This is a genomic window from Pseudomonas sp. 910_23 (assembly GCF_052850795.1).
Genome location: NZ_VXCZ01000009.1, coordinates 114,296 through 170,047, shown reverse-complemented (window position 1 = coordinate 170,047; position 55,752 = coordinate 114,296). Strand labels below are relative to the sequence as shown.

General features: G+C 61.2%; 57 protein-coding genes (2 of these 57 only partly in view). 23 read left to right on the top strand and 34 right to left on the bottom strand.

The window, feature by feature from the left end:
- Positions 1-360, bottom strand: partial view of an ATP-dependent helicase HrpB gene (hrpB, locus tag FW800_RS13585; protein ID WP_446437797.1) — the 5' portion only. 2,151 nt of this gene lie to the left of the window's left edge; 360 of the gene's 2,511 nt are visible here — the first part of the coding sequence; it begins with the start codon at positions 358-360; its stop codon lies beyond the left edge, outside the window.
- A gap of 543 nt (positions 361-903) precedes the next feature.
- On the opposite strand from hrpB, the gene FW800_RS13580 reads away from it, so the two are divergent.
- Positions 904-1,323: a hypothetical protein gene (locus tag FW800_RS13580; protein WP_005791686.1), complete on the top strand. Its 420-nt coding sequence runs from the start codon at positions 904-906 to the stop codon at positions 1,321-1,323.
- 9 nt (positions 1,324-1,332) lie between these two features.
- Entirely contained in the window at positions 1,333-2,226 is an 894-nt protein-coding gene (locus FW800_RS13575; RefSeq protein WP_032879326.1) for a cation diffusion facilitator family transporter, read from the top strand.
- Here FW800_RS13575 and FW800_RS13570 read toward each other — a convergent pair.
- Complete coding sequence (locus FW800_RS13570; protein WP_032879324.1) at positions 2,223-3,179, bottom strand: DUF6515 family protein; 957 nt, start codon at positions 3,177-3,179, stop codon at positions 2,223-2,225. The two genes, FW800_RS13575 and FW800_RS13570, sit on opposite strands and share 4 nt — an antisense overlap.
- Before the next feature lie 416 nt (positions 3,180-3,595).
- On the opposite strand from FW800_RS13570, the gene FW800_RS13565 reads away from it, so the two are divergent.
- A complete protein-coding gene (locus FW800_RS13565) occupies positions 3,596-4,075 on the top strand; it encodes an Lrp/AsnC family transcriptional regulator (protein WP_003194418.1) in 480 nt (159 codons plus the stop codon).
- 197 nt (positions 4,076-4,272) lie between these two features.
- Positions 4,273-4,482 (top strand): DUF2788 domain-containing protein, encoded by a 210-nt coding sequence (locus FW800_RS13560; RefSeq protein WP_025999909.1) that lies wholly within the window; start codon positions 4,273-4,275, stop codon positions 4,480-4,482.
- Here FW800_RS13560 and FW800_RS13555 read toward each other — a convergent pair.
- From FW800_RS13555 to FW800_RS13540, 4 genes are all read right to left on the bottom strand, one after another.
- Positions 4,477-5,109 (bottom strand): pseudouridine synthase, encoded by a 633-nt coding sequence (locus FW800_RS13555; protein ID WP_248129878.1) that lies wholly within the window; start codon positions 5,107-5,109, stop codon positions 4,477-4,479. The two genes, FW800_RS13560 and FW800_RS13555, sit on opposite strands and share 6 nt — an antisense overlap.
- A 71-nt stretch (positions 5,110-5,180) precedes the next feature.
- On the bottom strand, positions 5,181-6,653 hold the full coding sequence (gene amn / locus FW800_RS13550; protein ID WP_164699529.1) for an AMP nucleosidase: 1,473 nt from the start codon (positions 6,651-6,653) through the stop codon (positions 5,181-5,183).
- Between the two features lie 75 nt (positions 6,654-6,728).
- The gene (locus FW800_RS13545; protein ID WP_446437796.1) at positions 6,729-8,387 is read right to left on the bottom strand and encodes an acyl-CoA dehydrogenase family protein; all 1,659 of its coding nucleotides are present in this window, start codon (positions 8,385-8,387) and stop codon (positions 6,729-6,731) included.
- A gap of 68 nt (positions 8,388-8,455) precedes the next feature.
- Complete coding sequence (locus tag FW800_RS13540) at positions 8,456-10,855, bottom strand: hybrid sensor histidine kinase/response regulator (RefSeq protein ID WP_248089294.1); 2,400 nt, start codon at positions 10,853-10,855, stop codon at positions 8,456-8,458.
- 275 nt (positions 10,856-11,130) lie between these two features.
- Between FW800_RS13540 and FW800_RS13535 the strand changes: the two genes are divergently transcribed.
- From FW800_RS13535 to FW800_RS13520, 4 genes are all read left to right on the top strand, one after another.
- Positions 11,131-11,928: a hydroxymethylpyrimidine/phosphomethylpyrimidine kinase gene (locus tag FW800_RS13535; protein ID WP_446437795.1), complete on the top strand. Its 798-nt coding sequence runs from the start codon at positions 11,131-11,133 to the stop codon at positions 11,926-11,928.
- A 32-nt stretch (positions 11,929-11,960) separates the two neighbouring features.
- The gene (gene thiE, locus FW800_RS13530) at positions 11,961-12,584 is read left to right on the top strand and encodes a thiamine phosphate synthase (protein WP_032879317.1); all 624 of its coding nucleotides are present in this window, start codon (positions 11,961-11,963) and stop codon (positions 12,582-12,584) included.
- A 19-nt stretch (positions 12,585-12,603) separates the two neighbouring features.
- Positions 12,604-13,887: a glutamate-1-semialdehyde 2,1-aminomutase gene (gene hemL / locus FW800_RS13525; protein WP_005791703.1), complete on the top strand. Its 1,284-nt coding sequence runs from the start codon at positions 12,604-12,606 to the stop codon at positions 13,885-13,887.
- A 226-nt stretch (positions 13,888-14,113) separates the two neighbouring features.
- On the top strand, positions 14,114-14,668 hold the full coding sequence (locus tag FW800_RS13520) for a tetratricopeptide repeat protein (protein WP_005791705.1): 555 nt from the start codon (positions 14,114-14,116) through the stop codon (positions 14,666-14,668).
- Here the strand turns inward: FW800_RS13520 and FW800_RS13515 are convergent, their stop codons facing one another.
- The 6 genes from FW800_RS13515 to FW800_RS13490 all read right to left on the bottom strand — a co-directional run bounded on the left by FW800_RS13515 (position 14,669) and on the right by FW800_RS13490 (position 20,646).
- The gene (locus tag FW800_RS13515) at positions 14,669-15,781 is read right to left on the bottom strand and encodes a succinylglutamate desuccinylase/aspartoacylase family protein (RefSeq protein ID WP_032879315.1); all 1,113 of its coding nucleotides are present in this window, start codon (positions 15,779-15,781) and stop codon (positions 14,669-14,671) included.
- Between the two features lie 9 nt (positions 15,782-15,790).
- Positions 15,791-16,501, bottom strand: a complete 711-nt coding sequence (locus FW800_RS13510) for an ABC transporter permease (RefSeq protein WP_032879313.1) — start codon at positions 16,499-16,501, stop codon at positions 15,791-15,793.
- The gene (locus tag FW800_RS13505) at positions 16,498-17,214 is read right to left on the bottom strand and encodes an ABC transporter permease (protein ID WP_005791712.1); all 717 of its coding nucleotides are present in this window, start codon (positions 17,212-17,214) and stop codon (positions 16,498-16,500) included. The genes FW800_RS13510 and FW800_RS13505 overlap by 4 nt, the downstream gene beginning before the upstream one ends.
- 30 nt (positions 17,215-17,244) lie before the next feature.
- Positions 17,245-18,003, bottom strand: a complete 759-nt coding sequence (locus FW800_RS13500; RefSeq protein WP_446437794.1) for a transporter substrate-binding domain-containing protein — start codon at positions 18,001-18,003, stop codon at positions 17,245-17,247.
- Between the two features lie 38 nt (positions 18,004-18,041).
- Positions 18,042-20,096: an oxidoreductase gene (locus FW800_RS13495; RefSeq protein ID WP_446437793.1), complete on the bottom strand. Its 2,055-nt coding sequence runs from the start codon at positions 20,094-20,096 to the stop codon at positions 18,042-18,044.
- Between the two features lie 223 nt (positions 20,097-20,319).
- The gene (locus FW800_RS13490; protein WP_003194436.1) at positions 20,320-20,646 is read right to left on the bottom strand and encodes a DUF1820 family protein; all 327 of its coding nucleotides are present in this window, start codon (positions 20,644-20,646) and stop codon (positions 20,320-20,322) included.
- Between the two features lie 130 nt (positions 20,647-20,776).
- On the opposite strand from FW800_RS13490, the gene miaB reads away from it, so the two are divergent.
- The 5 genes from miaB (at position 20,777) to lnt (ending at position 26,470) form a co-directional block, all read left to right on the top strand.
- Entirely contained in the window at positions 20,777-22,105 is a 1,329-nt protein-coding gene (gene miaB, locus FW800_RS13485) for a tRNA (N6-isopentenyl adenosine(37)-C2)-methylthiotransferase MiaB (RefSeq protein ID WP_005791718.1), read from the top strand.
- Positions 22,106-22,335: 230 nt separating this feature from the next.
- Positions 22,336-23,340: a PhoH family protein gene (locus tag FW800_RS13480; protein ID WP_103734854.1), complete on the top strand. Its 1,005-nt coding sequence runs from the start codon at positions 22,336-22,338 to the stop codon at positions 23,338-23,340.
- A complete protein-coding gene (gene ybeY, locus FW800_RS13475) occupies positions 23,333-23,791 on the top strand; it encodes an rRNA maturation RNase YbeY (protein ID WP_005791722.1) in 459 nt (152 codons plus the stop codon). Before FW800_RS13480 ends, ybeY begins: the two co-directional genes overlap by 8 nt.
- Positions 23,792-23,833: 42 nt before the next feature.
- Positions 23,834-24,673 (top strand): HlyC/CorC family transporter, encoded by an 840-nt coding sequence (locus FW800_RS13470; RefSeq protein ID WP_005791724.1) that lies wholly within the window; start codon positions 23,834-23,836, stop codon positions 24,671-24,673.
- Positions 24,674-24,946: 273 nt separating this feature from the next.
- Entirely contained in the window at positions 24,947-26,470 is a 1,524-nt protein-coding gene (lnt, locus tag FW800_RS13465) for an apolipoprotein N-acyltransferase (RefSeq protein ID WP_446437819.1), read from the top strand.
- 111 nt (positions 26,471-26,581) lie between these two features.
- Here lnt and FW800_RS13460 read toward each other — a convergent pair whose 3' ends face one another.
- Together FW800_RS13460 and FW800_RS13455 are read right to left on the bottom strand one after the other, a co-directional pair.
- The gene (locus FW800_RS13460; RefSeq protein WP_005791728.1) at positions 26,582-27,343 is read right to left on the bottom strand and encodes a YdcF family protein; all 762 of its coding nucleotides are present in this window, start codon (positions 27,341-27,343) and stop codon (positions 26,582-26,584) included.
- Between the two features lie 97 nt (positions 27,344-27,440).
- Entirely contained in the window at positions 27,441-27,758 is a 318-nt protein-coding gene (locus FW800_RS13455; protein ID WP_005791730.1) for a hypothetical protein, read from the bottom strand.
- A gap of 261 nt (positions 27,759-28,019) precedes the next feature.
- Here FW800_RS13455 and leuS point away from each other — a divergent pair, with 261 nt between their 5' ends.
- The 5 genes from leuS (at position 28,020) to FW800_RS13430 (ending at position 34,165) form a co-directional block, all read left to right on the top strand.
- Positions 28,020-30,626: a leucine--tRNA ligase gene (gene leuS / locus FW800_RS13450; protein ID WP_005791732.1), complete on the top strand. Its 2,607-nt coding sequence runs from the start codon at positions 28,020-28,022 to the stop codon at positions 30,624-30,626.
- An 89-nt stretch (positions 30,627-30,715) separates the two neighbouring features.
- Complete coding sequence (locus FW800_RS13445) at positions 30,716-31,321, top strand: LPS-assembly lipoprotein LptE (RefSeq protein WP_446437792.1); 606 nt, start codon at positions 30,716-30,718, stop codon at positions 31,319-31,321.
- A 39-nt stretch (positions 31,322-31,360) separates the two neighbouring features.
- A complete protein-coding gene (gene holA, locus FW800_RS13440; RefSeq protein ID WP_005791737.1) occupies positions 31,361-32,398 on the top strand; it encodes a DNA polymerase III subunit delta in 1,038 nt (345 codons plus the stop codon).
- Positions 32,399-32,612: 214 nt separating this feature from the next.
- Positions 32,613-32,777: an alternative ribosome rescue factor ArfA gene (arfA, locus tag FW800_RS13435; RefSeq protein ID WP_003176285.1), complete on the top strand. Its 165-nt coding sequence runs from the start codon at positions 32,613-32,615 to the stop codon at positions 32,775-32,777.
- Between the two features lie 62 nt (positions 32,778-32,839).
- On the top strand, positions 32,840-34,165 hold the full coding sequence (locus FW800_RS13430) for a lytic murein transglycosylase (protein ID WP_446437791.1): 1,326 nt from the start codon (positions 32,840-32,842) through the stop codon (positions 34,163-34,165).
- 115 nt (positions 34,166-34,280) lie between these two features.
- Here FW800_RS13430 and FW800_RS13425 read toward each other — a convergent pair whose 3' ends face one another.
- From FW800_RS13425 to FW800_RS13365, 13 genes are all read right to left on the bottom strand, one after another.
- Positions 34,281-35,201 (bottom strand): S66 peptidase family protein, encoded by a 921-nt coding sequence (locus tag FW800_RS13425; RefSeq protein ID WP_446437790.1) that lies wholly within the window; start codon positions 35,199-35,201, stop codon positions 34,281-34,283.
- 150 nt (positions 35,202-35,351) lie between these two features.
- A complete protein-coding gene (lipA, locus tag FW800_RS13420; RefSeq protein ID WP_164699560.1) occupies positions 35,352-36,353 on the bottom strand; it encodes a lipoyl synthase in 1,002 nt (333 codons plus the stop codon).
- Positions 36,354-36,378: 25 nt separating this feature from the next.
- Entirely contained in the window at positions 36,379-37,026 is a 648-nt protein-coding gene (gene lipB, locus FW800_RS13415; protein ID WP_446437789.1) for a lipoyl(octanoyl) transferase LipB, read from the bottom strand.
- Complete coding sequence (locus tag FW800_RS13410) at positions 37,026-37,307, bottom strand: DUF493 domain-containing protein (RefSeq protein ID WP_005791752.1); 282 nt, start codon at positions 37,305-37,307, stop codon at positions 37,026-37,028. Before FW800_RS13410 ends, lipB begins: the two co-directional genes overlap by 1 nt.
- A gap of 85 nt (positions 37,308-37,392) precedes the next feature.
- A complete protein-coding gene (locus FW800_RS13405) occupies positions 37,393-38,550 on the bottom strand; it encodes a D-alanyl-D-alanine carboxypeptidase family protein (protein WP_005791754.1) in 1,158 nt (385 codons plus the stop codon).
- 180 nt (positions 38,551-38,730) lie between these two features.
- Positions 38,731-39,735, bottom strand: a complete 1,005-nt coding sequence (locus tag FW800_RS13400) for a septal ring lytic transglycosylase RlpA family protein (RefSeq protein WP_014720084.1) — start codon at positions 39,733-39,735, stop codon at positions 38,731-38,733.
- Positions 39,735-40,745 (bottom strand): lytic murein transglycosylase B, encoded by a 1,011-nt coding sequence (gene mltB / locus FW800_RS13395; RefSeq protein WP_005791758.1) that lies wholly within the window; start codon positions 40,743-40,745, stop codon positions 39,735-39,737. The genes FW800_RS13400 and mltB overlap by 1 nt, the downstream gene beginning before the upstream one ends.
- Before the next feature lie 17 nt (positions 40,746-40,762).
- Positions 40,763-41,866, bottom strand: a complete 1,104-nt coding sequence (rodA, locus tag FW800_RS13390; protein ID WP_050549432.1) for a rod shape-determining protein RodA — start codon at positions 41,864-41,866, stop codon at positions 40,763-40,765.
- A gap of 31 nt (positions 41,867-41,897) precedes the next feature.
- Complete coding sequence (mrdA, locus tag FW800_RS13385) at positions 41,898-43,796, bottom strand: penicillin-binding protein 2 (protein WP_446437788.1); 1,899 nt, start codon at positions 43,794-43,796, stop codon at positions 41,898-41,900.
- A 15-nt stretch (positions 43,797-43,811) separates the two neighbouring features.
- Positions 43,812-44,279, bottom strand: a complete 468-nt coding sequence (gene rlmH / locus FW800_RS13380; RefSeq protein WP_003176297.1) for a 23S rRNA (pseudouridine(1915)-N(3))-methyltransferase RlmH — start codon at positions 44,277-44,279, stop codon at positions 43,812-43,814.
- Between the two features lie 9 nt (positions 44,280-44,288).
- Entirely contained in the window at positions 44,289-44,783 is a 495-nt protein-coding gene (gene rsfS, locus FW800_RS13375; protein WP_003176298.1) for a ribosome silencing factor, read from the bottom strand.
- 66 nt (positions 44,784-44,849) lie between these two features.
- Positions 44,850-45,494: a nicotinate-nucleotide adenylyltransferase gene (gene nadD, locus FW800_RS13370; RefSeq protein ID WP_446437787.1), complete on the bottom strand. Its 645-nt coding sequence runs from the start codon at positions 45,492-45,494 to the stop codon at positions 44,850-44,852.
- Complete coding sequence (locus FW800_RS13365) at positions 45,494-46,759, bottom strand: glutamate-5-semialdehyde dehydrogenase (protein WP_005791769.1); 1,266 nt, start codon at positions 46,757-46,759, stop codon at positions 45,494-45,496. The genes nadD and FW800_RS13365 overlap by 1 nt, the downstream gene beginning before the upstream one ends.
- A gap of 174 nt (positions 46,760-46,933) precedes the next feature.
- On the opposite strand from FW800_RS13365, the gene FW800_RS13360 reads away from it, so the two are divergent.
- Both FW800_RS13360 and FW800_RS13355 read left to right on the top strand, forming a co-directional pair.
- On the top strand, positions 46,934-47,617 hold the full coding sequence (locus FW800_RS13360) for a DNA-3-methyladenine glycosylase (RefSeq protein WP_446437786.1): 684 nt from the start codon (positions 46,934-46,936) through the stop codon (positions 47,615-47,617).
- A 141-nt stretch (positions 47,618-47,758) separates the two neighbouring features.
- A complete protein-coding gene (locus tag FW800_RS13355) occupies positions 47,759-49,075 on the top strand; it encodes a bifunctional DedA family/phosphatase PAP2 family protein (protein WP_032879286.1) in 1,317 nt (438 codons plus the stop codon).
- On the opposite strand, the gene FW800_RS13350 is transcribed toward FW800_RS13355, so the two are convergent.
- From FW800_RS13350 to FW800_RS13335, 4 genes are all read right to left on the bottom strand, one after another.
- Positions 49,069-49,284 carry a hypothetical protein gene (locus tag FW800_RS13350; protein WP_446437818.1) on the bottom strand — a complete coding sequence of 72 codons (216 nt, stop codon included), beginning with the start codon at positions 49,282-49,284 and terminating at the stop codon, positions 49,069-49,071. The two genes, FW800_RS13355 and FW800_RS13350, sit on opposite strands and share 7 nt — an antisense overlap.
- Before the next feature lie 100 nt (positions 49,285-49,384).
- Entirely contained in the window at positions 49,385-49,975 is a 591-nt protein-coding gene (locus tag FW800_RS13345) for an LON peptidase substrate-binding domain-containing protein (protein ID WP_446437785.1), read from the bottom strand.
- Between the two features lie 22 nt (positions 49,976-49,997).
- Positions 49,998-50,714, bottom strand: a complete 717-nt coding sequence (locus tag FW800_RS13340) for an LrgB family protein (RefSeq protein WP_005791780.1) — start codon at positions 50,712-50,714, stop codon at positions 49,998-50,000.
- A complete protein-coding gene (locus FW800_RS13335; RefSeq protein ID WP_005791782.1) occupies positions 50,711-51,064 on the bottom strand; it encodes a CidA/LrgA family protein in 354 nt (117 codons plus the stop codon). Before FW800_RS13335 ends, FW800_RS13340 begins: the two co-directional genes overlap by 4 nt.
- A gap of 185 nt (positions 51,065-51,249) precedes the next feature.
- Here FW800_RS13335 and FW800_RS13330 point away from each other — a divergent pair, with 185 nt between their 5' ends.
- The 3 genes from FW800_RS13330 to FW800_RS13320 all read left to right on the top strand — a co-directional run bounded on the left by FW800_RS13330 (position 51,250) and on the right by FW800_RS13320 (position 54,200).
- Positions 51,250-51,705 carry a MaoC family dehydratase gene (locus tag FW800_RS13330; RefSeq protein ID WP_005791783.1) on the top strand — a complete coding sequence of 152 codons (456 nt, stop codon included), beginning with the start codon at positions 51,250-51,252 and terminating at the stop codon, positions 51,703-51,705.
- 105 nt (positions 51,706-51,810) lie between these two features.
- Positions 51,811-53,529: a C13 family peptidase gene (locus FW800_RS13325; RefSeq protein ID WP_248089306.1), complete on the top strand. Its 1,719-nt coding sequence runs from the start codon at positions 51,811-51,813 to the stop codon at positions 53,527-53,529.
- Between the two features lie 29 nt (positions 53,530-53,558).
- A complete protein-coding gene (locus FW800_RS13320; protein ID WP_032879283.1) occupies positions 53,559-54,200 on the top strand; it encodes an oxidoreductase in 642 nt (213 codons plus the stop codon).
- A gap of 121 nt (positions 54,201-54,321) precedes the next feature.
- Here the strand turns inward: FW800_RS13320 and FW800_RS13315 are convergent, their stop codons facing one another.
- The 3 genes in view from FW800_RS13315 to mpl are tightly spaced (each overlapping or abutting the next) and all read right to left on the bottom strand, a layout consistent with a single transcriptional unit that may run on beyond the window.
- Complete coding sequence (locus FW800_RS13315; RefSeq protein WP_148853997.1) at positions 54,322-54,606, bottom strand: YceK/YidQ family lipoprotein; 285 nt, start codon at positions 54,604-54,606, stop codon at positions 54,322-54,324.
- Positions 54,599-55,228, bottom strand: a complete 630-nt coding sequence (gene ubiX, locus FW800_RS13310; protein WP_005791790.1) for a flavin prenyltransferase UbiX — start codon at positions 55,226-55,228, stop codon at positions 54,599-54,601. The genes FW800_RS13315 and ubiX overlap by 8 nt, the downstream gene beginning before the upstream one ends.
- Positions 55,225-55,752: the 3' portion of a UDP-N-acetylmuramate:L-alanyl-gamma-D-glutamyl-meso-diaminopimelate ligase gene (mpl, locus tag FW800_RS13305; protein WP_446437784.1), read on the bottom strand. Its footprint extends 822 nt past the window's final position; only the last 528 of its 1,350 coding nucleotides appear in the window; its start codon lies off the right edge, out of view; its stop codon occupies positions 55,225-55,227. The genes ubiX and mpl overlap by 4 nt, the downstream gene beginning before the upstream one ends.

The window sequence follows — 55,752 nt, the reverse complement described above, 5'->3', positions numbered from 1 at the left end:
CAGGCCCACGCCATCCAATGCCGGGTCGTCCTGCAGGCGGCGAGTGAGGATGCCTTCGGTCACCACCTCGATACGCGTGTTGGGGCCGACTTTGCTGTCCAGGCGAATGCGGTAGCCCACGGTCTCACCGACCTTTTCGCCCAGTTCGCTGGCCAGTCTTTCGGCGGCGGCCCGGGCGGCCAGGCGCCGGGGTTCGAGCATCAGGATGGTTTGCCCGGCGAGCCACGGCTCATGCAACAAGGCCAACGGCACGCGGGTGGTTTTACCGGCGCCAGGCGGCGCTTCCAGCACGGCTTCATGGCGATGCGCCAAGGCGTCACGCAGGGCGGGTAAAACATCATCGATCGGCAACGAATTCATACTGGCTCCAAAGCAGAGCGGCGAGTATAACGGCGAACTGCCGAGTGCCGATGCGGGTCTTAAATACACCCACTCTTGGGACTGTAATGCAGCGTGGAGCTCAGCCAACAGTAACCACGATGCGAAGCGAGCCGCTTTTGCTCTTGATCTTAGGCGCCCCGTCAAACCACGCTGGCCGGAATTCGACAGGGATTTGGGGGGTAAACCGGCAGGGATGCCGGTTTACCCCCCAAATCCCTGGCGGATTACGGGCACACCGAGCCTGAGCGAGGTGCCGAGTGGTGGGGCAAGAGCGTTTTGCTCTTTTCAAAAGTGAGCCGCTGTAAAAGCGGAACCAATATCAGCCGTTACCGCAGGAATGGATATGTACTCGGTCTGATCCAGCATCCTGGCCGGCCCTGAGGCCGCCATCGGGAGCAAGCCCCCTCCCACAGTTACAGCGCCACACCACAGGAGATGTATTTATGGCTCCCACATTGGATCATCGGCGTTTGGCAGATCTGGCTTATAGTCACCCTTAAATAGTGTTCAGGAGACTTTTTCATGCGTATCGCTTCCCGTGTCATCGGCGGTGTCCTCGCCGTCACCCTGCTGAGCCAACTCACCGCCTGCGGCTCGATTTTCTACCCCGACCGCCGTGGCCAGATCGACGGCAAGATCGACCCGGCCATTGCCGTGCTCGACGCCGTCGGCCTGCTGTTCTACGTGATCCCGGGCCTGATCGCGTTTGGGGTCGACTTCGCCACGGGCGCGATCTACTACGAACCCGGCAAGACCGCCCAGGTCGCGCCCGAGAAATTGCACGAAGCCATCGGCGCCGACGGCAAGGTCGACAATGCCAAGCTGCAAAGCATCATTGAGAAGGAAACCGGCCGCAGCTTGCCGCTGGACGACCCGCGCCTGATCCAGTTCAAGGGCAGTGTGCAACAACTCGCGTCCCTGGGCCTGCAGCCCGCCGCGTAAGGACAGCCCATGACCAGCAGTCCCGAACACGCCAGGCTTCTGCGCCTGGCCACCCGCGCCTCGGTGGGCGTGGCCAGTGTGCTGATTATCACCAAGGCCATCGCCTGGTGGCTCAGCGGCTCGGTGAGTATGCTCGCCGGGCTGACCGACTCGCTGCTCGACGGCGTGACCTCGCTGTTGAATCTGCTGGCCGTGCATTACGCCTTGCGCCCGGCCGATGACGATCACCGTTACGGGCACGGCAAGGCGGAGTCGCTGGCGGGCATGGCGCAAGCCTTGTTTATTGCCGGCAGTGCGGTGCTGATTGCGCTCCAGGCCTTTGAACGGCTCAAGCACCCTGAGCCGGTCGGCGCACCGTGGCTGAGCATTGGCGTGATTATCCTGTCGCTGGCGCTGACCGTGGCCCTGCTGATGCTGCAACACCGCGTGGTGCGCGAGACCGGCTCCAACGCGGTGCGCGCCGACTCGCTGCACTACCGCTCGGACTTGCTGCTCAATGGCAGCATCCTGATTGCGCTGGTGTTGGCCGGTTTTGGCTTTCATCAGGTCGATGCCTGGTTTGGCCTGGGTATCGCCGCCTACATTCTGTGGAGCGCGATCCAGATCGCCCGGGAAAGCTTTGCGGTGTTGATGGACGAAGAGTTACCGCCAGATGTCAGCCAGCACATGCTGGAACTGGCTCGTGGCGTACCCGGCGTGCTGGGTGCCCACGACTTGCGTACGCGGGTTTCCGGCAACCACTGGTTTGTGCAGCTGCACCTGGAGTTGCCGGGGGAATTGACGCTGTCGGTGGCTCACGGCATCAGCGACCAGGCCGCCGACGCCATTCACCGGGAATACCCGAAAGCCGAAGTATTGGTGCACGCCGACCCGCTGGAAGTGGTCACCGGCAACAAAACCTAGTACTGCACCTGATACCCACGACTGCCCAGGCAGTTGCCCTGGGCCTGGCGGTAGGTTTGCACCACCGCCGGGTCCGGGGCGTAGGTGACGGTGCGCGGGTCGAAGCCGCTTTGCTGCACCGCCCAGCGATAACAGTCGTAGCCGTCCTGCTGCACCTGCGCCGGCGATTGGCCGTTGGCAGGGTAGGCCACTACGTCATAGCCGTTGCCTTGCGGCGCCGGCTGGGGTGATGGCACTTGCGCAGGAGGCTGCACCACCACGTATTGCTGGGTGCTTTGCTCATAGGCGTAGTACGCGCCAGCGGCAAGGAACAACAGCGAGCCCCCTACCCATACTTCACGCGCATAGTCCGGCAGGTAATGCACACGGATGCCATAGGGTGGCGTCACCACCACGTAGCGTGGGCCTTGGGGGCGATACCAGTAGCCGCCGGAGAAAAAGTAGTCCTGGCCACGGTAAGGCACGCGGTAATTGCGGTCGGGAAAACGGTCGATGACATAACCAGGGCGATGTTGCGGGCCCGGACCCCAGCCGTTGCCATGCCCGTCGGGGCGGCCTGGCCAGCGGTTATCACCGGGGCGATCGTTACCCGGACGCGAACCGGGGCCGCCAGCCTCCCAATGCCGATTGTCATCGGGGCGCCTGGGGATATCACGGTAATAACCCTGGCGCGGTTCCTGAGTCTGGCGCACCGTATCGGGCCGGCCCTGGATCGGCAGGTTATTGGAAGGTTGCGGCGCAGGTCGCCCTGGCTCATGACCTTGCGGGCGACCTTGCCATTGGCCACCCTCGTGCTGGCCGCCGCGATCATCCTGCGGGTTTTGTGGACGTGGCTGATTGTGCTCAGGCCGTTGACCCGGGCCCGGTGAGTTATCGCGCTCGTCGGCCATTACCTGCGTGCCGACGCTTGCCACCAGCAAACCAACACCTGCCATACGCCAGATGCGCTTCATGCTTTTCCTCACTGCGGATTAGGGCCTACACATGAGACTGGAAAAGCCTCACCCGGTTCTCACGCAGGTTATCAGTCGTGGGCACTATTTTCTCAAGGCAAAAGAAAAGGGGTGACCCGTCGGCCACCCCTTGAGAATTTCGTCCGTGCTCAACGCTTTTGACGTTGGCTCACCTCACGCCGTCTTGTGGACAGTGTGCAGCCTGGAGGCCGGCTCAACCCTGCTGGGGCGGCGGCCGCAGCGGGCCTGATTGGGCGCGCTGCTGTGGACTGTTGTCCAGGCGGTGATTCTGTTGGTAATCATAGGCGTGCCGGGCGGACAGATGATTGCGAAGATTGCGTCAATAAACAGTGCTTGCGCAATTTTTAACCCTTCATGGATAATTCACCGCAATAGTTACGACAAAGGCCAACCCAATGAGCAAGCTTGACCGATACGACCTGAGTATTTTGGCGGAATTGCAGCGCGACGCGAGGATCTCCAACCAGGAGCTGGCCGAACGCATCGGCCTGTCGCCTTCGCCCTGCTCGCGCCGGGTCAAGCAATTGGAAGACGACGGCTATATCGCCCGCCAGGTCGCCCTGCTGGATCGCAAGATGCTCGGCCTTAGCCTTACAGCCTACGTATTGATCGGCATGGACCGGCACACGCCGGAGCGTTTCGAGAATTTTGAAGCCGCCATTCGCACCTTGCCGCAAGTGCTGGAATGCAGTTTGGTGACCGGGATGGATGCGGACTACCAGTTGAAGGTGGTGGTGCCGGATATGGACCATTACCAGAAACTGCTGCTAGGCCATCTGACCCGCATCGAAGGGGTGACCAGCGTGCGTTCCAGCTTTGTGCTCAACCAGGTACTCAACAGCACCGAACTGCCGCTGACCCACCTGCGCACCTGAGAACACAGAGATTCAAATGTGGGAGGGGGCTTGCTCCCGATAGCGGTGGGTCAGTTGATAAATAACTGACTGACACTCAGTCATCGGGAGCAAGCCCCCTCCCACATTTGGATTGTGCTTCGACTCAGGTCAATGTTGCGTCTGTAACGCTGCCGTATACTGCTCGCTTGTCTTGCTGGAAGAGCCCCATGAACAACATCGACCCCGCCCTGTTTGAAGAATGGATGATGACCGGCCTGGTCACTATCCTCATCATTTTCATGGGCTTTATCGTCTGGGACCTGGCGAAGAAATCCAAGGCCGGGCGCTTTGGCTCATTCATTCTGTTTTTCGTGCTGGGCCTGGGCGTGGCCGCGTTCATCATCAAGAGCGTGGTGATCGGCTTGATCGAGTCCGGCGCTTTATAGGCGCGCCGGTACTGCTTTCCATTGGCCTTGATCCAGGCCGTCGATAGACCAGTCACCAATGCGCACGCGCACCAGGCGCAGCGTCGGCAGGCCCACCGCTGCGGTCATGCGCCGTACCTGACGGTTGCGTCCTTCCCGAATCACCAATTCCAGCCAATGGGTGGGCACGCTTTTACGAAAACGTACCGGCGGGTTGCGCGGCCATAATGCCGGCTCCTCCAGTTGCCGGGCCTCGGCAGGCAAGGTCATGCCGTCGTTCAGCTCGACGCCATCGCGCAGACGTTGCAGCTGTTCTTCGGTCGGCTCGCCTTCCACCTGCACCCAGTAGGTTTTCGCCAGCTTGTGCTTGGGGTCGGCGATGCGCGCCTGAAGCTGGCCATCGTTGGTTAACAGCAGCAAGCCTTCGCTGTCACGGTCCAGGCGCCCGGCCGGGTAAATACCGGGAATATCGATGAAGTCCTTGAGGGTCGCGCGACCGCCTTCGTCGCTGAACTGGGTCAACACGTCGAACGGCTTATTGAACAGGATCAGCTTCGGCTCGGCCGGTGGCGCCTTGGCGACACGCCGAACAGGCTGCGAAGGTTTCACGCCTGGGCGGCGCGAATCGGGACGGGTAGGACGGGACATGGCAAAGAAACATCTAACGGTCAGGACCGACAATGCTAGTGGCCTGACCGCCAAATGACCATCCCAACCGCTTAACGGAACGGCGGCTCGTCGAAACTGCGCAGTTTGCGCGAGTGCAACGAGTTGAGTTCGGTGCGCAACAGGTCGACCGCCTCGATGCCGATCTTCAAGTGCTGGCTGACCGCACGCTCGTAGAACGCGTTGGCCGAACCCGGCAGCTTGATCTCGCTGTGCAAGGGTTTGTCGGATACGCATAACAAGGTGCCGTAAGGCACGCGCAAACGGTAACCCTGGGCGGCGATGGTGCCGCTTTCCATGTCCACGGCCACGGCGCGGGACAGGTTGATCAGCGGCCGTTCCTGGGCCCAGCGCAATTCCCAGTTACGGTCGTCATAGGTCAGCACGGTACCGGTGCGCAGGCGTTTTTTCAGCTCTTCGCCTTTTTCGCCAGTGACGTGGGCCGCCGCTTGCTGGAGCGCCAACTGCACCTCGGCCAGGGCCGGGATCGGGATGTTCGGCGGTACCACGCGGTCAAGAATCCCGTCACGGCGCATATAGGCGTGGGCCAGTACGTAGTCGCCGATGGTCTGGGATTGGCGCAGGCCACCGCAGTGGCCGATCATCAGCCAGCAATGCGGGCGCAACACGGCCAGGTGGTCGGTGATGTTCTTGGCGTTGGACGGGCCCACGCCGATGTTCACCAGGGTCACGCCGTGGCCGTCACTGGCTTGCAGGTGATACGCCGGCATCTGGTAGCGATGCCAGACCACGCCGGCGGCAATCGCCGAGGCTTCGCCGTGGTCCATGCTCTTGTCGATGACCACGTTGCCCGGCAGCACCATGCGGATAAAACGCGGGTCGCTGCGCAGTTGTTCCAGGCCGTGCAGGATGAACTGGTCAACGTAGCGGTGGTAGTTGGTCAGCAGGATCCACGGCTGTACATGGCGCCAATCGCTGCCGGTGTAATGCACCAGGCGGCGCAGGGAAAAGTCCACGCGCGCCGCGTCGAACAATGCCAGGGGCAGCGGGTCGGTGTTTTCCCAGTCGTAGAGGCCATCGGCAATGCCGTCGGTGGCGGCGGACAGGTCGGTACTGGGGAATACGCGGGCCAGGGTCGCGGCGGTCACGCCGGAGCCGGCCAGTTCGTCGCCCTGCTCCACCACGTACGGGTACGGAATGTTCTGCTGGCTGACGCCCACTTCCACCGTGACGGTGAAGTCGTGCATCAGCGGCACCAGTTGCTCCAGCAGATACTTACGAAACGCGGCGGGGTGGGTCACGGTGACGCTGTAGGTACCCGGCAGTTGCACCTTGGCATATGCACGGGTGGTCTGTGGGACTTCGCCATGGCAGTGGTAGGTCAGGCGCAGTTCCGGGTAGCGAAACAGTGCACGTTGTGCGGCGTCGGGCTCGACGCGGTCCTTGAGGTATTGCTTGAGGGCTTGATTGAGCGCGCCGGTGGCTTGCTCATGCAGAGCCGCCAGCCGGTCCACGGCTTCTTCGGCGGTTTTAACGACAACAAAAGCTTCGGTCACGGTAAGCATCCTGTGTTCTGGACTTGCAGGCCTTTATCTTGCCTGTATCCCGGCCTCACCGAAACAGCCGGATTGGAATGCACCTTAAAATATGGGAGATGGCGGGGTTGAGCGCGCGACTATGGCTTCTACATCCACCCCACGCGGCAAGGTGCCATATACCCGCCCCGACGATTCGCCCAACCGGCTGGCGATAAACCCGTCGCTGACCGCCGCATTTCCTGCCTCCAGCAATAACTTGGCCTGCAACGCCACGGCAATATCCTCGGTCAACTGCCGCGCACGGTACTGAATGTCCTGGGTGTCCATAAACGCCGACTTCAACTGCTCGATATGCCGCGCCAGTTGCTTGTCACCATGGCCATCTCCCAACTCAACAAACAGCACCTCCAGCACGCCCGGCTCTTTGGACAACGCGCGGAGTACGTCCAGGCATTGCACATTGCCGGAACCTTCCCATGTCGAGTTCACCGGTGCCTCACGGTAAAGACGCGGCAGGATGCTGTCTTCCACATACCCGGCGCCGCCCATGCATTCGGCGGCTTCGTTGATCATCGCGGGCGCTCGCTTGCAGATCCAATACTTGCCCACCGCCGTGACCAGCCGAGCGAACTTGGCTTCCTGTTCATCTTCAAGATGATCCAGGGCGCGCCCCATGCGCAGGCTCAAGGCCAGGGCCGCTTCGCTCTCCAATGCCAGGTCGGCCAGGACATTCTGCATCAGCGGCTGCTGGTTGAGCACGCGGCCACCGACCAGGCGGTGCGCGCAGTGATGACTGGCCTGGGTCAGTGCCTGACGCATCAAGGCGCTGGAGCCGACCATGCAATCGAAGCGGGTCATGGCGACCATTTCGATGATGGTCGGCACACCCCGGCCCTCTTCACCGACCATCCAGGCCAGGGCGCCGCGAAACTCTACTTCGCTGGACGCGTTGGAGCAGTTGCCGAGTTTGTTCTTCAAGCGCTGGATATAGAACTCGTTGCGCGTGTCATCCGGGCGGTGCCGGGGCAGCAGGAAACAGGTCAGGCCCTTGTCGGTCTGGGCCAGGGTCAGGAAGCCGTCGCACATCGGTGCCGAGCAGAACCACTTGTGGCCCACCAGCTCATAGGCCTGGCCGGGCCCACCCGCGCCCACCGGATAAGCGCGTGTGGTGTTGGCCCGCACGTCGGTGCCGCCCTGCTTCTCGGTCATGGCCATGCCGATGGTGGCGCCGGCTTTGTGGGCAATGCCGACGTTGCGTGGGTCATATTGGGTCGAAAGGATTTTCGGCAACCAGCGATCTGCCAGGTCCGGTTGCAGGCGCAAGGCCGGAACGCAGGCGAAGGTCATGGTCAGCGGGCAACCGGTGCCGGCCTCGGCCTGGCTGTGCAGGTAGGTCATTGCCGCACGGGCCACATGGGCGCCGGCCCGCGGGTGAGCCCAGGGCAGCGACGGCAGGCCATGCTCAACGGCAGTGCGCATCAGTTCGTGATAAGCCGGATGAAACTCCACCAGGTCAATGCGATGACCATAACGGTCATGGCTGCTGAACACCGGTTTGTTCTGGTTGGCCAGGAACCCGGCTGCCATCAACGGCCCTCCGGCCAGCGCGCCGTAGGCATCGATACGCGATTCGGCCCAGCCGGCGCCAAAGCGACGCGACCATTGCTGCAGGGGCAAGTCGATGCGATACAGGTTGGTGCCGTCCAGGGACGGTGGCTGATTGGTGACGTCGTGGGTTTCGGCAAACTGATGCAGGTTCATGACGGGCCTCCTGGAAAAAGGCCACGTGAAAGAGGGGCCTTGAATTCAGTTAAGCACCGACCTCACGCTTAAAACAGTGGCATACCCGCCGAATGCCCGGCGCTTTCGCCCTCACCCAAGCGCAACACGCGGCGCTCCAGCACCCCTTGCAGGGCTTCGAACCGCACCGGTTTAGCCAGGCGATCAGTCATGCCGACGCCATGGCAGCGTTCACGCTCTGGTCCATCACTTGAGCTACTCAAGGCGATCACCGGCAACTCACCACAGTCGGGCAGTGCACGAATCTGACAGCACAATGAGAAGCCGCCCTCCGGCACGTCGAGCAGCACCGCATCGAAGCGATTGCCTTGTAATGCCGCGAGTGCCGCCGGGCCGTTATCTACGGTTTTCACCCGGTAGCCGAGTTTGAGCAACATGCCACGCACCGCCAACTGGCCGACGCTGTTGTCGTCCACCAGCAACACGGTGCAATCCTGGGGCGCACGCTGCCTGGGCTGCGCTTGCCCGCTCGGCTTGGGTTGCGCAGGCACCACGCTGACGTCCACCTCCAACTGAAAACGGCTGCCCTTGCGCGGCTCCGAATGATGGGTCAGGCGCCCACCCAACAGCTCGATCAACTGCCGGCAAATCGCCAAACCAATGCCCAGGCCGCCGTATTCGCGAGTCATCGAGCCATCAAGCTGGAAGAAGCGCTGGTACAGCGTGGCCTCATCGAGAAAGGCGAAGCCGATACCGGTGTCGGTGACAATAAAGCTCAGGTGCAATGCACCCTCCCCTTCGGGCACCCCGACCACGCGCAAGCGCACAGCGCCGAGTTGGGTAAATTTGAATGCATTGTCCAGCAGGCAATCCAGGCATTGGAGCAGTTTGTCGGCATCGCCGATCACCCGGTCCGGCAACTCATCGGCAACATCAATGGAAAACGCCAGGCCCTTGCTCTGCGCGCTGGGGGTGAACTGCTGGCGCAAGGTGTCGAGCACACCGCGCAGGCTGAACGCTTGCGGCTGGGCCACCATCCGACCGGCCTGCAACTCGGTCAGGGTGAGGATACCGTTGACCATTCGCATCATGTCCCGCGCCGAGCCCGCGGCGGTTTGCTGGTACTGCGCCAGGTCCTCGCCCAACGGCACGGTCTGCATCAATTCCAGGGAACCAATCACCCCATTCATCGGCGTGCGCAGTTCGTGGGTCAGGGTGGCGAGAAACTCGTCTTTGAGGCGATTACTGCGGGCCAGTTGCTGGTTGAGCGCTTCGAGCTTCTGGCTGGCGTCGAGGAGGATTTGCGCCTGCTGTTCGCGCATACCGTTGATGCGGTCGGCCAGGGCCAGGGACAGCAGTGCCACTTCAATGGCCGAGCCGAGCTGGCTGGCGTACATGGTCAGGAACACGTTGGGCAGGTAGCCCAGCACCATCAGCGTATTGACCACTCCGCCCAGCAGGAACGCCGACCAGGCGATGATGAAGTAGCGCGCCATGCGCTGCCCGCAGTACCAGGCCTTGATCGCGGCGACAAAGATGGTCACGGTGAACACCAGCGCCAGGCCGGTGGCCAGGCGCAGGGCCACAGCGTAGCTGGTCAACAGCGCCAGCGCCATCACCACGCCGCCGCAGGCTGCCAGCGCCAGCAGGATCCGGTCGATCCAGCGGCTGTGCTGCACGGTGTGCAGGAAGCTGCGAGCGAACAGGCTGCCGAACAATGCCGCCGATCCGATCAGGAACGGCACCGCCGCATTCGCCCACCACGGGTTGTTCGGCCAGAAGTACTGCACCGCGACGCCATTGACCGACAGCTGGTACAAGCCGAACGATGCAATATAGAGGATGTAATAGAGGTAGCTGGTGTCGCGCACGCTGAGGTAAATGAACAGGTTGTAGATCAGCATGCCCAGCAGCACACCATAAATAGCCCCGAGTACATACAAGCGCAGCGGTTGTTCTTCCAGATACGCCGTGCCCGCCCACAGGGTCAGCGGCGCCTGGATCGAGCCCTGGCTTTGCAAGCGCAGGTACAGGGTCTGCTGCTGATCGGGCGCAAAGTTGAGCTTGAACAGGTAGTTGCTCTGGCTCACTTCACGGCTGGAAAACGGTAATGCACTGCCGGTGCGGGCGGTCAGGCGGTAGTGACCGGTGCCGTCGCTCTGATACAGGTCCAGGCGATTGAGCGGCGGATAAGCCAACTCCAGAAACCAGGTGCGCGGTGCACGAGGATCTGTTGCGCTGTAATGCAGGTTGACCTTGAGCCAGAACACCGAGCGCGAATAGCCGGCGTTGAGGGTGGCTTTGTCATGGGTCTTGAACTGGGCGGCGTAGGCGGGGGAACTGACATCGGCAATGGTGAGGGCATCGGTTGGATCTTCGAGCACTTGCATGACCTGGCCCAGCGGCAGGCTTCGCGTGTCCTGGTTGAACTCGACGGCGCCGGCGAGCAAGGGTAGCCCGCACAATATAAAGATCAGCAAATAGCGCATAGAGCCCCAGCGTGGCCTGTCCGGTTATGTCAAAAGCCCCCCATCCTTTTGAGAAGACGTACACCGGCGATACAGTAAGTTGTTTGAATGCACTTTAGCATAGCCATTAAAGGCCATTGGACACCATTGAACTATTTTTTTGAAAGGCTCTACATCAAGGCCTTCAGAAGATTTTCATGCTGTTTCACTCGCCAGAAAAGCGCTGCTCCAGCGCTCACACTTCAACCATCGTCAGACGGCCACGCTAAAAGCGTTTGGTGGTAAGCTCGCGCACCATGAATATCTACAGCTCTCGCCCCGTTGTCCTCTGTCTCTCCGGCCACGATCCCAGTGGTGGCGCCGGCTTGCAGGCAGATATCGAAGCCCTGCTCGCCCAGGGCTGCCACGCGGCCCCGGCCGTCACAGCGTTGACCGTGCAGAACACCGTCAATGTCAGCGACTTCCGCGTGCTCGACCGTGAGTGGGTGCTGGCCCAGGCCAATGCCGTGCTCGGCGACTGCGAAGTCGCAGCCGTCAAACTGGGCATGCTCGGTTCCACCGCTATGGTCGATACGGTGGTCGAACTGCTGCAGGCGCACCCGCATCTGCCGGTGGTCTGCGACCCGGTGCTGCGCGCCGGTGGCGGCGGTAGCCTGGGCAAGGACGAAGTCGGCTATGCGATGCGCGAGCGGCTGTTGCCCCTGTCGCTGATCGCCACGCCCAACCTGCCGGAAGCGCGCATCCTGGCCGAACTGCCAGACGGCACTGCCGATGAATGCGCCGAGAAACTGTTGCCGTACATCAAGCACCTGCTGATCACCGGCGGCCATGGCGACGAACACGAAGTGCACAACCGCCTGTACAGCCGCGACGGCACGCGCCATACCTTTACCTGCCAGCGCTTGCCCGGCAGCTATCACGGTTCGGGCTGCACCTTGGCCAGCGCCCTGGCCGGGCGCATCGCCCAGGGCGAAGGTTTGGCCAGCGCGGTGCAATCGGCCCTCAACTACACCTGGCGCACCCTGCGTGACGCCGAGCAACTGGGCCAGGGCCAGTTCGTGCCGCGCCGGCTGCCGCTGGATTTCTGCTCGTAACTTATCGCTTGTCACAGCAAGGGGCTTGCCCGATGAAACTACGTGGCCTTTACGCCATTACCGACAGCCAGCTCCTGGCCGGCAAGTTCCTCGCCTACGTCCAAGCGGCGCTGGACGGCGGCGTGACACTGTTGCAGTACCGCGACAAAAGCAGCGACGAGGCACGGCGCCTGCGTGAAGCCGAAAAGCTGTATGAACTGTGCTCGCGCTACAAGACTCAATTGATCATCAACGATGATGCCGAACTCGCCGCGCGCCTGGGCGTGGGTGTGCATCTGGGGCAGACCGATGGTCCGCTGACCCCGGCCCGTGCGCTGCTCGGTTCCAAGGCGATCATCGGTGCTACCTGCCACAGCCAGATCGAACTGGCCGAACAGGCCGCCAAGGAAGGCGCCAGTTATGTCGCCTTCGGGCGCTTCTTCAATTCCACCACCAAGCCCGGCGCACCTGCCGCCACCGTTGAAATGCTGGCCGAGGCCCGCACGCGCTTGCAGCTGCCGATCTGCGTGATCGGCGGCGTGACCCTGGACAACGCCGAACCGCTGGTGGCCCACGGTGCCGACCTGCTGGCCGTGGTGCACGGTTTATTCGGCGCCGACAGTACTCAGGAAGTCACGCGACGCGCCCGTGCTTTCAATGCCCTTCTTAAAATCTGATTTCAGAGAGACGTCCATCATGTCCCGTTCCGAAACCCTGTTTGCCAATGCCCAGAAACACATCCCCGGCGGTGTGAACTCCCCCGTGCGTGCGTTCAAGAGCGTGGGCGGCACGCCGTTGTTCTTCAAACACGCCGAAGGCGCCTACGTCACCGACGAAGATGACAAGCGCTACGTCGACTACGTCGGCTCCTGGGGCCCGATGATTCTCGGCCACAGCCACCCGGACGTACTCGACGCGGTGCGCCAGCAGCTGCAACACGGCTTGTCCTATGGCGCGCCGACCGCCATGGAAACCGAGATGGCCGACCTGGTCTGCTCTATCGTGCCGTCGATGGAAATGGTGCGCATGGTCAGCTCCGGCACCGAAGCCACCATGAGCGCGATCCGTCTGGCCCGTGGTTTCACCGGCCGCGACAACATCATCAAGTTCGAAGGTTGCTACCACGGCCACTCCGACAGCCTGCTGGTCAAGGCCGGCTCCGGCGCGCTGACCCAGGGCGTACCCAACTCTGCCGGTGTGCCGGCGGCATTCGCCAAGCACACCCTGACCCTGCCGTTCAACGACATCGCCGCCGTCGAGCAAATGCTCAGCGAAGTCGGCCAGGACGTGGCCTGCATCATCGTCGAGCCGGTGGCCGGCAACATGAACTGCGTACCGCCGGCACCGGGTTTCCTCGAAGGCCTGCGCGAGCAGTGCGACAAGCACGGCGTGGTGCTGATCTTTGACGAAGTGATGACCGGTTTCCGCGTCGCCCTCGGCGGCGCCCAGGCACACTACGGCGTCACGCCGGACCTGAGCACCTTCGGCAAGATCATCGGTGGCGGTATGCCAGTAGGCTGCTTCGGCGGCAAGCGCGAAATCATGCAGCACATCGCCCCGCTGGGCCCGGTCTACCAGGCTGGCACCTTGTCGGGTAACCCGCTGGCAATGGCCGCTGGACTGACCACCCTGCGCCTGATCAGCCGCCCGGGCTTCCACGCCGAGCTGACCGACTACACCACCCGCCTGCTTGATGGCCTGCAGCAGCGCGCCGACGCCGCGGGTATCCCGTTTGTCACCACCCAGGCCGGTGGCATGTTCGGCCTGTACTTCAGCGGCGCCGACGACATCGTCACCTTTGATGACGTGATGGGCAGCGATGCCGACCTGTTCAAGCGCTTCTTCCACCTGATGCTTGAAGGCGGCGTGTACCTGGCGCCGAGCGCCTTCGAAGCCGGCTTCACCTCGATCGCCCATGGCGAAGCCGAGCTGAAACTGACCCTGGATGCTGCCGAACGCGCCTTCGCGGCCCTGAAATAAGTGACCCACGTTCTGACGTTGCCCCCCAGGCAGCGTCAGATTTGCTACTTTGCTTACAGAAGTTTCCTGGTTTTTTCGAGAATTGCCCTGCAATCCGGCAGATAACTTGCCCAAGCAGCAGAAAAACGAGTAAAGACTTTGTAAGCAGAGGCCTGCTTATTTCATAATGCGCGCTTATTGGACTCCCCGAGGGTCCGCGCGCCCCGTCAGAGGTAAGTCGATTCCCATGAAACGCACCGGCCGCACCCTGGTTCTGGGCTGCCTGTTGCTCCTTCAGCCGCTGCTGGCACATGCCCAGGCAGGCGGCAACTCGTTGTTAATCCCAGCGATGGGTCGTTGCACCCTCAATACCCAGCCAGACAGCCAGGCCGAAGCCCTGAGCGCGTGCCAGAAACAGGCTGATGAAGGGGATGCGCAAGCGCAATACGAGTTGGGCGAGTTCTACCACGACAGCAAGAACCCGGCCGTCGACCTCAACAAAGCGTTGAGCTACTTCGAAAAGGCTTCGCTACAAGGCCACGCCCAGGCGCAATTCCAGCTCGGCAATATGTTCTTCAAGGGTGAAGGCGTGCCGGCCAATAACGTGCAGGCCTACATCGTGCTGAAAATGGCCGCGGTCAACGGTGCTGAAGACGCGCTGGACACCGCCGATGAGGTCGCCGAGCACATGCAGCGCGATGAACTGGAAGTGGCGACCCAGGTACTGGGGCAGATTTTCCGTAATTACCTGCAGGAATTGCAGAGCGCCGATGGGCGCTCGCCCTTCTCTCCCCTGCCCTGATCACGGCGATAACAGGTAGCCCTGTCGATATGCCGTGGACCCCGCTACATGGGCAATCGTCATACCGGCGCTTGCCATGCGGCGTACTGATCGCACATACAACAGCCCTTCATGCTCACACGCGACCTCAATCACTCGGTCCGTGATCGGGTCGATGACTTGCGCCACGATCTGTCCTGCTTCGAGGTAGTCCCCCACCTGCGCGCAAAAGACCATCAAGCCTCCCACCGGGCTCACCACCGGCTCGACCCCCGCCAAGGGTGTTGGCGGGCTCAATAGCGCCGGCAGTGGCGGCGCTTGCCCCTCAATGCCTCCCTGTAACATCAGATAGTTGATCAACGCCTGACAATCCTGCCGCGCCAGCCCGTGATCCACATCGGCAACGCCGCGCAACTCCACGGTCACGGCAAAACCCGGCGCCGAAAAGGCCCCAGGAAAACGCGCCTGCATCCGTGCCCAGAACAAGGTGTAGCAATCGTCGAACGAATGCCCGCCCGCGTCCGGGCTCATAAAGCAGGCCCGAGCGCCCAGGTACCGCGCCAGCGGCTCCACCTGGGGCCAGGCATCGGGCGCCAGGTACAGGTGCTGCACTGCCTCGAAATCACAATGCAGGTCCAGCACCCTGTCGGCGTCACAGGCCAGCGTTTGCAGGACCAAACGCAGAGAGTGCAGCTGGGTCGCCGGTACCTGGCTGACAAGGGTTCGCCGCAGGGCCGCACGGATCAGATGCAGGTTATGCGCAGGATCATCGGTCAGAACATCCTGTACCTGGTCGCCGACCTGCTCGCTGACGTCAACGAAGAAGCGGTTGAAGTTCTCTCGACTGTCGTTATCGAAACGCCCCTGCGGTACGTCCATCAGCACCTGCTCCAACCCCAGCGGATTGGCCACCGGCACCAGCACCACTTGCCAACGCAACGCACCTGTCGCCTCCAGGTGCGCCAGACGCTGTTTGAGATGCCACAACACCAGCATCCCCGGTAATTCATCGGCGTGCAGGGACGCCTGGATGTAAACCTTGCTCGGCGCATTGGCCGGACCGTAATGAAAACTATGAATATGCCGCGTGGTACCTGGCACAGCCGTTAACAGTTCATGCCTGTGAGTCTGCATATTGCCCCCCTATCGACTCGAATCAAGAAAGCTCAGCCAACGTCGTTCAGCCAGATGGAACAAGCCGACCAACGCGAACGTAATACACAAGTAAAGCGCCGCGGCCAGGCCAAAGGATTGGAAGGTGAGGAAGGTTGCAGCGTTGGCATCCCGTGCGACTTTCAGGATATCCGGCACCGTTGCCGTGAACGCCAGGGTGGTGGAATGCAACATGAAGATCACTTCATTGCTGTAGTAGGGCAACGACCGGCGCAGGGCCGAGGGCATGATCAAGTGCACGTACAACTTCCAGCCGTCGAAGCCCAGGGAACGAGCAGCCTCGATTTCACCGCGTGGCATTGCCCGAATTGCGCCCGCCAGTATTTCCGTGGTGTAGGCCGCGGTATTGAGGGCAAACGCCAGAAGCGTGCAATTGAGCGCTTCGCGAAAAAAGGCATCCAGCAACGGTTGCTCGCGAACAGCGCCAATGCTGTAGATGCCGGTGTAGAAGATCAGTAACTGGATATACAGCGGTGTGCCGCGAAACACGTAGGTAAAGCTTTGCACCGGCCAGCGCAGCCAGCGTCGGCTGGACGTCCTGGCGATGGACAGTGGCAACGCCAACAGCAGGCCCAGGCACAAAGAGGCGCTGGTCAGCCACAAGGTCATGGCCAGACCGGTGATTTGTTGACCGTCGGAATAAATAAACGGCCGCCAATACTCCTGGATAAGCTCGATCATGATGATGATCCCTGCACACCTTCACCATACCGACGCTCCAGCCAGCGCAACGCTGCGTTTGAAACGCTGCTGAGCAACAGGTAGACCAGCGCCGCCAGCAGCAGAAAAGCCAGTAATTGCTGACTGCTCTTGCCCGCCATCTGCGCCACTTTCACCAGGTCTGCCAGGCCGATGATCGACACCAGCGCCGTAGCCTTGAGCAAGACCATCCAGTTATTGCCCAGACCCGGCAGGGCGAATCGCATCATCTGCGGGAATATCACATGCAAAAAGCTCTGCCTGAAGCTCAGGCCAAGGGCCTTGGCTGCCTGGAACTGCCCACGGGGTACAGCCAGCAACGCGCCGCGAAAGGTTTCGGTGAAATAAGCGCCGTAGATAAACCCCAGAGTGATCACGCCGGCGCTGAAAGGGTCGATATCGATGTAGGCCCAGCCCAATTCGCTGGTCAGACGACTCAGGCCTGTCTGCAACCCGTAGAAAATCAACAGCATTAACAGCAGGTCCGGTACCCCGCGAATCAAGGTGGTGTACACCTGTGCGCACAGGCGCCATGCCCTCACCCTGGACAGCTTGGCGCCTGCCCCCAGCAGGCCCAGGATCAGCCCCAGCAGCAATGACAACAGTGCCAGTTGCAGGGTGACCCAGACCCCGTGCAGTAACATCGGTAAAAAACCACCCAGGGACGCGGCGAATTGAGTGAAGGCAGGTAGCATGATCGTGTCCTCGCTGGCCGTTGAAGGCGGTTATTGGCCGCTGAACATGTTCACACCGGGGAAGTACTGCTCTTGCAGGCGAGCATAGGTACCATCGGCGTGCAGGGCAGCCAGCCCCTTATTCAACAGCGCTTTCAACGTCTGGTTGCCCTTGGCGACGCCGATGCCGCTTTTGGACGGCATCAACTCGCTGTCAATCAGCGGCCCCAGTACAAACCCGACGCCTTGGGGTGAACGCAAAAATCCGCTCTGTGCTTGCTGAGCATCCTGCAGCGATGCCTGCAAACGCCCTGTCAGCAGGTCCGCGTACACTTGCTCCTGATCGGCATAAGCCACCACCTTCATACCCTGCCCAGCGAGCACTTGCCGGGCATAAACTTCCTGAGTACTGCCCTGCAAATAGCCGACGGCCATGCCTGTGGAAAGCTCAGTGCCAGGGCGCATCACCATGGCAGTGGGGCTGGAAAACACCTCCGAGGAGAAGTCGATGACCTTTTGCCGAGCGGCAGTGATGGTCATTGAAGCGAAGATGGCGTCGATCTTGCCGGCGTTGAGGCTGGGAATCATGCCGTCAAAGTCACTCTCGACCCATTGGCAGCGAACATTCAAACGTGCACAAATTGCATTGCCGATATCTATTTCAAAACCGGTCAAAGTCCCCGTGCTGTCTTTATAAGCAAAGGGCGCATAGTTGGGATCGGCAGCGAAACGGATCACGTTGTAATCGTTGGCAAACAACGATGTATTAATCAGGAGCGCGGTGAATAACATCAGGAGTATTTTTTTCATTATTGTATTCCTCGTTATTGATTGAACAGTTGGACTGACTACACCTCTATAAATGGAATTTCTCTGCGCACTACCAGCGAGCCCTCCGGCGCATCGAACTCACGCGCGATGCGATGCCCTGAATACACCGCCGCCGCAATGGTGCCGGGCGCCACACAGTCGCCGATCAGCGTGAGCGTTCGGATGCCTGCCGCCTGTAACTGTTCGGGTGAGTTGTTCAAGGCCTGATACAGCGCCTGCTCAGGCTCCCGGGAAGTGACCAGCAGCAAGGCTGCAGCTGGGATCAACCGCGTACGTTCGGTGTAGATGCAGCCCGCTACCACGCCCTCTGGCTTAACGCTGACCAGCGTATGGGACGGCACGATCGTGACATTCAACTGCATCAGACGACGCTGAATGCGATGCTGCTCAAGGGTGTTATGGGTCCAGGCCGCCACGTCCGCCGCGGGGGTGACGAATATCACCTCCACGCCACGCGCCACCAGATGTTCGGCCAGCACACTGCCCATGTAATAGTGATCGTCATCGAACAGCAGCACCGGCGAAGCGGGCAACACCCCTGCCATCAGGTCATCAGGCGTCAGCACGGGCAGGCTGTCCAGGCCCGTTAAGGATCGGCGCAAGGCGCGTCCCAATCCATCACGTCGCCAGTGGGAACCCGTAGCAATGAACACATGCTCAGCGGCTAAATCCAGCACGTCCTGGGCCTGCAAGTGGCTTTCCCGATAGATCTCCACCGACGGCATACGGCTCAACGCATCCAGTCGATAGTCAATCACCCGCGCCCAACTCGCCAGCCCCGGCAGCCGGGCTTCCAGCGCTACACGTCCGCCCAGGGTGCGCAGGCTGTCGACCAGGGCCACTTCCATCCCTCGCGCACCCAGGATCCGTGAACACTCAAGCCCGGATGGCCCGGCGCCGACCACCAGCGCCCGGCCGGGTTGCTGCGTATGGTTGACCGACTCGGGATGCCAGCCACGTCGCCATTCCTCACCCATGGTCGGGTTCTGTGTACAGCGCAGGGGCGTGCTGGTGTGATCACCACTGACGCATACATTGCAGCCGATACACTCGCGAATTTCCTCGGCGCGCCCCTCTTCAATCTTCTTGGGCAAGAAGGGATCGGCAATCGAAGGGCGGGCCGCCCCGATCAGGTCCAGCACGCCACGACGAACCAAAGACACCATGGTGTCTGGCGAAGTGAAGCGGCCGACGCCCACCACGGGCTTGCTGGTCAGCGCCTTGAGCCCCAGCAGGAAGGTCTCCTGGTAACCCTCCCCGGCAAAGCGCGCCGTCACGCTGTCATTGGACCAATCGGCGACATTGACGTCCCACAAGTCCGGCAGGTCCGCCAGCATCGAGAAGATTTCGGCACCTTCGCCCTCGCGACTCAAGCCGTCGGCCATTTGTTCATCCACCGCCAGGCGGACCGCTACGGCACACCGATCACCGACTACGTCGCGAGTGTCTTCAATCAATTCGCGGAGCAAACGCACACGGTTTTCCAACACACCGCCGTATTCGTCGGTACGCCGGTTATTGCGTGGCGTGAGGAAATGGAACGGCACGCTCAGGTCGTGGCCGGCGTACACATAGATGATGTCGAAACCCGCCTCCCGGGCGCGCAATGCGGCGGCTCGATGCAGGGCGCGCAATTGCCGGATATCGGCATGGCTCATGGCCCGGGCCTGCACCGGGTCGTAACTGCGCACCGGGGTATTGGAAGGCGCCCAGGGAATTTCGCGACTGTAGCGGTTGGGCGCCGAGTAACCGTTGAATGCCAGCTCTACCCCTGCCAACGACCCGTGCTGGTGTACCGCCTCACACATGCGGGCCAATGCAGGAATGTCGCGCTCATCCCACAAACGCGCCTCGATATAAGGGGAGAACTCGCTCAGCGGGCTGATTTCGCACTCTTCAGTGCACACCACGCCCCAGCCGCCCTCGGCTTTCACTGCGCGCATCCGGGCCATGGCCGAGGGATGTACATGGCCCATGCCATTACAGTGGGGAACTTGATAAAAGCGATTGCGAGTACGGACCGGGCCTATTTGTACCGGCTCAAACAGAATGTCATAGCGAGGATCGCGCACAGGGCTACTCCCGAACAAGTCAGTTCGTTAATGACGGCGTGATGGAACTTGGCGCTAATGAGTGGCGTGATTAAACGCAGTTGAACGGGGGAAACTTCGAGGTTTTCTTATTATTGGTATATTCATGATGCCCTCTCTGAATAAACAAAATTTGCTATCTTTCAAACAAAATGTCCATCCATTGAGAGGCAGTTTCGGAAACGCCCTACAAATTAATTGCAGATCATTTCTCGGGCATCGGCATCGGAAACGGCATCACATTGCTCGTGCCCCGTGCTTCGCTGATCTTCGGCGTACCCAGGCGTTCGACCTCATCGATGCGCACAATCGAATGCATCGGCACAAAGCTGCGCACCACGCCTTCGAACTGGGCCTTGAGCTTTTCTTCGCCCGGATCGACGACCAACTGGGTGCGCTCGCCAAAGACGAACTCTTCCACTTCCAGGAAGCCCCACAGATCACTTTGATAGATCTGCTTGGCGTACATTTCGAACACCTGGCCCTGGTTGAGGAAAATCACCTTGTAGATTGGAGCTTCACGTTTGGTCATGGTGGGCGGGGAACACATGGGGATATAAAAGAGGGCGCGAACTATAGCATGGCACCCGATGCACAGCGCTAGGAACCGATGGGCATGACCCCTATAATGCGCGGTTCTTTACCACCAGTTGACGATTCCCATGGCCAAGAAGCTTTATATCGAAACCCACGGTTGCCAGATGAACGAGTACGACAGCTCGCGCATGGTCGACCTGCTGGGCGAACACCAGGCCCTGGAAGTCACCGCCCGCGCCGAAGATGCCGACGTGATCCTGCTCAATACCTGCTCGATCCGCGAACGGGCCCAGGACCGTGTGTACTCCCAGCTGGGCCGCTGGCGTGAATTGAAACTGGCCAACCCGGACATGGTGATCGCCGTCGGCGGTTGCGTGGCCAGCCAGGAAGGTGCTGCGATCCGCGACCGCGCCCCGTATGTCGACGTGGTGTTCGGCCCGCAGACCTTGCACCGCCTGCCGGAAATGATTGACGCCGCACGCGTCACCAAGCTGCCGCAGGTGGACGTATCGTTCCCGGAAATCGAGAAATTCGACCATTTGCCCGAGCCGCGCATCGACGGCCCGAGCGCCTACGTGTCGGTGATGGAAGGTTGCAGCAAGTACTGCACTTTCTGCGTGGTGCCCTACACACGCGGTGAAGAAGTCAGCCGGCCATTTGACGATGTACTGGCAGAAATCATCCACCTGGCTGAAAACGGCGTGCGCGAAGTGACCCTACTTGGCCAGAACGTCAACGGCTACCGCGGCCTGACCCACGACGGGCGCCTGGCCGACCTGGCGGAGCTGATCCGCGTGGTCGCCGCCGTCGATGGCATCGAACGTATCCGCTATACCACTTCGCACCCGCTGGAATTCTCCGACAGCCTGATCCAGGCCCACGCCGAAGTGCCGGAGCTGGTCAAGCACCTGCACTTGCCGGTGCAATCGGGCTCGGACCGCATCCTGTCGGCGATGAAGCGCAACCACACGGCGCTGGAATACAAATCCAAGCTGCGCAAATTGCGCGCCGCCGTACCGGGCATCTGCATCAGTTCGGACTTTATCGTCGGCTTCCCGGGCGAAACCGAGAAAGATTTCCAGCAGACCATGAAGCTGATTGAAGACGTCGGTTTCGACTTTTCCTACTCGTTTGTGTACAGCCAGCGCCCGGGCACCCCGGCGGCGGACCTGCTGGACGAAACCCCGGAGGCGTTGAAAAAGGAGCGGTTGAACGCACTGCAACATCGCCTCAACCAACAGGGTTTCGAAATCAGCCGACAAATGGTCGGCTCGACCCAGCGCATCCTGGTCACCGATTACTCGAAGAAAGACCCGGGTGAGTTGCAGGGGCGCACCGAGAACAACCGCATCGTCAACTTCCGCTGCGACAACCCGACCCTGATCGGCCAATTTGCCGATGTGCACATCGATGCGGCGCAGCCACACTCGTTGCGCGGCTCGCTGATCAACTGATCTCGCGGACCGGATGAAGATCAAAATGTGGGAGCTGGCTTGCCTGCGATAACGATGTATCAGTGCCCTATGTGCCAACTGACCCACCTCTATCGCAGGCAAGCCAGCTCCCACAGGAGTTCTTCATGGTTATCGAGAGTAGGGCCAGGCTATTTAAGTGCTTTCGCACACTGGCGCCTGGCGTTATTCTCTCTCTCACCTCATCAGCCAAAGGGCGGCTAAAAGCAACCTTGAACGCACCCATAGCAGAACCCCATCGTTTTCTCCTCGAGCCGTTTGAGGCTCGCCGTTTCGCCAACCTGTGCGGACAGTTCGACGAGCACCTGCGCCTGATCGAACAACGCCTGAGCATCGAGATCCGCAACCGCGGCAATCAGTTCGAGCTCATTGGTGAACCCCAACACACCACGTCTGCCGAAAACCTGCTGCGTCGCCTCTACCGCGAAACCAAGGGTAGTGAGCTGTCGCCAGAGACGGTACACCTGTACCTGCAGGAATCTGCGGTGCAAGACCTGGCCAACAACCCTGTGGCCGAAGCCAGCGTGGCCCTGCGTACCAAAAAAGGCATGATTCGCCCACGCGGCTTGAATCAGCAGAAGTACGTCAAGGAAATCCTCGGCAACGACATCAACTTCGGCATCGGCCCAGCCGGTACCGGCAAGACCTACCTGGCCGTCGCCTGTGCGGTGGATGCCCTGGAGCGCGAGCAAGTGCGGCGCATCCTGCTGGTGCGCCCGGCGGTCGAAGCGGGCGAAAAGCTCGGCTTCCTGCCCGGCGACCTGGCCCAGAAGATCGACCCGTACCTGCGCCCGCTCTACGACGCGCTGTACGAGATGCTCGGCTTTGAATACGTGGCCAAGCTGATCGAGCGCCAGGTGATCGAAATCGCCCCGCTGGCCTACATGCGTGGCCGCACCTTGAACAACAGCTTCATCATCCTCGACGAAAGCCAGAACACCACCGTCGAGCAGATGAAGATGTTCCTCACCCGCATCGGTTTCGGCTCTACCGCCGTGATCACCGGTGACGTCACCCAGGTCGACCTGCCCAAGGGCACCAAGTCTGGGCTGGCGCAGGTGATCGAAGTACTCAAGGATGTACCGGGCATCAGCTTCACGCATTTCATGCCCAAGGACGTGGTGCGTCACCCGCTGGTGCAGCGCATCGTAGAAGCCTACGAGCGTTTCGATCACAAGGATGACGCACCGGCCAGGGACGTTCGCGGCGATGCTTGAGCTAGACCTGCAGCTTGCCACCGAAGCGCCCGCCCCCAGCGAAGCACAGTTCCGGCACTGGTGCACCCTGGCCCTGCGCCAGCGCACCGCAGACTCGGAACTGACCATTCGTCTGGTGGATGAGCCCGAAGGCCGCGAGCTGAACCACACCTGGCGTCAAAAAGACTACGCGACCAACGTACTGTCCTTCCCCGCCGACGTACCCGACGAGTTGCTGGATATCCCGCTGCTGGGCGATCTGGTGATCTGCGTCGAGGTGGTCGAGCGCGAGGCAAAGGAACAAGGCAAGGAACTTGAAGCCCATTGGGCCCATCTAGTCATCCACGGCTGCTTGCATCTCTTGGGCTACGACCATATAGACGATGATGAAGCCGAGGAAATGGAAGCACTGGAACGAACGTTGCTTGCTGAACTGGGTCACCGCGACCCTTACGCAGACGACGAAAGCTGATCAACACTCAACTGTCATATCAAAGGATTTAGAGTAATCGCTATGAGCGAAGACCGATCGAGCAACGGGCAGAAGTCATGGCTGGGTAAACTGACCCAGGCTTTTGCCCACGAGCCGAAAAACCGCCAGGAGCTGCTGGAGCTGCTGCGCGAGGCCCACCAGAACAAGTTGCTGGACAGCGAAGCGCTGGCCATCGTCGAAGGCGCCATCCAGGTGGCTGACCTGCAAGTACGGGACATCATGGTCCCGCGCTCGCAGATGATCAGCATCAAGGCGACCCAGACCCCACGGGAATTCCTCCCGGCCGTGATCGACTCGGCGCACTCGCGCTACCCGGTGATCGGTGAAAGCCATGACGATGTCATGGGTGTTTTGCTGGCCAAGGACCTGTTGCCGCTGATCCTCAAGGAGAATGGCGACAGCTTCAACATCAAGGACCTGCTGCGTCCGGCCACCTTCGTACCTGAATCCAAGCGCCTGAATGTGCTGCTGCGCGAATTTCGCGCCAACCACAATCACATGGCCATTGTGATCGACGAATACGGCGGCGTGGCTGGCCTGGTGACTATCGAAGACGTGCTGGAACAGATCGTCGGCGATATCGAAGACGAGCACGACGTCGAAGAAGACAGCTACATCAAGCCGCTGCCCAGCGGTGACTTCCTGGTCAAGGCGCTGACGCCGATCGAGAACTTCAACGAGTTCTTCGACAGCGAATTCTCCGACGATGAGTTCGACACGGTCGGCGGCCTGGTGATGAGTGCGTTCGGGCATCTGCCCAAGCGTAACGAAACCACCGAGATTGGCGCCTATCGCTTCCGCATTTTGAATGCCGATAGTCGTCGTATCCATCTGATCCGTTTGACACCTATTGCCCGCTAAGGAAGGGGTGGGGCATCAGCTATTTCCTGTGTCGCGTTGCCCCTGAGAGCGGGCCAGGCAAGGCGCAGGCCGCAGGGAATGGCATTCCCTTTTCAAGGCCTGCAACGCAGTATGGCCCGCTCTCAGGGACAACCCGAAGGGCCGGGCCTGCTGCGACACAGGGCTGCGTTACTCGTCGTTCATTTGGAAAAACCAAACCACACTCCTCGCGCCTTGCCCTGTGCCGCAGCAGGCCCGGCGCGATACAGGAAATAGCTGATGACCCACCCCTACATGCAGCGCCTGAACCGCCCCGGCTGGCCCGGTAACTTGCTGGCCGTGGTGGCCGGCGCCATCACTACCCTGGCGCTGGCGCCGTTCGATATCTGGCCTCTGGCGCTGGTAGCGGTCGGCCTGTTCTATATCGGCCTGCGGGAGCTGACACCCCGCCAGGCCCTGGGCCGCGGCTGGTGTTTCGGTTTCGGCCTGTTTGGCGCCGGCACCAGCTGGATCTACTACAGCATCCACCACTTCGGCGGCGCTTCGGTGCTGCTGGCGGGGTTCCTGATGCTGCTGTTCACCGCCGCCATTGCCTGGTTCTTTGCCCTGCCCGCCTGGTTGTGGGCGCGCTGGCTGCGCCGCAATGAAGCACCGTTGGCGGATGCCCTGACCTTCGCCGCGTTATGGGTTGGCCAGGAAGCGTTTCGTGGCTGGTTCCTCACCGGTTTCCCCTGGTTGTACTCCGGTTACAGCCAACTCGACGGCCCGCTGACCGGCCTCGCGCCGCTGGGCGGAATGTGGCTGATTTCCTTCGCGCTTGCACTCACGGCAGCCCTGCTGTGCAACCTGCCGCGCCTGCTGGCAAGCAAGCGCAACGCCTTCATTGGTGCGGGCCTGGTGTTGCTGGTCGCCCCCTGGGCCATCGGCCTGGCGCTCAAGCACCACGCCTGGACCTCGCCCTCCGGCGACCCCCTGAGCGTCGCCGCCATCCAGGGCAACGTCGAGCAAAGCATGAAGTGGGACCCCGAGCAGCTCAATGCACAGTTGGCGCTGTATCGCGACATGAGCCTGAGCTCCAAGCGTGTCGACCTGCTGGTATGGCCGGAAACCGCCGTGCCGGTGCTCAAGGAGTCGGTCGAGGGCTACCTGGGCATGATGGGCAAGTTTGCCGCCGACCGGAACACCGCGCTGATTACCGGGGTACCGATTCGCCAGGAAGTGCACCATGAGAAGCGCTACTTCAATGGCATTACCGTAGTCGGCGAAGGTGACGGCACCTATCTCAAGCAAAAGCTGGTGCCGTTTGGCGAATACGTGCCGTTGCAGGACATGCTGCGCGGGCTGATTGCGTTCTTCGACCTGCCGATGTCGGACTTCGCCCGTGGCCCTTCAGACCAGGCCATGCTTCAGGCCAAGGGCTATCAGATTGCGCCGTTCATTTGCTATGAAGTGGTGTACCCGGAATTCGCTGCCGGCCTGTCGGCCCAGAGTGACCTGCTACTGACCATCAGCAACGACACCTGGTTCGGCCGCTCCATCGGCCCATTGCAGCACCTGCAAATGGCGCAGATGCGTGCACTGGAAGCCGGGCGCTGGATGATCCGCGCCACCAACAACGGCGTGACCGGGCTGATCAACCCGTTTGGGCAGATCACCGCACAGATCCCGCAATTCGAGCGGGGCATTCTCTATGGGGAGGTGGTGCCGATGCATAACCTCACGCCATACCTGCAATGGCGTTCGTGGCCGTTGATCATTGTGTGCCTGGGGTTGTTTGGCTGGGCGCTGCTGGCTGGCCGGATGTCCAAAACGCTCTGACCTGTGGGAGCTGGCTTGCCTGCGATGGCGGTGTATCAGTGCGCTGAGTGCTCACTGACCCACCGCCATCGCAGGCAAGCCAGCTCCCACAATTGATTTCCTGTGTTGCACCTATCGGTAGAACAGCCGATACCCCACCTGCCCCACCGCTTCGTTGATCAACTGCCCGCTCTGCCACACCGCCTTGACCTCGGGCATCCAGCCGCCCAGCGGCCGGCCGTGGTCCACGCCCAGAAAGCCCACCGGCCCGGGCACCACGGTGAAACCGGCTTTCTCAAAACTCCACACCGAACGCGGCATATGCCAGGCCTGCGTCACCACCACCACACGCTTGATGCCTTGGGGCAGCAGAATCTCGGCGCTCATCTGGGCGTTTTCCCAGGTGGTACGGCTGCGCTCTTCCTTCCAGCGCACGCTGACGCCGAAATCATCCTGCATCGACACCGCCATCAATTCGGCTTCGCTGGGCGGCGTGCCGTAATGCAAGCCGCCACTGGTCAGCACCGGCAAGCCTGACGCCTTGGCCAGTCGCGCCGCATAACGCTCACGCTCAAGACCAACGCCGGTGGGCTGGTCGCTGCCCCAGGCGATGTCCCCACGCTCGCGCCCGGAGCCCAACACCACAATCGCATCGGCGCGCTGGGCGAGCGTGGCCCAGTCTTCGCGAGCCAATGGCGGCGCTGTCTCAAGCGCACGGGCGCCCCATTGCACCATCACCGGCAGGCTGATCAACCACATCCCGCCCAGCCCCAGGGCAAAGCACACCCCGGCCAGGCGCGGGCGGCTACGGCGAAACCACCAGGCACACGCCAACAACAACAAAAAAATGCCGGGCGGCAACAGCAATTGTTTGATGAAATAACGAAAAGGCATCGGGCATCTCCAAAGATGCCCGAAGCCTAAATGCAACGCGATCAAGCGACAATCTTTACCAGCCTGTTTCGACAACGTTAATGGATAGTACTGTGCTTCACTTGCACCGTACGGACCGGGACCTTTCCGGGCCGCGACCGGCCGCCAAGTCTTTGAGCCAAATGACCTTGGCCGAACGAGGAGGCTCCTGGGCTGGCGGGGAGGCCTGCCCATGAGAGGCGCGGTGTTGATTCAACTCCAGGTAAGTCCTGATCAATTCAAGCTCTGCCTGGCTCAAGCCTCGCAACTCCAGCTCCAGAGGCCGCTCATCACGCAATCGGCCTGCGGTTCTTGCAGCATCCAATGCCCGACCCAAACGGTCGATCAGTCCTTCATACAATTGCGGTTTCGTTAGAGTTCGCTGCGATTCAACCATCCCCTCACCTCATTGAAGAAATACTTGCTCCCCAATAAACAGCGTAGCCCCCGTTGCTGCACCTGCCCGGTGCCGCGACAGACGGCCCTTGCCGCGCAATCAGGGTTTCCCTCGATAGAGTGGGGTCATGTATGCTACGGCGCTTCCTGTAACTCCACTTCCCGCAGGGTTTGGGCACGGACGCGCCACTTTCTGGTGTCGAACAACCCGGACTATGCACCGAAGAGGATTAGGCCACCCCTATTCAGTTCAAAAGTAGCCATGCACGAACAATATCAGCCCCGTGAAATAGAAAATGCCGCACAAACCTTCTGGGACGAGCAAAAGTCCTTTGAAGTCAGCGAACAGCCAGGCAAGGAGACTTACTACTGCCTATCGATGTTCCCTTACCCCAGCGGCAAGCTACACATGGGGCACGTGCGTAACTACACCATCGGCGACGTGATTTCCCGCTACCAGCGCATGCTCGGCAAAAACGTCCTGCAACCCATGGGTTGGGACGCCTTCGGTATGCCGGCAGAAAACGCCGCGATGAAAAACAACGTGGCGCCCGCCAAGTGGACCTACGAAAACATCGCCTACATGAAGACCCAGCTGCGCAGCCTGGGCCTGGCGGTGGACTGGTCCCGCGAGGTCACCACCTGCAAGCCCGATTACTACCGTTGGGAACAATGGCTGTTCACGCGCCTGTTCGAAAAAGGTGTGATCTACAAAAAGAGCGGTACCGTGAACTGGGACCCGATCGACCAGACCGTACTGGCCAACGAGCAGGTCATCGACGGTCGCGGCTGGCGCTCCGGCGCGCTGATCGAAAAGCGCGAAATCCCGATGTACTACTTCAAGATCACCGCCTACGCGGATGAACTGTTGTCGAGCCTCGACGATCTGCCGGGCTGGCCTGAACAGGTCAAGACCATGCAGCGCAACTGGATCGGCAAATCCAAGGGCATGGAAGTGCAGTTCCCGTATAACGTCGATTCCATCGGCGAAGCGGGCGCCCTGAAAGTCTTCACCACCCGTCCGGATACGCTGATGGGCGCGACTTACGTCGCGGTCGCCGCCGAACACCCGCTGGCCACCCAGGCGGCACAGAACAACCCCGAACTGCAGGCGTTCATCGCCGAATGCAAGGGCGGCAGCGTGGCGGAAGCCGACGTCGCCACCCAGGAGAAAAAAGGCCTGCCGACCGGCCTGTTCGTCGAGCACCCGCTGACCGGCGAGAAACTGCCGGTATGGGTCGCCAACTATGTGCTGATGCACTACGGCGACGGTGCCGTCATGGCCGTGCCGGCCCACGACGAGCGCGATTTCGAATTCGCCACCAAATACAGCCTGCCGATCAAGTCGGTAGTACGTACCAGCTCGGGCGACACCAACCCAGCCCCGTGGCAAGACGCCTACGGCGAGCACGGCACCCTGATCAACTCCGGCGAATTTGACGGCCTGGACTTCCAGGGCGCCTTCGACGCCATCGAAGTCGCGCTGATCAAGAAGAACCTCGGTGCTTCGCGCACCCAGTTCCGCCTGCGCGACTGGGGGATCAGCCGCCAGCGCTACTGGGGCTGCCCGATCCCGATCATTCACTGCCAAACCTGCGGCGATGTACCGGTACCGGAAGACCAACTGCCCGTCGTGCTGCCTGAAGATGTAGTGCCAGATGGTGCTGGCTCGCCATTGGCGCGCATGCCCGAGTTCTACGAGTGCAACTGCCCGAAATGCGGCGCACCGGCCAAGCGTGAAACCGACACCATGGACACCTTCGTGGAGTCCTCCTGGTACTACGCCCGTTACGCCTCGCCGCACTATGAAGGTGGCCTGGTGGAGAAATCCGCAGCCGACCATTGGCTGCCGGTGGATCAGTACATCGGCGGTATCGAACACGCCATTCTCCACCTGCTGTACGCGCGCTTCTTCCACAAGCTGATGCGTGACGAAGGCCTGGTGAGCTCCGATGAGCCGTTCAAGAACCTGCTGACCCAGGGCATGGTGATCGCCGATACCTACTATCGTCGCGAAGCCAATGGCGCCTACACCTGGTTCAACCCGGCGGACGTCGAACTTGAGCGTGACAGCAAAGCCAAGGTGATCAGCGCCAAACTGAAAGCCGACGGCCTGCCGGTGGAAATCGGTGGCACCGAGAAGATGGCCAAGTCCAAGAACAACGGCGTCGACCCACAGTCGATGATCGACCAGTTCGGCGCCGATACCTGCCGTCTGTTCATGATGTTCGCCTCGCCGCCCGACATGAGCGCCGAATGGTCCGACTCCGGCGTCGAAGGCTCGCACCGCTTCCTCAAGCGCGTCTGGCGCCTGGCCCATGCCCATGTCAGTCAGGGCTTGCCGGGCAAGCTGGACGTCGCGGCCTTGAACGACGAGCAGAAAGCCATTCGCCGCAGCACTCACCTGGCCATCCGCCAAGCGAGCCTGGACGTAGGGCAGAACCACAAGTTCAACACCGCCATCGCCCAGGTGATGACGCTGATGAACGTGCTGGAAAAAGCCCCGCAGGCCACCGAACTTGATCGCGCGCTGATTCACGAGGGCCTGGAAACGGTTACCCTGCTGCTCGCACCGATCACGCCGCATATCAGCCACGACCTGTGGAACCGCCTGGGCCACAGCGGCGCCGTCATCGATGCCGCCTGGCCGGTACAGGATGACAGCGCCCTGGTTCAGGACACGCTGCAACTGGTCATCCAGGTTAACGGTAAACTGCGCGGCCAGATCGACATGCCGGCCAGTGCCAGCCGTGAAGAGGTCGAAGCGGCTGCGCGCATCAACGAAAACGTGCTGCGCTTTACCGAAGGCTTGACGATCCGCAAAGTGATCGTGGTGCCCGGCAAACTGGTCAACATCGTCGCCAGCTAAATCGGATCGGGCGCGGGGCTTGGGCCCTGCGCCGAACTAAACCTTTAGGGCCTGGATAAGGCCCACCTGGTTTCAAGGGGAGCAACAAAATGATCAAACGCAATCTGCTGGTTATGGGCCTTGCCGTGCTGCTGAGCGCTTGCGGCTTCCAGCTGCGCGGCACCGGCACCAACGAGCTGTCGCTCAAGGAACTCGACGTCAGCGCCCGCAACGCCTATGGCGAAACCGTCACCCAGCTGCGCCAGACCCTGGAGAACAGCGGCGTGCACGTGTACAACGGCGCGACCTACAAGCTGGTGCTGGTAGACGAGAAAGAAACCCAGCGCAATATCAGCTACGCCAGTGCCGGCCGTGCGTCCGATGTGGAGTTGAACACTGCGCTCTACTTCGAAGTACAGGGTCGCGATCAGTTGCCGCTGATGGGTGACAAGATCCAGGTGCAGAAAGTCGTGAGCCACGATGGCAATAACCTGGTGGGTTCGGACTCCGAGACCCTCCAGGTGCGCAAGGAAATGCGTCGTGAGCTGATCCAGCGCATGATGACTCGCCTGCAAATGCTGACCCCGGAAAAGCTCTCCGCCCTGCAGCAAACCGCCGACAACAAGGCCAAGGCTGACGCCGATGCCCTGAAAGCCGCGCAAGAGTATGAAGACAACACGCCGAAACAATCGCCTGTTGAAGTTCCTGTCGAGTAAGCCAGACGGGGCGCCCCTGGCGCCCCGTTCGCCCTGCCTATGAAACTCGCCCCCGCCCAACTCGCCAAACACCTGCAAGGTGGCCTCGCGCCTGTCTATATCGTCAGCGGTGATGACCCGCTGCTGTGCCAGGAAGCGGCCGACGCTATCCGCACTGCCGCGCGCCAGCAAGGCTTCGATGAACGTCAGGTATTCAGTGCTGACGCCAGTTTCGACTGGGGTACCCTGCTGCAAGCCGGCGCGAGCATGTCGCTGTTTGCCGAAAAGCGCCTGCTGGAGCTGCGCCTGCCCTCGGGCAAGCCCGGCGACAAAGGTGCGGCGGCGCTGATGGAGTACTGCTCGCGCCCTGCCGAAGACACCGTGCTGCTGATCAGCCTGCCCAAGCTCGACGGCAGCGCGCAGAAAACCAAGTGGGGCAAGGCACTGGTAGAAGGTGCGCAAACCCAGTTCATCCAGATCTGGCCTGTGGACAGCAACCAGTTGCCGCAGTGGATTCGTCAGCGCCTGTCACAATCGGGGCTGGCGGCGACACAAGATGCCGTGGAGCTGATCGCCGCCCGGGTCGAGGGCAACCTGCTTGCCGCCGCCCAGGAGATCGAAAAGCTCAAGCTGATGGCCGAGGATGGGCAGATCACCGTCGAAACCGTACAAGGCGCAGTGGCCGATAGCGCTCGCTTTGATGTGTTCGGCCTGGTCGATGCGATCCTCAACGGTGAGCCCGCCCACGCGCTGCGTATGCTTGAAGGCTTGCGTGGCGAAGGGGTGGAACCGCCGGTGATCCTCTGGGCCCTGGCCCGGGAGCTGCGAGTACTGGCGAATATCGCCTTGCAATACAGCCAGGGCACACCGCTGGACAAATGCTTCAGCCAGGCCAGGCCACCGGTGTGGGACAAGCGCAAACCGCTGATGAGCAAAGCCCTGCAACGGCACTCGGCGCAACGCTGGGCGCAACTGTTGCTGGAAGCGCAGCGCATCGATGCGCAGATCAAGGGCCAGGCAGCCGGCTCGCCGTGGATGAGCCTGAGCCGTTTGTCGCTATTGATGGCCGGCCAGCGCCTCACCCTGCCAGCCGAATAACCCTCTCTTGAAAACACCATAGATCCAATGTGGGAGGGGGCTTGCTCCCGATGGCAGTGTGTCAGGAATTTATGTTTCACTGATGTACCGCTATCGGGAGCAAGCCCCCTCCCACATTTGACCTGCGTACCTTTCCTACACTTCGCGGGGCTTTACAGCCGCTCAACTTAGGCAGATTATTTGCCCGTTCCACCACCCACAGAGACTAGCCACCATGAGCAAAAAGCCATCCAAGCATGGCCCCAACAAGGCCAAATCCATCATCGCCCAGCCACTGTTCCGCAGCCGTCAGGAACGCGCCGGCAAGGGCAAAGGCAGCTACCGCCGCGAAGCCTTCCAGTCTAATAGCTGGGAGGCTTCTTACTTTCTGGCTGCCTGAAGGCAAGCGCCCCTCTGGCATGATAAGGTCTGTACCTGATTTGTAACCCCCTGGACCTGTGCATGCCCTCTAGTCTTTCTCGTCGTTGGCACCTACGCCAATTGATCGCTGCCTCCAGCCTCATTCTGCTTGTCGCCTGCGCGGAAAAACCTACCGCCGCGGACGCTCAGCCCCTGCCAAAACTCCAGACGGCACCGGCTATCGCACCGGCTGTGGTTGCCCCCTTGGCAGTGGATAATCTTGATATCCAACCGACCCAGACCTTTGCCGAATGGCAGGCTGGCTTCCGTGCGCAAGCGCTGCAAGCCGGGATCACTGCGGCTGTGTTCGATAACGCTTTTGCCGGCGTCACCCCTGATATGGCGGTGATTCGCGCCGACCGCAGCCAACCGGAATTTTCCCGCCCGGTGTGGGAATACCTCGACGGCGCCCTGTCACCGGTGCGCGTGCGCAATGGTCAGGCGCTGCTGGTCAAGTACGCCGATATTCTGCAAAGCATCGAACAGCGCTATGGCGTCGACCGCCAGGCACTGGTCTCGGTGTGGGGCATGGAGAGCAACTTCGGCGCGTTCCAGGGCAATAATTCGGTGATCCGCTCCCTGGCCACCCTGGCCTATGAAGGCCGTCGCCCGGCCTTTGCCCAGGCGCAGCTGCTGGCAGCGCTGCAGATCATCCAGCATGGTGATATTCAGGCCGACCAGATGAAAGGTTCCTGGGCTGGTGCGATGGGCCAGACGCAGTTTATCCCGACCACCTATAACACCCATGCGGTGGACTTTGACGGTGATGGTCGTCGCGATATCTGGAACAGCCCGTCCGACGCCCTCGCCTCCACGGCGCATTACCTGCAAAGCTCCGGGTGGCAGAAAGGCCAGCCATGGGGCGTTGAAGTGCAGCCGCTGCCGTCGGGCTTCGACTACAGCCTGGCCGATGGCGGCGTGCGCAAGACCGTGGCGCAATGGCTGCAACTGGGCATCCAACTCCCCCCTGGCGTGAGCCTGCCGGCCAATGTCGACCAGTTGTCCGCCGCCCTGCTGTTACCGGCTGGCTACCGCGGCCCGGCATTCCTGGTATTGGATAACTTCCGCGCAATCCTCAAGTACAACAATTCGTCGTCCTATGCATTGGCGGTTGGCTTGCTATCGGAGCGGTTTGGTGGCGGCGGTATGATTCGCGGCAGTTGGCCAAAGGATGAGCTGCCGCTGAGCCGCTCCCAGCGTATCGACCTGCAAACGGCACTCAGCGCCAAAGGCTATGACGCCGGTAACCCGGATGGGATTATCGGCGCCAATACGCGCAAGGCGATTCGCGCGGCGCAGCAGGCGTTGGGCTGGCCGGCGGATGGGTATCCGACGGTGAAGTTGCTGGAATCACTGCAAGGCCGGTAGATTGACTTATGGCGACTACCGCAATCGGGGGCAAGCCCCCTCCCACACTTGGAATGCATTCCAAAAATGTGGGAGGGGCTTGCCCCCGATTGCGGTTAAGCAGACTGTAAAAAACTCAGTGGTTGAACACTACGCCCTGCTCCAGCACCAGCTGCTGCTCCCCCGCATCCAAGCGCACCAAAGCACCCATCGGCAACGTCAGGTTGGGGTCGCAATGCCCACTGCGCCAGCCGGCCAGCACCGGAACGCACAGGGGTTCGAAAGTCTGCTTCAGCAACCGCTCCAGCGCACCGTTATCCACACCCGCCACATCCCCTACCAGCACACCGGCGACCTGGGCCAGCTTGCCGGCCAGGCGCAGGTGAGTCAGCAGGCGGTCGATACGATAAAGCGGCTCGTTGACGTCCTCGATAAACAGGATGATGCCTTCGGCGTCTATCTCATACGGCGTGCCCATTGTTGCAGCAATCATCGACAGATTACCGCCCAGCAAGCGCCCACAGGCAATGCCTGGCTCGATCGTGGTCAACGGGTAGGCCACCGGGTGCGCAAGCACACTGCCGGCGCCCAGTTGGCCACGCAGCAGGCTGAACAGGGAGGATTCGGTTGGCTGTTGCTTGTCGCCCACCAGGTCGGCATTGAGCATCGGCCCGTGGAATGTGACAAAGCCGGCGTAACGGTTGATCGCCAGGTGCAAGGCGGTGATATCGCTGTAACCCACGAATGGTTTGGGGTGGGCGCGCAGCAGGTCGAAGTCCAGCGCGTCGAGCAAGCGTGGCGTACCGTAGCCGCCGCGCAGGCAGAAGATGGCATCGACGTCAGGGTTGGCGAAGGCGGCGTGCAGGTCGCGCAGGCGCACTTCATCGCTGCCGGCCAGGTAGCCGTCGCGCTCGTATACACCGGGGTAAATGCGCAGGTCGTAACCGCGGGCACGCATCCATTGCCCGGCTTTTTCAACATCCAGCGCGGCAGGGCCAGCGGGGGCGATCAGGGCGATGGTGCCTTCAGAACGAAGGGCTGGAACGGCTGGCGTCATATACAACTCTCCCTAGTCAACGCGGAACGAAATGTGGGAGGGGGCTTGCCCCCGATGGCGGTGCGACAGTCAATTCATGAAGAACTGATACACCGCTATCGGGGGCAAGCCCCCTCCCACATTGGACTTGCGGTGTTGCAAAGGCCTCTATCAGGAAACCAGGCTCGCCTTGACCAGCTTGGCCTGCTCGTCGGCGTGGTACGAAGAACGCACCAACGGGCCCGACGCCACGTTCTTGAAGCCCATCTTGTAACCTTCCTCGGCGAACCAGGCGAAGGTGTCCGGGTGCACGAAACGCTGCACCGGCAAATGGCTGCGCGACGGTTGCAGGTACTGGCCCAGGGTCAGCATGTCGATGTCGTGTTCGCGCATGCGCTTCATGACTTCGATGACTTCTTCGTCGGTCTCGCCCAGGCCCAGCATCAAGCCGGATTTGGTCGGGATGTGCGGCATCATCTGCTTGAATTTCTGCAGCAGGGTCAGCGACCACTGGTAGTCCGAACCCGGACGCGCAGCCTTGTACAGGCGCGGTACGGTTTCCAGGTTGTGGTTGAACACATCTGGCGGCTCGGCGGCGGTGATTTCCAGCGCCACGTCCATACGGCCACGGTAGTCCGGCACCAGGGTTTCGAGCATCACGTTGGGTGACAGCTTGCGGATCTCACGGATGCAGTCGGCGAAGTGCTGGGCACCGCCGTCGCGCAGGTCGTCACGGTCGACCGACGTGATCACCACGTACTTGAGTTTCAGGTCGGCGATGGCGATGGCCAGGCTTTGCGGCTCGTTGACGTCCAGAGGTTTCGGACGGCCGTGGCCTACGTCGCAGAATGGGCAACGACGGGTGCAGATGTCGCCCATGATCATGAACGTGGCGGTGCCGCCAGAGAAGCATTCACCCAGGTTCGGGCAGGACGCTTCTTCGCATACGCTGTGCAGTTTGTGTTTGCGCAGCAGGGACTTGATACGGTCGACTTCCGGCGAAACCGGGATGCGCACGCGAATCCAGTCGGGTTTTTTCGGCAGTTCGGTGGTCGGGATGATCTTGACCGGGATGCGTGCAACCTTCTCGGCGCCGCGCAGCTTGACGCCGGCTTCCACCTTGGCACGCGGGGCCGGGGCTGGACGCTCAGTGATGTCCAGCGTCGGGATCATGGTTTGCACAACATCAGTAGTCATATCAATCGATTCCGCCCGTCAGGGTCGTCTGCTCTGCATAGTCGAGGTGTTTGACGAGCTGCGCGCGCAGCCGGGCACTAACCTCGGCAAATTTAATCGGTGTGGCATGATCGCTCAGTTGGGTCATCGCCAGCCCGGCATAACCGCACGGGTTGATCCGCCGGAACGGCGCCAAGTCCATGTCCACGTTCAAGGCCAGGCCATGAAAGGAACAACCGTGGCGAATACGCAGCCCCAGAGAGGCGATTTTCGCGCCGTCTACATACACACCGGGTGCATCGGGCTTGGCCGCGGCGGTCACGCCATAACTGTCCAGCAGCTCGATCAGGCAAGCCTCCATGCGGCTGACCAGGTCGCGCACGCCAAAACCCAGCTTGCGCACATCCAGCAACAGGTAAGCCACCAATTGCCCTGGGCCATGGTAAGTCACTTGGCCACCCCGGTCGACCTGCACCACCGGAATATCACCCGGAAGTAACAGATGCTCGGCCTTGCCGGCCTGCCCCTGGGTGAATACCGGCGGGTGTTCCACCAGCCAGATTTCATCCGGGGCAGAGGTGCCGCGCTCGTTGGTAAAGCGCTGCATGGCATGCCAGACCGGCTCGTAGGCCATCTGGCCGAGCTCGCGAAAGCCCAGAACGTGCGACATCACAGCACCATGTGCACGAAGCCGGTGGCCCGCAGTTCGCTGTTGATGTTGTAGAGCTGGTCCTGATCGGTCGCAACGATGTGCAACTGAATCGTGGTGTACTTGCCGGTGGAGCTTTGACGCTCGTCCACGCGGTTGTCGTTGATCGTCGCGTGTTTCCTGACGATTTCGAGAATCTTGTCCTTGCGGCCGACACCGGTATCGCTGATCACCTTGACGGGATAATCCGTCACAGGGAATTCGATCTTTGGCGCCTTTACTTCTACGTCTTTATCGGTCATGGCAGAACAGCCTCGTAAGCGCTAAGCCGTGGCGACGGGCAAAGCCCCGCGCTGGATCAACGCGGGGCTTTGCAGGTGCGCACAATCAGTTGAACAAGCCGTAGAAGAATAGACGGATGCTATCCCATACGCGGCGGAAGATACCACCTTCCTCGACGGCGTCCAGCGCGATCAGGTCGGCGCTATGCACCACCTTGTCGTCCAGCTTGACTTCGACTTTACCGATCACGTCGCCCTTGGCGATTGGGGCGACCAATTGCGGGTTCAGGGTCATGCTGGCGGCGAGCTTTTTCAGCTGGCCTTTAGGCATGGTCAGGGTGAGGTCGTCGGCCAGGCCGGCCTTGACTTGGGAGGTGGCGCCTTTCCATACCGGCGCGGTCGCAAGCTCGGCACCCTTCTGGTAGAAGGTCTGGGTTTCGAAGAAGCGGAAGCCGTAGGTCAGCAGTTTTTGCGTCTCGGCCGCACGGGCCTGTTCGCTGTTGGTGCCGAATACCACGGCGATCAGGCGCTGGCCATCACGCACAGCGGACGACACCATGCAGTAGCCGGCTTCGTCGGTGTGGCCGGTTTTCAGGCCGTCGACGGTCTTGTCGCGCCACAGCAGCAGGTTGCGGTTAGGCTGCTTGATGTTGTTCCAGAAGAACTCCTTCTGGGAGTAGATCGCGTAGTGCACCGGGTCAACGCGGATGATCGCGCGCGCCAGGATCGCCATGTCGTGAGCCGACGAATAGTGCTCTGGGTTCGGCAGGCCGGTCGGGTTCATGAAGTGGCTGTTGGTCATGCCCAGGTCGGCGGCAGTCTTGTTCATCACGTCGGCGAACGCATCTTCGCTGCCGGCGATGTGCTCGGCCAGGGCGACGCTGGCGTCGTTGCCGGACTGGATGATGATGCCGTGCAACAGGTCACTGACGGTGACTTGCGAGCCGACCTTGATGAACATCCGCGAACCACCAGTACGCCAGGCGTTTTCGCTGACGGTGACCGGATCGTTCTCGCCGATCTGGCCGCGACGGATTTCCAGGGTCGCGATATAGGCAGTCATCAGCTTGGTCAGGCTGGCTGGCGGCAGGCGTACATCACCGCCGTTTTCGACCAGCACGTTGCCACTGGCGGCGTCCATGAGGACCCACGATTTGGCGGCCAGTTGCGGGGAGGCCGGCACCATTTCAACCGCCCAGGCGGCCGGGGTGATGATCAGCGAGATAAGCAGGCACGTGCGTTTGGCTAAGGTGGTGATGTTCATCCGTCTCTCGAAATTGCTTATGGAAACTTGCCCTCGCGGGCAAAACTATTCAGACAGCCCGCTTCCAGACTGTCACGTGTTCGGTTGCCCGCTCACCCCTTGCCCCTGGGTTTTTATTGTTCAACGAGCCAACAACCTGGACTCAAGCGCGCAGGCGCACCTGAGCCATCAATCCGTTACTTATTCTGCGGTGACCACGCTGGGTTGCCCCAGGTTGGCCAGGCGTACGCTGTTCTGCACTTGCGCCACTTCACTTGGCGAACCGATCGGGCCCATGCGTACACGGTGCAACGTTTGCTGGTTACGCACGATGGAGCTGATGAAGACCGGCGCGCTGACCATACCGCTGAGCTTGGACCTTAACAGTTCTGCCGCATCCGGGTTGGCGAAAGCGCCGACCTGCAGGTATTGCCCGCCCGCCATCGAGGCGCCCGGTGCTGCGTGAGGGACGACGACGGTATCCGGAGCATGTTGCGCCGGCGGCGGCGTCCACTGCTCGATCTTGCCGGTCGAGGCCGTCACTTGCGGTTGGGGGGTTGCCGGTTCGTTAAGCATCAACGGCGCCGGCTTGCCGCGCTGGGCCCAGTACTGCGCCGGGTCGATGCCTTCGACTTTCACCCGTGCGGTGCCGGTTTCGGCGTAGCCAAGCTTCTTGGCCGCGGCGTAGGACAAGTCGATGATCCGGTCCGAATAGAACGGCCCGCGGTCGTTGACCCGCAGGATCACCGTACGGTTGTTGTCCAGGTTGGTAACGCGAACATAGCTGGGCAACGGCAGGGTCTTGTGGGCCGCGCTCATGCCGTACAGGTCATACACCTCGCCATTGGCGGTGTTCTGGCCATGAAACTTGGTGCCGTACCAGGACGCGGTGCCGGACTGCACGTAAGTCTTGGATTCCTGCAGCGGGAAGTAATTCTTGCCCAGCACGGTGTAGGGGTTGGCCTTGTAGGGGCCGGTGTGCAGGGTCGGCGTGGCATCCGGGATTTTCGAGACATCCACATCCCACCACGGCGCGCCATCTTTGTGCGCACGGTTGATGTCCAGGCCCGGCTGGGCGCGCACCACCGCGCCACCGGCCTTCTTGGCAGGCGCACGGTTAGGGGTGGTGGAGCAACTGGCAACCAGCAAGGACAACGCGGCGAACGCCACCAGCTTGAGCGGTTTTTTGAACGGCGATACCCGCATTACTTGTTACCCCGTGCTTGAACCAGCTCATCTGACAGCTGATGCACGGCCATGGCGTACATCACACTGCGGTTATAACGCGTGATTGCGTAGAAATTCTTCAGGCCCATCCAGTATTCCGGGCCGTTTGCACCTTCCAGGCGGAATGCCGTCACCGGCATGTCGTCGCGTGGCGCATTCTGACTCGACCAGCCCAGCGCTCGCAACTCCCCGACGGTCTTGACCGGCTCGATACCCTGGGTCAAGCCTTCATCGGCGCGCTCACCTGTGACATCGGCGCGGATAACCACCGGTTCGCCGCCAACCCAGCCGTGACGCTTGAAGTAGCTGGCCACGCTGCCGATGGCGTCGTCGGGGTTGCTCCAGATATTGATATGGCCGTCGCCGTCAAAGTCCACCGCATAGGCGCGAAAACTGCTCGGCATGAACTGCGGCAAGCCCATCGCACCGGCGTACGAGCCCTTGAGTGTCATCGGGTCGACCTGCTCTTCGCGGGCCAGCAGCAGGAATTCGCGCAGCTCCTTGCGGAAGAATTCGGCACGCGGCGGGTAATCGAAGCCCAGGGTCGACAAGGCGTCGATCACCCGGTAGCTGCCGGTATTGCGGCCGTAGAACGTTTCAATGCCGATGATCGAGACGATGACCTGGGCCGGCACGCCGTATTCCTGCTCGGCGCGGGCCAGGACGGCTTCATGCTGGCGCCAGAAGTCCACGCCGCGGGCAATACGTGCGTCAGTAAGGAACATCGGGCGATATTCCTTCCACTGCTTCACGCGTTCGGCGGGGCGGGAAATGGCGTCGAGGATCGCCTGCTTTTTCTGGGCTTCGCGGAACACGCCCATCAGTTGCTCGCCGGCAAAACCGTAGTCGCGGGTCATCTCACCGACAAATTCGGCGACCTGGGGTGAACCATCGTAGTCACCGGCCTGCGCCTCTTGCGTTGCCCCCAGCAGCCCAATCAGGCCCATCCAGGTCGCATGCCGAGTCGCCCAGCCGCGCATTACTTGCATTGACATCTTCACCTTATTCAAACCTGTGCGATCCACTTGCGATGCGTATGAATCGACATCAAAACCCCAAACGCTGACAGCAATGTCACCAGCGAAGTTCCGCCGTAGCTAATGAATGGCAACGGCACCCCAACCACCGGCAGCAGGCCACTGACCATACCGATGTTGACGAAAACGTAAACAAAAAAAGTCATGGTCAGGCTGCCGGCAAGCAATTTACCGAACAGCGTCTGCGCCTGGGCGGTAATCACCAGGCCGCGACCAATCAACAGCAGATAGATCAACAATAAGGCGCAAATGCCCACCAGGCCGAACTCTTCGCCCATCACCGCGATGATGAAGTCGGTATGACTTTCGGGCAAGAAGTCCAGATGGGACTGGGTGCCCAGCAACCAGCCTTTGCCGAATACGCCGCCGGAACCGATGGCCGCCTTGGACTGGATGATGTTCCAGCCGGTGCCCAACGGGTCGCTCTCCGGGTCGAGGAACGTCAGGATCCGTTGCTTCTGATAGTCGTGCATGAAGAAGAACCACATGGCCACGGCCACGGGGACGGCAGCGGCCAGCACGCTGAGGATCCAGCGCCAGCGCAAGCCGCCCATAAACAGCACGAACGCGCCACCGGCCAGAATCAGCAATGAGGTGCCAAGGTCAGGCTGGCGCACGATCAGAATAAACGGCACGCCGATTAGAAGCAGGCTGATCACCACGTGCTTGAGCTGTGGCGGCAAGGTGCGCTTGGACAAGTACCAGGCGATGGTGGCCGGCATCAGGATCTTCATGAATTCCGACGGTTGGAAGCGAATCACCCCGGGAATGTTGATCCAGCGCGTGGCTCCCATGGCGTTATGGCCCATGACATCCACCACCACCAGCAGCAACACGCCGGCGACATACCCCAGCGGCACCCAACGCGCCATGAAGCGCGGTTCAAGCTGGGCGATCACCACCATCGACAACAGGCCCAGGCCAAACGAGGACGCCTGTTTGATCAGCAGGTCCCAGTTCTTGCCGCTGGCCGAATACAGCACGAACAGGCTGCCGGCCGCCAAGGTCAGCAGCAGGATCAGCAGGGGGCCATCAATGTGCATGCGTTGCAGCAACGTCGCACGGCGACGCATCACATCCTCGCTGGAGAGGATGCGGTCAAAATTACTCTTCACGGGCCGTAACCTCGGGGCTTGATGGGGGGCCGCCATATTCGGGCTTGAGCTTGCCATCCTCGGCCAACAGCCAGGCATCCATGATCTGCCGCACCACGGGCGCCGCGACGCCAGAGCCGGACTCACCGTTCTCGACCATCACCGAGACCACGATTTTCGGGTCGTCAGCCGGGGCGAAGCCGACAAACAAGGCGTGGTCGCGGTGACGCTCCTGAACCTTGGAACGGTCATATTTTTCGCCCTGCTTGATCGCGACCACCTGGGCCGTACCACTCTTGCCGGCGATGCGGTATTGCGCGCCGGCTGCCGCCTTGCGTGCGGTACCCCGTGCGCCGTGCATGACTTGCTGCATGCCGTGGTTGACCTTGGCCCAGTCGGACGGGTCGCGCAGCACAATGTCGGGAATCGGGTTGTCGTCTACCGGCTTTTCGCCTTCGATGGTCTTGGCCAGGTGCGGCCGATTCCAGACGCCTTTATTGGCCACCAGAGCCGTGGCCTGGGCCAGTTGCAGCGGCGTGGCCTGCATATAGCCCTGGCCGATCCCCAGGATCAGGGTTTCACCCGGGAACCATGCCTGACGGCGCGTCGCACGCTTCCATTCCCGCGACGGCATCAGGCCGGGAGACTCTTCGAACATGTCCAGAGAGACTTTCTGACCGAGGCCGAACTTGCCCATGTAGGCAGACAGGCGATCGATCCCCAGCTTGTGGGCCAGGTCGTAAAAATAGGTGTCGTTGGAGCGCATGATCGCGGTGTCCAGGTCGACATAGCCGTCACCGGAGCGGTTCCAGTTACGGTATTTGTGATCATAGTTGGGCAGCATGTAGTAGCCGGGGTCATAGACCCGACTGGAGGCCGTGACCACGCCGGAATCCAGGCCGGCGATCGCCACCGCCGGCTTGATGGTCGAACCCGGTGGATACAGGCCGCGCAATACGCGGTTGAACAGCGGTCGATCGATGGAGTCGCGCAGCTCGGCGTAGGCCTTGAAGCTGATGCCGGTGACGAACAGGTTAGGGTCGAAACTCGGCTGACTGACCATCGCCAGCACTTCGCCGGTTTTCGGGTCCAGCGCCACCACGGCGCCACGCCGGCCACCCAGGGCCATCTCGGCCGCTTCCTGCAACTTGATGTCCAGGCTCAGCACAATGTCCTTGCCCGGTATCGGGTCGGTGCGCTTGAGCACGCGCAAGACGCGGCCGCGGGCGTTGGTCTCGACTTCTTCGTAACCCACCTGGCCGTGCAGCTCGGGCTCGTAGAAACGCTCGATGCCGGTCTTGCCGATATGATGGGTGCCGCTGTAATTGACCGGGTCGAGGGTTTTAAGCTCTTTCTCGTTGATCCGCCCCATATAGCCGACCGAGTGGGCAAAGTGCGCCCCTTGCGGATAGTGGCGCACCAACTGCGCCACCACTTCCACACCCGGCAGACGGAACTGGTTCACGGCGATTCGGGCGATCTGCTCTTCGGTCAGCTCGAACAGGATCGGCACCGGCTCGAACGGCCGGCGCCCCTGCTTCATGCGTTTCTCGAAGATCACCCGGTCTTCCGGCGTCAGTTGCAGCACCTCGACAATCACATCGAGCACTTGCTGCCAGTCGCCGGAACGCTCACGGGTCATGCTCAGGCTGAAGCTGGGGCGGTTATCCGCGACCACCACGCCATTGCGGTCGAAGATCAGCCCTCGGGTCGGCGGAATCGGCTGCACATGCACCCGGTTGTTTTCCGACAGCGTGGAGTGATAGTCGTACTGGATCACCTGCAGGAAATACAGACGCGCAATCAGCACGCACATCAACGCCACCACCAAAATCGCACCGAACACCACCCGCGCGCGTACCAGACGTGCGTCTTTCTCGTGGTCCTTGATGCGGATCGGCTGGGTCATCGGGGGCAGCGCAGACTATTTGTGGTAAGGGTGCCCGGACAGAACTGTCCAGGCGCGATACAGCTGTTCACCGATCAGAATCCTTACCAACGGGTGCGGCAATGTCAGCGCCGACAACGACCAGCGCTGATCGGCTCGCGCGCAGACTTCCGGCGCAAGCCCCTCGGGGCCACCGACCATGAAGTTGACCGTACGCGAATCCAGGCGCCAGCGATCCAGTTCCACCGCCAACTGCTCGGTGCTCCAGGGCTTGCCGTGCACTTCGAGAGTGACGATACGCTCGTTGGGGCCGACCTTGGCCAGCATGGCTTCGCCTTCCTGGCGAATAAAGCGCGCCACATCGGCGTTCTTGCCCCGGGTATTGAGCGGTATTTCCACCAGTTCAAGCGACAGCTCAGCGGGCAGACGCTTGGCATACTCGTGCCAGCCTTCTTCCACCCACTTGGGCATGCGTGAACCGACAGCGATCAGACGCAGGCGCACAGCCGTTCCTTATTCCTGGTCTTTGTTGAGCTTGTCGAAGTGCGCGTGGCCCACTTCCGGGCTGTGGTGCTTGCCATCGGCGGCACGGCTCTGCTCGGCGCCTTTCCACAGACGTTCCAGGTCGTAGAACTGGCGGGCGTTGGAAGTCATCATGTGAACGATCACATCGTCCATGTCCAGCAGTACCCAGTCGCTGTCGCCCTTGCCTTCTTCACCCAGAGGCTTCACGCCCTGGGCTTTGACGGCTTCGCGAACCTTGTCGAGCATCGCGCCGATCTGGCGGTTGGAGGTACCGGTGGCGATGATCATGAAGTCGGTGATGCTTTGCTTGTCGCGTACGTCCAGCACCTGGATGTCCTGGGCCTTAACGTCTTCCAGGGCGGCCACGGCCACTTTCACCAGCTCTTCGCCAGCCAATTCCGGGCCCACGTGGGCTTCAACCGGCAGCGGTGCGCTTTTGAAGGTGCCTTTGCGCTTAACTTTGCTTACGTCTTTGTTCGTCATATAAAACTCGTTTTGCTCGTATGTTCGGGCGCTTGCTGCACGGCTCGTGCGTCCAAGCGCGCCTTTTCAGTTCGACGCACGGTAAAGCCCGTGCGCATCGATGTAGGCCAGGACCGCGTCAGGCACCAGGAAACGTACCGACTTACCGCTGGCCAGCAGTTGACGGATCTGGGTGGCGGACACCGCAAGCGGGGTCTGCCAGACGAATGCAATATTCCCGTTCGGCCCGGTCAGGGCCAAGGGGTCACTTACCGACCGCGCGGCCAGCAGGTTGCGCAAGGCATCCGGCGGTTCGCTGTCGGCATCCGGGCGTTGCAAAACCAGGATGTGGCAATGCTGGAGGAGCTCCTCCCAGCGGTGCCAAGAGGGCAGGCCGCAAAATGCGTCCCAGCCCAAAAGCAGAAACAACTGGTCATCTGCGGCCATCTCGGCGCGCATCAGCTCCAGGGTGTCGACAGTGTAGGACGGTTTATCGCGCTTGAGCTCGCGGTCGTCCACCATCAACGGCTGTATGCCCTCTACGGCCACCTGCACCATTTCCAGGCGCTGTTGCGCGGACACCTGCGGCGCATCGCGATGCGGCGGCCGAAAATTGGGCAGCAGCCGCACCTCGTCCAGCGCCAGGGCATCGGCGACTTCCAGGGCACTGCGCAAATGGCCGATGTGCACGGGGTCGAAAGTACCGCCGAGCAGCCCGATGCGTTTAGCCATCAAGTGCGCACATGACCGTCGCCGAACACTACGTACTTCTCGCTGGTCAGCCCTTCAAGGCCAACCGGGCCGCGTGCATGAAGCTTGTCGGTGGAGATACCGATCTCCGCCCCCAGGCCATACTCGAAGCCGTCGGCAAAACGTGTCGAGGCGTTGATCATCACCGAAGCGGAGTCCACTTCATTGAGGAAACGCCGGGCATCGCTGAAATGCTCGGAAACAATGGCGTCGGTGTGCTTGGAGCCGTATTTATTGATGTGTTCGATGGCCTGATCCAGGTCGTCGACGATGCGAATCGACAGGATCGGCGCCGTGTATTCGGTGTACCAGTCTTGTTCAGTCGCTTCGATCACATCGCTGCCGAGCAGTGCACGGGTACGCTCGCAGCCACGCAGTTCCACGCCCTTGTCACGGTAGATGGCAGCCAGCGGCGGCAGCACGCGCTCGGCAATGCCGGCGTGCACCAGCAGGGTTTCCATGGTGTTGCACGGCGCGTAGCGGTGGGTCTTGGCGTTGTCGGCAATGCGAATCGCCTTGTCGAGGTCGGCGGCGATGTCGATGAAGACGTGGCACACGCCGTCCAGATGCTTGATGACTGGCACCTTGGCATCCCGGCTGACGCGCTCGATCAGGCTCTTGCCGCCACGGGGCACAATCACGTCGACAAATTCCGGCATGGTGATCAACGCGCCCACAGCCGCGCGGTCGGTGGTTTCCACCACTTGCACCACTTCAGCTGGCAACTCGGCCACGGCCAGGCCTTGCTGGATGCAGGCGGCGATAGCACGGTTGGAATTGATCGCCTCGGAGCCGCCTCGCAGGATGGTAGCGTTGCCCGACTTCAGGCACAGGCTCGCGGCGTCGATGGTCACGTTCGGACGCGACTCGTAGATGATGCCGATCACACCCAGCGGCACGCGCATCTTGCCGACCTGGATACCGGACGGCAGGTAGCGCATGTCGCGGATTTCACCGATGGGGTCAGGCAGCTTGGCCACCTGACGCAGGCCTTCGATCATGTCGTCGATACGTGCCGGGGTCAGTGCCAGGCGATCCAGCAAGGCAGGTTCCAGGCCATTGGCGCGACCGTTGGCCAAGTCCAGTTCATTGGCAGCGGTCAACTCGGAGCGCGAAGCATCCAGAGCATCGGCAGCCGCCAGCAGCGCACGGTTCTTCTGTGCAGTGCTCGCACGGGCGATCAACCGCGAGGCCTGACGGGCAGCGCGACCCAGGCGGGTCATGTAGTCAAGAACGGACTCAGTCATGGTCAGGGAGTCTTGGCAAAGAGGAAAGCGGCAGATTATAGCTGTGACGCCGCTCGACTGACAGCGGTGAGGGGCGGATGGTCGAAATGAACTGTAAAAACCCGGGGTTCAGCGGTAATTAAGGTGAGAGTTGTTATTATTCCGTCACATTTAGCCGTAATAACCCTGAACGCCATGCCCGGACTTACCGCCCCACTCCCCGCAAGCGCCCTGCCCGACGGCTTCTTCGACCGCGATGCACAACTGCTCGCGCAAGAACTGTTGGGGAAAATCATTCGCCACCGTGTTGGTGATCTCTGGCTTTCGGCGCGAATTATTGAAACCGAAGCCTATTACGTGGCCGAAAGAGGCAGCCATGCGTCGCTGGGCTACACAGAAAAGCGTAAGGCTTTGTTTCTGGATGGCGGTCATATCTATATGTACTACGCCAGGGGCGGTGATTCCCTGAACTTCAGCGCCCACGGCCCGGGGAATGCCGTGCTGATCAAGTCGGCTTACCCGTGGGTCGATGAAATCTGCGGGCCGGCGAGCCTGGCGCAAATGCTGTTGAACAACCCCAACCCCGACGGCAGCCCGCGCCCGGCTCAGAAGCTGTGCGCCGGGCAGACCCTGTTGTGCAAGGCACTGGGCCTGAAAGTGCCGATGTGGGACGCCAAGCGCTTCGATCAGGAACTGCTGTATGTCGAAGATGTGGGCCAGGTGCCCACACAGATTATCCAGACCACCCGGCTGGGCATTCCCAGCGGGCGCGATGAACACTTGATGTACCGCTTCGTCGATGCCGGCTATGCGCCGTACTGCACGCGGAACCCGCTGCGTCGCGGGCAGGTCGAAGGCCGCGATTATTTTTTGATCTAACGGGCGACACATCCCATGTGGGAGCTGGCTTGCCTGCGATAGCGGTGGGCCAGGCAACTTCCATGCTGGCCATGCCGCAGCCATCGCAGGCAAGCCAGCTCCCACAGTGGAAATTCACCGTCTCATTATGGAGTGGATTGTATGGGCCAATGGCTCGATAGCATCACCGGCTGGCTGACCCTGAACCCGCAATGGCTGGCAGCCGCGGTGTTTATTGTCGCGTGCGTGGAGTGCCTGGCCATTGCCGGGCTGATCGTGCCGGGCACGGTATTGCTGTTTGCGATTGCCGCACTGGCCGGCAGCGGTGCGTTGTCACTGAGTGAAACCCTGCTGCTGGGCTTCCTCGGCGGCCTATTGGGCGACGGGGTTTCCTACTACCTGGGCCGACATTTCCATCAGAACATCCGGCGCTTGCCGGGCCTGCGACATCATCCGGAATGGATGAATGGCGCAGAAACCTACTTCCACAAGTACGGAATCGCCAGCTTGCTGGTCGGGCGCTTCATCGGGCCATTGCGCCCCATGCTGCCGATGGTCGCCGGTATGTGCGACATGCCGTTCCCGCGCTTTGCGATCGTCAGCCTGATCGCCGCCGCCGGTTGGTCAGTGGCGTATCTGCTGCCGGGCTGGGCAGCCGGTGCCGCGTTCCGCCTGCCCTTGCCGGAAGGTTTCTGGCCGGAAGCGGCGATTGTCGCGGCGTGCCTGGCGGCGCTATTGGGATTGAGTTTGAACAGCAGCCTGCGCGCCCATCGTCGCGCAACGTTGTGGATCGGTTGTGCCAGCCTGACCCTGCTGATCGCGCTGTTTATCGGCTACCCGCATCTCAATGACTTCGATCAGGGCCTGAGCGCCCTCGTGCAGGAGCATCGCAGCCCGTGGCTGGATGAGGTGATGGTGCGGATCACGCAATTGGGCGAGTTCAAGAAAATGTTCGTCGCCAGCGCGGTGTTCACCGCCCTGTTGTTTGTGGCCCGGCAATGGCGCCACGCGCTGTTTGTGGGAGCGACCCTGGCAGGCGCGGCGGTGATCAACACCGGCACCAAGCTGTTTTTTGCCCGCGGCCGCCCGGAGATTCTGACCGACCCGTTGACCAGTTTCAGTATGCCCAGCGGCCATGCCTCCGGCGCTTTTGCGTTCTTCCTGGCGCTCGCGGTATTGGCCGGTCGCGGCCAACCCACGCGATTGCGCCTGACCTGGATGCTGCTGGGCTGCATACCCGCCGCATTCATTGCTCTGTCGCGGGTGTACCTGGGCGCTCACTGGCCCAGCGACATCCTGGCAGGCACGCTACTGGCCATGACGGTGTGCGCGTTCAGCCTGACCGTGATCCAGTACCGCAGCCCGCTGCCGGCAATGACGCAAAAAGCCTGGTGGCTGGTATTGCCGGCCGTGGTGGCGGTGCTCGGCTTCATTGCATTCACCGGCACCTCCCATGCATTGCTCAGGTACGCCTACTGACCCTTGGCCGGGCCAATCCAGTCCACTGAAGCAGAGCGACGCTCAACGCAACGTTCGCGTCGCTCCAGCAGCATCTCGTCGGCAATGTCGGCGGCGCGCTCGGCGACGTACTCTGCGCCCCGGGTGGCGTCCTGCTGGAGCAATTGCGTGGTCACGCTGACAAAATACGTGTCCCAGGCGACTTGTTCCGATGGTGTCAGACGAATCATGGTCATCCCCGATCATTATGGTGTGATCGGAAAATATTGCAGGCGCCGCGCCTGAAATGACGTAGCAAAATCCGAAAGCAACCGCAGAAAATTCCGTATCTCAGGTGAACAACTCACCCTGCAATTCATCCAGCAACATCTGAATGGCATCCAGCCGCTGCTGCGGATCGTCAATTCGCAGCAAGTCGACCTTATCGGCGTCGGTAAATGGCAGCAGGTACGCCAGTTGGTTGCCGAGGGCCTGCTGGCCTTCGGCATGGGCGTTCATCTCCAGCGAAGCCACCATCGGGTGCTCCGCCAGGGCCTCCAGCAGCGCCAGCAAGTCGGCGTCCTCTTCTTCCAGAGGCCGATCCGGTATCTCCTCCAACCATTTAACCTCGGCCACCAGCAATTGATCTTTCTGCACCGTGACGTCTAGCACGCGGAAACGCCGGCCACCTTCGACACGAATCCCCAGCAGGCCATTGTCCTGCTGTTTGAAGTCGCGAATAAACGCTTCGCAGCCGATCAGCGCGTAGCCTTCCGTGCTCATGCCCGGCTCTCTGTCGCTGAGGGTGCACACCACGCCGAAGCTTTCGCCCTTTTTCATGCAGCGACTGATCATGTCCAGGTAGCGCGCCTCAAATATCTGCAGGTCGAGGGTGCAGCCTGGGAACAGCACAGTGTTGAGTGGGAACAGCGCCAGACTCATAACGGTTTCCTTAAAACCCGGGTTAAACAATTACCGACACGGCCAACGGCAGAAACACCGCCGTCGCCACGCCCATCAGGCTCATGGCCAGCGCCGCAAAGGCGCCGCACTCTTCGCTTTCCTGCAGGGCCACCGAGGTGCCGACCGCATGGGCGGTCATGCCCAGCGCCATGCCCCGCGCTTCAGGGCTGTGCACGCCCAGGCGCGACAGATACGCCGGGCCGATCATCGCGCCGACCACCCCGGTGATCAGTACAAACACTGCCGCCAATGCCGCCACGCCACCAATCTGTTCGGCGACCAGCATGGCAATCGGCGACGTCACCGACTTGGGTGCCATGGTCATCAGCACCCTGTGTTCGGCACCAAACCACCACCCCAACAGCACACACAAGCCGGTAGCCAACACCCCGCCTACCACCAGCGTAGTAAAAATCGGCCAGAACAATTGGCGAATCCGCCGCAGGTTGAGATAAAGCGGTACCGCCAATGCCACCGTCGCAGGCCCCAGCAGGATCCCCATGATCTCGGTGCTTTCGCGGTACTCGGCGTAACTCAGGCCACAGGCGAGCAACACACCGATCACCAGCAACATCGACACCAGCACCGGTTGCAGGAAGATCCAGCGGGTTTTCTCATACCCCGCCAGCACCAGCTGATAGGCGCCCAGGGTGATACCGATGCCGAACAACGGATGATGAATGACCGCCGTCCAGGCGCCCTGCCAGTCAAGCATCATTGGTCCTTCTCCTTGCGCCTGACCATCTGCTGCATCAGCACACCGACAAAGCCCATGGCGATCACCAGCGACAACACCAGCGCCCCGACGATAGCCCAGAAGTCCGCAACAATGTCCTTGGCGTAGACCATCACTCCCACGGCGGGCGGCACCAACAGCAACGGCAGATAACGCAACAGGCTGCCGGCCGCCAGGCTCAGCGGCTCGCCGACTTCACCGCGCCAGACCAGAAAGCCCAGCATCAGCAGCAGCCCGATGATCGGCCCCGGCAGTACCGGCAACAGCAAATGATTGATCGCCGTACCGATCAATTGAAACAGCACCAGCCAAGTCAGGCCACGTAACAGCATCCCGCTCTCTCCCCCCTCAAAGCCCATGCGCATTATAAGCACGCCCGCCCTATGCCCAGGCATTCGCCAAAAGCATGTTGGGTTGACCGGGCCATTTGCCCATGATGATCTACATTGGTTCTCTGTATCCCATATAAAACCCCTTATCAACGGGGGATAAAAATGATGAACCCAGGAGAGACGCAATGCCCTATGTACCCGTAGCGCAGCTCAAAGATTATGTCGGCAAGGAACTGGGACGTTCCGAATGGCTCACCATCGACCAGGCGCGCATCAACCTGTTCGCAGAGGCCACCGGCGATCATCAGTTCATCCACGTCGACCCGGTCAAGGCCGCACAAACCCCGTTCGGCAGCACCATCGCCCACGGTTTCCTGTCACTGTCACTGATGCCCAAGCTGATGGAAGACATCCTGATCATGCCCGAGGGCTTGAAAATGGCCGTCAACTACGGCCTGGACAGTGTGCGCTTCATCCAGCCGGTGAAGGTCGACTCCAAGGTGCGCCTGAACGTCACACTCACCGACGTCACCGAGAAAAAACCCGGCCAATGGCTGTTCAAGGCCACCGCCACCCTGGAAATCGAAGGCCAGGAGAAACCTGCCTATATTGCCGAGTCGCTGTCACTCTGCTTCGTGTAAGGCCGCCCCTGTGGCGAGGCAATAAACCTTGCCACAGTGTATGTAAATTTATGTATGAATCTCGCGGCTGCGGCATACTCGGCGCTCAATTATCCGGATCCCGCTATGCGCCCACTCGCCCCCCTTGCCCTTGCCCTGTTGCTGACCGCTTGCGGAGACGGCGAATCGCTGTTGCCGCCCGATGCGCGCCTGCCCGATGGCGGCCGCTACCGTGGCGATGTGGTCAACGGCCTGCTGCAAGGCCAGGGCCGCGTGGACTACCCCAACGGCAGTTGGTACGCCGGCCAGTTCGATAAAGGCCAGTGGCACGGCCAGGGCGAATGGCATGGCAGCAATGGCGAAGTCTATAAAGGCCAGTTCCAGCAGGGCCTGTTTGATGGCCAGGGCAGCTTGACTACCACGGGCAGCAGCTATGTCGGCAGCTTCAAGAACGGTCGACGCGATGGCGAAGGCACCCTCAAAGAAGGGCAGATGACCTATCGCGGCGAGTTCAAGGACGACCAGTACGCAGGCCTCGGTCGCCTGGAATTGGCCGATGGCAGCCAGTACCAGGGCCAATTTGCCCACGGCAAGCCCAATGGCGAAGGCCAGCGCAATGACGACAGCGGCAATCAGTTCAGCGGCCACTTTGTCGATGGCCAACTGGAAGGCAATGGCACCTTCAATAGCGCTGAGGGCGATATCTATATCGGCCAATTCAAGCAGAACCAACTCAACGGCAAAGGCCGCTATGAAAACGCCGACGGCGACGTATGGGTCGGCCAGTTCAAGGAAGGCGCCCTCAGTGGCAAAGGCGAATTGATTGGCGCCGATGGCAGCCACTACGTCGGTCAGTTCAGTGACTGGCGCTTTACCGGTGAGGGGCGCCTGAACCTCACCGATGGCAGCTTCTATATCGGTGGCTTCGACAGCGACAACTATCAGGGGCGTGGCACCCTCGTGCTCACCGACGGCACCGTGCAGGCCGGCACCTGGGTCAATGGCCTGCGCGTGCGCGATGCCGATGGCAAGTTGCTGCCCGACCCACTGGAAACCGGCCTATTGGCCCAAGGCCGCTTGCTCGACGAGGCCCTGGCCGCCGTTCCGGCCTCGACACCTGCCGTCGAGCTTTATACGTTGGCGTTGGCAGGTGACGGCAAGCAAAGCGTGTTTCTGCGCGAAGCCGATTACGTCAGCAACCTGCTCACCACCCGCTTCGGCGCGCGCGGGCAGGTCCGCCTGGTCAACCACCGTGACCACATCGCCGACCGTCCGCTGGCCACCCGCGAAAGCCTGCGGCGTTCCGTGCAAACCCTGGCCGAACGTACCGGGCCCGAAGACCTGGTGTTCATCTACTTGACCAGCCACGGCACCCATGAACATGAGTTGGTGCTCGACCAGCCGCGCATGGAACTGGCCGACCTGCCCGCCGATGAACTGGCCGCCGTGCTGGCGCCGTTGAAAAACCGCGACAAGATCATCGTGATTTCCGCCTGCTACTCCGGCGGTTTCATTCCGGCCCTGAAAGATGAGCGCACGCTGATCATGACGGCATCCCGTGCGGATCGCGTGTCCTTTGGCTGTTCAGAAGAGGCGGACTTTACCTACTTTGGCGATGCCCTTTTCGCACAAGCCTTCAACCAAACGGACGATTTGCAACACGCGTTCAAACTGGCACAACTGCATGTGGCCGAACGCGAACAGGCGGACAACTTCGAAGCCTCAGAACCGCAGATATGGGCGCCCAAAGGCGTGATCGCCCATTGGCAACTATTACGCAAACAGCAGGCACGAAAGGCGCTCGAAAGCGTCTCAATGAATAGCAAGGAAGCCAAAGGCAACTAAGCTGTAACGTGTAACAAGGGGGAAACATCATGTACCTGACACCTCAGCATATCTTGCTGGCCGGGGCCTCTGGCCTCACCGGCGAACACCTGCTTGATCGCCTGCTCAACGAACCCACCGTGACCCGTGTACTGGCGCCGAGCCGCAAGCCGCTGGCTGAACACCCACGCCTGGAAAACCCGGTGGGCGACCCTGCAGTGTTCCTGCCGCAACTGAGCGGCCGGGTGGACATTGCCTTTTGCTGCCTGGGCACCACGATCAAGAAAGCCGGCTCGGAAACGGCGTTCCGTGCGGTCGATCTGGACATGGTGGTGGCCTTCGCCAAGCGCGCTCGGGAACTGGGTGCGCGGCATCTGATCGTGATCAGTGCGATCGGCGCCGACCCGAAATCCTCAGTGTTCTACAACCGAGTCAAGGGCGAAATGGAGCAGGCACTCAAAGCCCAGGACTGGCCGCAACTGACCATCGTGCGACCTTCCTTGCTGCTGGGGGAGCGGCTGGAACCGCGTCTGGCCGAACAGCTGGCCGGGCCGTTGTCGCGTTTGATTCCGGGCAAGTACCACGGCATCGAAGTCTGCGAACTGGCTCGCGCCATGTGGCGCCTGGCGCTGGAAGAACAGGATGGCGTACGGGTGGTGGAGTCGGATGAGCTGCGCAAGCTCGGCAAGTAAGAACGCCAATCCAAATGTGGGAGGGAGCTTGCTCCCGATAACGGTGGGTCAGCAACAATGTAGTTGCCTGACACGGCGCCATCGCGAGCAAGCCCCCTCCCACATTGGGTTCGTGTAGTTCTCAGAGTCCGCCAGTGGCGTTGAAGCCCACGCCCAGCACGGTCAACAAAGACAGTGGCAACAGCAGCGTATCGAGCAACGCGCTGGCGGGCAGGTCGATATGAGGATAGGTGGGCGCCTCGGCACCAAAGCGGTCCTTGGCACAGCAGCCGCCATTGATCGCATACAAATCCAGGCGTGTACCGGCATACACCACTGGCGCGCCCGCTTGCGCGGCGTCCAGGGTGCGTGCCGTGGCGCAACCAGCGAGGTGCAACGCCAGTAATAGCAGCAGCACTTTATTCATCGCCGCCCAAATGGTGCTCGCCCCAGCGCGGCAGCATATCCTGGGGAATGTTCAGCAGGTTGAGAATGCGCGCCACCACGAAGTCCACCAGGTCATCAATGGTTTGGGGCTGGTGATAGAAGCCCGGCGACGCGGGCAAGATGGTCACGCCCATGTTCGACAACTTGAGCATGTGTTCCAGGTGAATACTCGAATACGGTGCTTCGCGCGGTACCAGGATCAATTGGCGACGCTCCTTCAAGGTCACGTCCGCCGCCCTTTCGATCAGGTTATTGCAGGCGCCCGTGGCAATCGCCGACAGGGTGCCGGTGGAGCATGGCACCACCACCATCGCCGCCGGCGCGCCGGAGCCCGAAGCTACGGGCGACATCCAGTCTTCCTTGCCATAGACCTTGATCTGCCCCGCCGCCGCACCGGTGTATTCGGTGAGGAACGCTTGCATCATCTGCACCTTGGCCGGCAATTGCACATCCGTCTCGGTCGCCAGCACCAATTGGGCGGCCTTGGAAATCAGGAAGTGCACTTCACGGTCTTCACGTACCAGGCAATCCAGCAGGCGCAGGCCGTAAGGCGCGCCGGATGCGCCGGTCATTGCCAGGGTGATACGTTCGGGGCCGCTCATTTCAACGCCTCGGCCAGCTTGCCGTGCAAGCCGCCAAAGCCGCCGTTGCTCATGACTACCACATGGGTGCCGGGCTTGGCCAAGTGCTTCACATGCTCAATGATGCCTTCCAGCGAATCACACACGGTCGAAGGCACGGTGCACAGCGCAGCGATCCCCGGCAGGTCCCAACCAAGGTTGGCAGGCGCGTACCAGACCACCTGGTCGGCGTCGTTGACGCTTTCCGGCAGGCCATCGCGGTGCGCCCCCAGCTTCATGGAGTTGGAGCGCGGTTCGACGATCGCAATGATTTGGGCATCGCCAACGCGCTTGCGCAGGCCGTCGAGCGTAGTGGCGATAGCTGTTGGATGGTGGGCAAAGTCGTCGTAGATGGTAATCCCATTCACGTCGGCGACTTTTTCCATGCGCCGCTTGACGCTTTTGAATGCGCTCAAGGCCGCGATGCCCATGGCCGGCACCACACCGACATGCCGTGCAGCCGCCAGGGTTACCAGCGCGTTGGCAACATTGTGCTGGCCGGTCAT

What these genes read in the sequence shown, in the direction of transcription:
- FW800_RS13580 (WP_005791686.1), top strand. Translation starts at nt 904, where the DNA reads ATGCGTATCGCTTCCCGTGTCATCGGCGGTGTCCTCGCCGTCACCCTG.
- FW800_RS13575 (WP_032879326.1), top strand. Translation starts at nt 1,333, where the DNA reads ATGACCAGCAGTCCCGAACACGCCAGGCTTCTGCGCCTGGCCACCCGC.
- FW800_RS13570 (WP_032879324.1), bottom strand. Translation starts at nt 3,179, where the DNA reads ATGAAGCGCATCTGGCGTATGGCAGGTGTTGGTTTGCTGGTGGCAAGC.
- FW800_RS13565 (WP_003194418.1), top strand. Translation starts at nt 3,596, where the DNA reads ATGAGCAAGCTTGACCGATACGACCTGAGTATTTTGGCGGAATTGCAG.
- FW800_RS13555 (WP_248129878.1), bottom strand. Translation starts at nt 5,109, where the DNA reads ATGTCCCGTCCTACCCGTCCCGATTCGCGCCGCCCAGGCGTGAAACCT.
- amn (WP_164699529.1), bottom strand. Translation starts at nt 6,653, where the DNA reads ATGCTTACCGTGACCGAAGCTTTTGTTGTCGTTAAAACCGCCGAAGAA.
- FW800_RS13545 (WP_446437796.1), bottom strand. Translation starts at nt 8,387, where the DNA reads ATGAACCTGCATCAGTTTGCCGAAACCCACGACGTCACCAATCAGCCA.
- FW800_RS13540 (WP_248089294.1), bottom strand. Translation starts at nt 10,855, where the DNA reads ATGCGCTATTTGCTGATCTTTATATTGTGCGGGCTACCCTTGCTCGCC.
- FW800_RS13535 (WP_446437795.1), top strand. Translation starts at nt 11,131, where the DNA reads ATGAATATCTACAGCTCTCGCCCCGTTGTCCTCTGTCTCTCCGGCCAC.
- thiE (WP_032879317.1), top strand. Translation starts at nt 11,961, where the DNA reads ATGAAACTACGTGGCCTTTACGCCATTACCGACAGCCAGCTCCTGGCC.
- hemL (WP_005791703.1), top strand. Translation starts at nt 12,604, where the DNA reads ATGTCCCGTTCCGAAACCCTGTTTGCCAATGCCCAGAAACACATCCCC.
- FW800_RS13520 (WP_005791705.1), top strand. Translation starts at nt 14,114, where the DNA reads ATGAAACGCACCGGCCGCACCCTGGTTCTGGGCTGCCTGTTGCTCCTT.
- FW800_RS13515 (WP_032879315.1), bottom strand. Translation starts at nt 15,781, where the DNA reads ATGCAGACTCACAGGCATGAACTGTTAACGGCTGTGCCAGGTACCACG.
- FW800_RS13510 (WP_032879313.1), bottom strand. Translation starts at nt 16,501, where the DNA reads ATGATCGAGCTTATCCAGGAGTATTGGCGGCCGTTTATTTATTCCGAC.
- FW800_RS13505 (WP_005791712.1), bottom strand. Translation starts at nt 17,214, where the DNA reads ATGCTACCTGCCTTCACTCAATTCGCCGCGTCCCTGGGTGGTTTTTTA.
- FW800_RS13500 (WP_446437794.1), bottom strand. Translation starts at nt 18,003, where the DNA reads ATGAAAAAAATACTCCTGATGTTATTCACCGCGCTCCTGATTAATACA.
- FW800_RS13490 (WP_003194436.1), bottom strand. Translation starts at nt 20,646, where the DNA reads ATGACCAAACGTGAAGCTCCAATCTACAAGGTGATTTTCCTCAACCAG.
- miaB (WP_005791718.1), top strand. Translation starts at nt 20,777, where the DNA reads ATGGCCAAGAAGCTTTATATCGAAACCCACGGTTGCCAGATGAACGAG.
- ybeY (WP_005791722.1), top strand. Translation starts at nt 23,333, where the DNA reads ATGCTTGAGCTAGACCTGCAGCTTGCCACCGAAGCGCCCGCCCCCAGC.
- FW800_RS13470 (WP_005791724.1), top strand. Translation starts at nt 23,834, where the DNA reads ATGAGCGAAGACCGATCGAGCAACGGGCAGAAGTCATGGCTGGGTAAA.
- lnt (WP_446437819.1), top strand. Translation starts at nt 24,947, where the DNA reads ATGCAGCGCCTGAACCGCCCCGGCTGGCCCGGTAACTTGCTGGCCGTG.
- FW800_RS13460 (WP_005791728.1), bottom strand. Translation starts at nt 27,343, where the DNA reads ATGCCTTTTCGTTATTTCATCAAACAATTGCTGTTGCCGCCCGGCATT.
- FW800_RS13455 (WP_005791730.1), bottom strand. Translation starts at nt 27,758, where the DNA reads ATGGTTGAATCGCAGCGAACTCTAACGAAACCGCAATTGTATGAAGGA.
- leuS (WP_005791732.1), top strand. Translation starts at nt 28,020, where the DNA reads ATGCACGAACAATATCAGCCCCGTGAAATAGAAAATGCCGCACAAACC.
- FW800_RS13445 (WP_446437792.1), top strand. Translation starts at nt 30,716, where the DNA reads ATGATCAAACGCAATCTGCTGGTTATGGGCCTTGCCGTGCTGCTGAGC.
- holA (WP_005791737.1), top strand. Translation starts at nt 31,361, where the DNA reads ATGAAACTCGCCCCCGCCCAACTCGCCAAACACCTGCAAGGTGGCCTC.
- arfA (WP_003176285.1), top strand. Translation starts at nt 32,613, where the DNA reads ATGAGCAAAAAGCCATCCAAGCATGGCCCCAACAAGGCCAAATCCATC.
- FW800_RS13430 (WP_446437791.1), top strand. Translation starts at nt 32,840, where the DNA reads ATGCCCTCTAGTCTTTCTCGTCGTTGGCACCTACGCCAATTGATCGCT.
- FW800_RS13425 (WP_446437790.1), bottom strand. Translation starts at nt 35,201, where the DNA reads ATGACGCCAGCCGTTCCAGCCCTTCGTTCTGAAGGCACCATCGCCCTG.
- lipA (WP_164699560.1), bottom strand. Translation starts at nt 36,353, where the DNA reads ATGATCCCGACGCTGGACATCACTGAGCGTCCAGCCCCGGCCCCGCGT.
- lipB (WP_446437789.1), bottom strand. Translation starts at nt 37,026, where the DNA reads ATGTCGCACGTTCTGGGCTTTCGCGAGCTCGGCCAGATGGCCTACGAG.
- FW800_RS13410 (WP_005791752.1), bottom strand. Translation starts at nt 37,307, where the DNA reads ATGACCGATAAAGACGTAGAAGTAAAGGCGCCAAAGATCGAATTCCCT.
- FW800_RS13405 (WP_005791754.1), bottom strand. Translation starts at nt 38,550, where the DNA reads ATGAACATCACCACCTTAGCCAAACGCACGTGCCTGCTTATCTCGCTG.
- FW800_RS13400 (WP_014720084.1), bottom strand. Translation starts at nt 39,735, where the DNA reads ATGCGGGTATCGCCGTTCAAAAAACCGCTCAAGCTGGTGGCGTTCGCC.
- mltB (WP_005791758.1), bottom strand. Translation starts at nt 40,745, where the DNA reads ATGCAAGTAATGCGCGGCTGGGCGACTCGGCATGCGACCTGGATGGGC.
- rodA (WP_050549432.1), bottom strand. Translation starts at nt 41,866, where the DNA reads ATGCGTCGCCGTGCGACGTTGCTGCAACGCATGCACATTGATGGCCCC.
- mrdA (WP_446437788.1), bottom strand. Translation starts at nt 43,796, where the DNA reads ATGACCCAGCCGATCCGCATCAAGGACCACGAGAAAGACGCACGTCTG.
- rsfS (WP_003176298.1), bottom strand. Translation starts at nt 44,783, where the DNA reads ATGACGAACAAAGACGTAAGCAAAGTTAAGCGCAAAGGCACCTTCAAA.
- nadD (WP_446437787.1), bottom strand. Translation starts at nt 45,494, where the DNA reads ATGGCTAAACGCATCGGGCTGCTCGGCGGTACTTTCGACCCCGTGCAC.
- FW800_RS13365 (WP_005791769.1), bottom strand. Translation starts at nt 46,759, where the DNA reads ATGACTGAGTCCGTTCTTGACTACATGACCCGCCTGGGTCGCGCTGCC.
- FW800_RS13360 (WP_446437786.1), top strand. Translation starts at nt 46,934, where the DNA reads ATGCCCGGACTTACCGCCCCACTCCCCGCAAGCGCCCTGCCCGACGGC.
- FW800_RS13355 (WP_032879286.1), top strand. Translation starts at nt 47,759, where the DNA reads ATGGGCCAATGGCTCGATAGCATCACCGGCTGGCTGACCCTGAACCCG.
- FW800_RS13350 (WP_446437818.1), bottom strand. Translation starts at nt 49,284, where the DNA reads ATGATTCGTCTGACACCATCGGAACAAGTCGCCTGGGACACGTATTTT.
- FW800_RS13345 (WP_446437785.1), bottom strand. Translation starts at nt 49,975, where the DNA reads ATGAGTCTGGCGCTGTTCCCACTCAACACTGTGCTGTTCCCAGGCTGC.
- FW800_RS13340 (WP_005791780.1), bottom strand. Translation starts at nt 50,714, where the DNA reads ATGATGCTTGACTGGCAGGGCGCCTGGACGGCGGTCATTCATCATCCG.
- FW800_RS13335 (WP_005791782.1), bottom strand. Translation starts at nt 51,064, where the DNA reads ATGCTGTTACGTGGCCTGACTTGGCTGGTGCTGTTTCAATTGATCGGT.
- FW800_RS13330 (WP_005791783.1), top strand. Translation starts at nt 51,250, where the DNA reads ATGCCCTATGTACCCGTAGCGCAGCTCAAAGATTATGTCGGCAAGGAA.
- FW800_RS13325 (WP_248089306.1), top strand. Translation starts at nt 51,811, where the DNA reads ATGCGCCCACTCGCCCCCCTTGCCCTTGCCCTGTTGCTGACCGCTTGC.
- FW800_RS13320 (WP_032879283.1), top strand. Translation starts at nt 53,559, where the DNA reads ATGTACCTGACACCTCAGCATATCTTGCTGGCCGGGGCCTCTGGCCTC.
- FW800_RS13315 (WP_148853997.1), bottom strand. Translation starts at nt 54,606, where the DNA reads ATGAATAAAGTGCTGCTGCTATTACTGGCGTTGCACCTCGCTGGTTGC.
- ubiX (WP_005791790.1), bottom strand. Translation starts at nt 55,228, where the DNA reads ATGAGCGGCCCCGAACGTATCACCCTGGCAATGACCGGCGCATCCGGC.